The organism is Afipia sp. GW821-FHT14H12 (genome assembly GCF_058803465.1).
Window position 1 is genome coordinate 621,229 of the sequence record NZ_JBXAOZ010000001.1, and the last position, 55,763, is coordinate 676,991.

56 protein-coding genes and 3 pseudogenes (2 of these 59 only partly in view) are annotated in these 55,763 nt (G+C 59.1%); 24 read left to right on the top strand and 35 right to left on the bottom strand.

The window, feature by feature from the left end; all coding sequences use genetic code 11:
• Window positions 1-797, top strand: the 3' portion of a protein-coding gene (gene gyrB / locus AC1RNA_RS03090; protein ID WP_009338827.1) for a DNA topoisomerase (ATP-hydrolyzing) subunit B. The gene continues 1,633 nt to the left of window position 1, outside the view; 797 of the gene's 2,430 nt are visible here — the last part of the coding sequence; its start codon lies off the left edge, out of view; it ends in the stop codon at window positions 795-797.
• Window positions 798-1,063: 266 nt separating this feature from the next.
• On the opposite strand, the gene AC1RNA_RS03095 is transcribed toward gyrB, so the two are convergent.
• The 8 genes from AC1RNA_RS03095 to AC1RNA_RS03130 all read right to left on the bottom strand — a co-directional run bounded on the left by AC1RNA_RS03095 (window position 1,064) and on the right by AC1RNA_RS03130 (window position 9,948).
• Window positions 1,064-2,434 carry a hypothetical protein gene (locus AC1RNA_RS03095; RefSeq protein WP_492950203.1) on the bottom strand — a complete coding sequence of 457 codons (1,371 nt, stop codon included), beginning with the start codon at window positions 2,432-2,434 and terminating at the stop codon, window positions 1,064-1,066.
• A 2-nt stretch (window positions 2,435-2,436) separates the two neighbouring features.
• Window positions 2,437-2,868, bottom strand: a complete 432-nt coding sequence (locus AC1RNA_RS03100; protein ID WP_492950204.1) for a hypothetical protein — start codon at window positions 2,866-2,868, stop codon at window positions 2,437-2,439.
• A 34-nt stretch (window positions 2,869-2,902) separates the two neighbouring features.
• Window positions 2,903-3,400, bottom strand: coding sequence for a DUF7665 family protein (locus tag AC1RNA_RS03105; RefSeq protein ID WP_492950205.1), 498 nt, complete (start codon window positions 3,398-3,400; stop codon window positions 2,903-2,905).
• Entirely contained in the window at window positions 3,393-3,905 is a 513-nt protein-coding gene (locus AC1RNA_RS03110) for a hypothetical protein (protein ID WP_492950206.1), read from the bottom strand. The genes AC1RNA_RS03105 and AC1RNA_RS03110 overlap by 8 nt, the downstream gene beginning before the upstream one ends.
• 93 nt (window positions 3,906-3,998) lie before the next feature.
• Window positions 3,999-7,415, bottom strand: coding sequence for a UvrD-helicase domain-containing protein (locus AC1RNA_RS03115; protein WP_492950207.1), 3,417 nt, complete (start codon window positions 7,413-7,415; stop codon window positions 3,999-4,001).
• Window position 7,416: 1 nt separating this feature from the next.
• On the bottom strand, window positions 7,417-7,980 hold the full coding sequence (locus tag AC1RNA_RS03120) for a hypothetical protein (protein ID WP_492950208.1): 564 nt from the start codon (window positions 7,978-7,980) through the stop codon (window positions 7,417-7,419).
• Window positions 7,970-8,797, bottom strand: a complete 828-nt coding sequence (locus AC1RNA_RS03125; protein WP_492950209.1) for an RNA polymerase sigma factor — start codon at window positions 8,795-8,797, stop codon at window positions 7,970-7,972. Before AC1RNA_RS03125 ends, AC1RNA_RS03120 begins: the two co-directional genes overlap by 11 nt.
• Before the next feature lie 107 nt (window positions 8,798-8,904).
• Entirely contained in the window at window positions 8,905-9,948 is a 1,044-nt protein-coding gene (locus tag AC1RNA_RS03130) for a GSU2403 family nucleotidyltransferase fold protein (RefSeq protein WP_492950210.1), read from the bottom strand.
• A 257-nt stretch (window positions 9,949-10,205) separates the two neighbouring features.
• Here AC1RNA_RS03130 and AC1RNA_RS03135 point away from each other — a divergent pair, with 257 nt between their 5' ends.
• The 6 genes from AC1RNA_RS03135 (at window position 10,206) to AC1RNA_RS03160 (ending at window position 13,838) form a co-directional block, all read left to right on the top strand.
• Window positions 10,206-10,352 carry a hypothetical protein gene (locus tag AC1RNA_RS03135; protein WP_492950211.1) on the top strand — a complete coding sequence of 49 codons (147 nt, stop codon included), beginning with the start codon at window positions 10,206-10,208 and terminating at the stop codon, window positions 10,350-10,352.
• 150 nt (window positions 10,353-10,502) lie between these two features.
• Window positions 10,503-10,700: a hypothetical protein gene (locus AC1RNA_RS03140; protein WP_492950212.1), complete on the top strand. Its 198-nt coding sequence runs from the start codon at window positions 10,503-10,505 to the stop codon at window positions 10,698-10,700.
• Window positions 10,693-11,493 carry a hypothetical protein gene (locus AC1RNA_RS03145; protein ID WP_492950213.1) on the top strand — a complete coding sequence of 267 codons (801 nt, stop codon included), beginning with the start codon at window positions 10,693-10,695 and terminating at the stop codon, window positions 11,491-11,493. Before AC1RNA_RS03140 ends, AC1RNA_RS03145 begins: the two co-directional genes overlap by 8 nt.
• A gap of 90 nt (window positions 11,494-11,583) precedes the next feature.
• Complete coding sequence (locus AC1RNA_RS03150; protein ID WP_492950214.1) at window positions 11,584-12,090, top strand: hypothetical protein; 507 nt, start codon at window positions 11,584-11,586, stop codon at window positions 12,088-12,090.
• Between the two features lie 575 nt (window positions 12,091-12,665).
• Window positions 12,666-13,046 carry a hypothetical protein gene (locus AC1RNA_RS03155; protein ID WP_492950215.1) on the top strand — a complete coding sequence of 127 codons (381 nt, stop codon included), beginning with the start codon at window positions 12,666-12,668 and terminating at the stop codon, window positions 13,044-13,046.
• A 93-nt stretch (window positions 13,047-13,139) separates the two neighbouring features.
• Entirely contained in the window at window positions 13,140-13,838 is a 699-nt protein-coding gene (locus tag AC1RNA_RS03160; protein ID WP_492950216.1) for a hypothetical protein, read from the top strand.
• Window positions 13,839-14,038: 200 nt separating this feature from the next.
• Here AC1RNA_RS03160 and AC1RNA_RS03165 read toward each other — a convergent pair whose 3' ends face one another.
• The 8 genes and pseudogenes from AC1RNA_RS03165 to ihpA form a co-directional block, all read right to left on the bottom strand.
• A complete protein-coding gene (locus AC1RNA_RS03165) occupies window positions 14,039-14,524 on the bottom strand; it encodes a hypothetical protein (RefSeq protein WP_492950217.1) in 486 nt (161 codons plus the stop codon).
• Complete coding sequence (locus AC1RNA_RS03170; protein WP_492950218.1) at window positions 14,512-14,805, bottom strand: PilZ domain-containing protein; 294 nt, start codon at window positions 14,803-14,805, stop codon at window positions 14,512-14,514. Before AC1RNA_RS03170 ends, AC1RNA_RS03165 begins: the two co-directional genes overlap by 13 nt.
• A gap of 12 nt (window positions 14,806-14,817) precedes the next feature.
• Window positions 14,818-15,046, bottom strand: a pseudogene (locus AC1RNA_RS03175) (ferritin family protein).
• Window positions 15,047-15,076: 30 nt separating this feature from the next.
• A complete protein-coding gene (locus tag AC1RNA_RS03180; RefSeq protein WP_492950219.1) occupies window positions 15,077-17,251 on the bottom strand; it encodes a heavy metal translocating P-type ATPase in 2,175 nt (724 codons plus the stop codon).
• Window positions 17,252-17,345: 94 nt separating this feature from the next.
• Window positions 17,346-20,558, bottom strand: coding sequence for an efflux RND transporter permease subunit (locus tag AC1RNA_RS03185; protein WP_492950220.1), 3,213 nt, complete (start codon window positions 20,556-20,558; stop codon window positions 17,346-17,348).
• Entirely contained in the window at window positions 20,551-20,913 is a 363-nt protein-coding gene (locus AC1RNA_RS03190) for a P-II family nitrogen regulator (protein WP_492950221.1), read from the bottom strand. Before AC1RNA_RS03190 ends, AC1RNA_RS03185 begins: the two co-directional genes overlap by 8 nt.
• Window positions 20,903-21,850 carry a divalent metal ion exporter adaptor subunit IhpB gene (ihpB, locus tag AC1RNA_RS03195; RefSeq protein WP_492950222.1) on the bottom strand — a complete coding sequence of 316 codons (948 nt, stop codon included), beginning with the start codon at window positions 21,848-21,850 and terminating at the stop codon, window positions 20,903-20,905. Before ihpB ends, AC1RNA_RS03190 begins: the two co-directional genes overlap by 11 nt.
• Window positions 21,847-23,118: a divalent metal ion exporter subunit IhpA gene (ihpA, locus tag AC1RNA_RS03200; RefSeq protein ID WP_492950223.1), complete on the bottom strand. Its 1,272-nt coding sequence runs from the start codon at window positions 23,116-23,118 to the stop codon at window positions 21,847-21,849. Before ihpA ends, ihpB begins: the two co-directional genes overlap by 4 nt.
• 1,195 nt (window positions 23,119-24,313) lie before the next feature.
• Between ihpA and AC1RNA_RS03205 the strand changes: the two genes are divergently transcribed.
• From AC1RNA_RS03205 to AC1RNA_RS03255, 11 genes are all read left to right on the top strand, one after another.
• On the top strand, window positions 24,314-24,691 hold the full coding sequence (locus AC1RNA_RS03205; protein WP_492950224.1) for an SPW repeat protein: 378 nt from the start codon (window positions 24,314-24,316) through the stop codon (window positions 24,689-24,691).
• 820 nt (window positions 24,692-25,511) lie between these two features.
• Window positions 25,512-26,066, top strand: a complete 555-nt coding sequence (locus tag AC1RNA_RS03210) for a sigma-70 family RNA polymerase sigma factor (protein WP_492950225.1) — start codon at window positions 25,512-25,514, stop codon at window positions 26,064-26,066.
• Entirely contained in the window at window positions 26,063-26,704 is a 642-nt protein-coding gene (locus AC1RNA_RS03215; RefSeq protein ID WP_492950226.1) for an NrsF family protein, read from the top strand. Before AC1RNA_RS03210 ends, AC1RNA_RS03215 begins: the two co-directional genes overlap by 4 nt.
• Before the next feature lie 604 nt (window positions 26,705-27,308).
• Window positions 27,309-27,569: a hypothetical protein gene (locus AC1RNA_RS03220; protein ID WP_492950227.1), complete on the top strand. Its 261-nt coding sequence runs from the start codon at window positions 27,309-27,311 to the stop codon at window positions 27,567-27,569.
• A gap of 311 nt (window positions 27,570-27,880) precedes the next feature.
• On the top strand, window positions 27,881-29,395 hold the full coding sequence (locus AC1RNA_RS03225) for an efflux RND transporter periplasmic adaptor subunit (protein WP_492950228.1): 1,515 nt from the start codon (window positions 27,881-27,883) through the stop codon (window positions 29,393-29,395).
• A complete protein-coding gene (locus AC1RNA_RS03230; protein ID WP_492950229.1) occupies window positions 29,392-32,592 on the top strand; it encodes an efflux RND transporter permease subunit in 3,201 nt (1,066 codons plus the stop codon). The genes AC1RNA_RS03225 and AC1RNA_RS03230 overlap by 4 nt, the downstream gene beginning before the upstream one ends.
• Window positions 32,593-32,742: 150 nt before the next feature.
• A complete protein-coding gene (locus AC1RNA_RS03235; RefSeq protein ID WP_492950230.1) occupies window positions 32,743-33,135 on the top strand; it encodes a copper-binding protein in 393 nt (130 codons plus the stop codon).
• 118 nt (window positions 33,136-33,253) lie between these two features.
• Window positions 33,254-34,681 carry a multicopper oxidase family protein gene (locus AC1RNA_RS03240; protein WP_492950231.1) on the top strand — a complete coding sequence of 476 codons (1,428 nt, stop codon included), beginning with the start codon at window positions 33,254-33,256 and terminating at the stop codon, window positions 34,679-34,681.
• A 26-nt stretch (window positions 34,682-34,707) separates the two neighbouring features.
• Entirely contained in the window at window positions 34,708-35,151 is a 444-nt protein-coding gene (locus tag AC1RNA_RS03245) for a DUF411 domain-containing protein (RefSeq protein WP_492950232.1), read from the top strand.
• Window positions 35,152-35,243: 92 nt separating this feature from the next.
• Window positions 35,244-36,233: a hypothetical protein gene (locus tag AC1RNA_RS03250; protein WP_492950233.1), complete on the top strand. Its 990-nt coding sequence runs from the start codon at window positions 35,244-35,246 to the stop codon at window positions 36,231-36,233.
• A 2-nt stretch (window positions 36,234-36,235) separates the two neighbouring features.
• Window positions 36,236-36,592, top strand: coding sequence for a copper resistance CopC family protein (locus AC1RNA_RS03255; RefSeq protein ID WP_492950234.1), 357 nt, complete (start codon window positions 36,236-36,238; stop codon window positions 36,590-36,592).
• Window positions 36,593-36,668: 76 nt separating this feature from the next.
• Here the strand turns inward: AC1RNA_RS03255 and copD are convergent, their stop codons facing one another.
• The 12 genes from copD to AC1RNA_RS03315 all read right to left on the bottom strand — a co-directional run bounded on the left by copD (window position 36,669) and on the right by AC1RNA_RS03315 (window position 45,712).
• Window positions 36,669-37,604 (bottom strand): copper homeostasis membrane protein CopD, encoded by a 936-nt coding sequence (copD, locus tag AC1RNA_RS03260; protein WP_492950235.1) that lies wholly within the window; start codon window positions 37,602-37,604, stop codon window positions 36,669-36,671.
• Window positions 37,604-37,969 carry a copper homeostasis periplasmic binding protein CopC gene (copC, locus tag AC1RNA_RS03265; RefSeq protein WP_492950236.1) on the bottom strand — a complete coding sequence of 122 codons (366 nt, stop codon included), beginning with the start codon at window positions 37,967-37,969 and terminating at the stop codon, window positions 37,604-37,606. Before copC ends, copD begins: the two co-directional genes overlap by 1 nt.
• A 29-nt stretch (window positions 37,970-37,998) precedes the next feature.
• On the bottom strand, window positions 37,999-38,199 hold the full coding sequence (locus tag AC1RNA_RS03270) for a multicopper oxidase domain-containing protein (RefSeq protein ID WP_492950237.1): 201 nt from the start codon (window positions 38,197-38,199) through the stop codon (window positions 37,999-38,001).
• Between the two features lie 148 nt (window positions 38,200-38,347).
• Window positions 38,348-39,550, bottom strand: a complete 1,203-nt coding sequence (locus tag AC1RNA_RS03275; protein ID WP_492951172.1) for an OpgC family protein — start codon at window positions 39,548-39,550, stop codon at window positions 38,348-38,350.
• Window positions 39,551-39,669: 119 nt separating this feature from the next.
• Window positions 39,670-39,975, bottom strand: a complete 306-nt coding sequence (locus tag AC1RNA_RS03280) for a copper-binding protein (RefSeq protein ID WP_492950238.1) — start codon at window positions 39,973-39,975, stop codon at window positions 39,670-39,672.
• 17 nt (window positions 39,976-39,992) lie between these two features.
• On the bottom strand, window positions 39,993-41,090 hold the full coding sequence (locus tag AC1RNA_RS03285; RefSeq protein ID WP_492950239.1) for a lipid II:glycine glycyltransferase FemX: 1,098 nt from the start codon (window positions 41,088-41,090) through the stop codon (window positions 39,993-39,995).
• Between the two features lie 4 nt (window positions 41,091-41,094).
• Entirely contained in the window at window positions 41,095-41,577 is a 483-nt protein-coding gene (locus tag AC1RNA_RS03290) for a cupredoxin domain-containing protein (protein WP_492950240.1), read from the bottom strand.
• Window positions 41,578-41,625: 48 nt separating this feature from the next.
• Entirely contained in the window at window positions 41,626-42,996 is a 1,371-nt protein-coding gene (locus AC1RNA_RS03295; protein WP_492950241.1) for a multicopper oxidase family protein, read from the bottom strand.
• Between the two features lie 11 nt (window positions 42,997-43,007).
• Window positions 43,008-44,468 (bottom strand): TolC family protein, encoded by a 1,461-nt coding sequence (locus AC1RNA_RS03300; protein WP_492950242.1) that lies wholly within the window; start codon window positions 44,466-44,468, stop codon window positions 43,008-43,010.
• A gap of 9 nt (window positions 44,469-44,477) precedes the next feature.
• Window positions 44,478-44,777 (bottom strand): hypothetical protein, encoded by a 300-nt coding sequence (locus AC1RNA_RS03305; RefSeq protein ID WP_492950243.1) that lies wholly within the window; start codon window positions 44,775-44,777, stop codon window positions 44,478-44,480.
• Between the two features lie 79 nt (window positions 44,778-44,856).
• Window positions 44,857-45,351 (bottom strand): hypothetical protein, encoded by a 495-nt coding sequence (locus AC1RNA_RS03310; RefSeq protein ID WP_492950244.1) that lies wholly within the window; start codon window positions 45,349-45,351, stop codon window positions 44,857-44,859.
• A gap of 85 nt (window positions 45,352-45,436) precedes the next feature.
• Window positions 45,437-45,712, bottom strand: a complete 276-nt coding sequence (locus AC1RNA_RS03315) for a metal-sensitive transcriptional regulator (protein WP_492950245.1) — start codon at window positions 45,710-45,712, stop codon at window positions 45,437-45,439.
• Window positions 45,713-45,764: 52 nt separating this feature from the next.
• Here AC1RNA_RS03315 and AC1RNA_RS03320 point away from each other — a divergent pair, with 52 nt between their 5' ends.
• Entirely contained in the window at window positions 45,765-48,221 is a 2,457-nt protein-coding gene (locus AC1RNA_RS03320) for a heavy metal translocating P-type ATPase (protein WP_492950246.1), read from the top strand.
• 59 nt (window positions 48,222-48,280) lie between these two features.
• Here the strand turns inward: AC1RNA_RS03320 and AC1RNA_RS03325 are convergent, their stop codons facing one another.
• Together AC1RNA_RS03325 and AC1RNA_RS03330 are read right to left on the bottom strand one after the other, a co-directional pair.
• Window positions 48,281-48,508 carry a GDCCVxC domain-containing (seleno)protein gene (locus AC1RNA_RS03325; RefSeq protein ID WP_492950247.1) on the bottom strand — a complete coding sequence of 76 codons (228 nt, stop codon included), beginning with the start codon at window positions 48,506-48,508 and terminating at the stop codon, window positions 48,281-48,283.
• Window positions 48,509-48,513: 5 nt separating this feature from the next.
• A complete protein-coding gene (locus tag AC1RNA_RS03330; RefSeq protein WP_492950248.1) occupies window positions 48,514-48,939 on the bottom strand; it encodes a mercuric transporter MerT family protein in 426 nt (141 codons plus the stop codon).
• 66 nt (window positions 48,940-49,005) lie between these two features.
• Here AC1RNA_RS03330 and AC1RNA_RS03335 point away from each other — a divergent pair, with 66 nt between their 5' ends.
• Complete coding sequence (locus tag AC1RNA_RS03335) at window positions 49,006-49,431, top strand: MerR family transcriptional regulator (protein WP_492950249.1); 426 nt, start codon at window positions 49,006-49,008, stop codon at window positions 49,429-49,431.
• A 19-nt stretch (window positions 49,432-49,450) separates the two neighbouring features.
• Here the strand turns inward: AC1RNA_RS03335 and AC1RNA_RS03340 are convergent, their stop codons facing one another.
• The 3 genes from AC1RNA_RS03340 to AC1RNA_RS03350 all read right to left on the bottom strand — a co-directional run bounded on the left by AC1RNA_RS03340 (window position 49,451) and on the right by AC1RNA_RS03350 (window position 51,701).
• Window positions 49,451-50,071: a class I SAM-dependent methyltransferase gene (locus AC1RNA_RS03340; protein ID WP_492950250.1), complete on the bottom strand. Its 621-nt coding sequence runs from the start codon at window positions 50,069-50,071 to the stop codon at window positions 49,451-49,453.
• Between the two features lie 79 nt (window positions 50,072-50,150).
• On the bottom strand, window positions 50,151-51,413 hold the full coding sequence (gene dmeF, locus AC1RNA_RS03345) for a CDF family Co(II)/Ni(II) efflux transporter DmeF (RefSeq protein WP_492950251.1): 1,263 nt from the start codon (window positions 51,411-51,413) through the stop codon (window positions 50,151-50,153).
• Window positions 51,414-51,422: 9 nt separating this feature from the next.
• Window positions 51,423-51,701 (bottom strand): metal/formaldehyde-sensitive transcriptional repressor, encoded by a 279-nt coding sequence (locus AC1RNA_RS03350; protein ID WP_492950252.1) that lies wholly within the window; start codon window positions 51,699-51,701, stop codon window positions 51,423-51,425.
• Window positions 51,702-51,750: 49 nt separating this feature from the next.
• Between AC1RNA_RS03350 and AC1RNA_RS03355 the strand changes: the two are divergent.
• Window positions 51,751-52,218, top strand: a pseudogene (locus AC1RNA_RS03355) (efflux RND transporter permease subunit); the annotation flags it as partial.
• Between the two features lie 8 nt (window positions 52,219-52,226).
• Here the strand turns inward: AC1RNA_RS03355 and AC1RNA_RS03360 are convergent.
• Window positions 52,227-52,415 (bottom strand): annotated as a pseudogene (locus AC1RNA_RS03360) (MFS transporter); the annotation flags it as partial.
• Between the two features lie 313 nt (window positions 52,416-52,728).
• Here AC1RNA_RS03360 and AC1RNA_RS03365 point away from each other — a divergent pair.
• Genes AC1RNA_RS03365 through arsJ form a run of 3 tightly spaced genes read left to right on the top strand, consistent with a single transcriptional unit; the run spans window position 52,729 to window position 55,020 of the window.
• Window positions 52,729-53,088 (top strand): glyceraldehyde 3-phosphate dehydrogenase NAD-binding domain-containing protein, encoded by a 360-nt coding sequence (locus AC1RNA_RS03365; protein WP_492950253.1) that lies wholly within the window; start codon window positions 52,729-52,731, stop codon window positions 53,086-53,088.
• 37 nt (window positions 53,089-53,125) lie between these two features.
• On the top strand, window positions 53,126-53,788 hold the full coding sequence (locus AC1RNA_RS03370) for a hypothetical protein (protein ID WP_492950254.1): 663 nt from the start codon (window positions 53,126-53,128) through the stop codon (window positions 53,786-53,788).
• Window positions 53,785-55,020 carry an organoarsenical effux MFS transporter ArsJ gene (arsJ, locus tag AC1RNA_RS03375; RefSeq protein WP_492950255.1) on the top strand — a complete coding sequence of 412 codons (1,236 nt, stop codon included), beginning with the start codon at window positions 53,785-53,787 and terminating at the stop codon, window positions 55,018-55,020. Before AC1RNA_RS03370 ends, arsJ begins: the two co-directional genes overlap by 4 nt.
• Before the next feature lie 220 nt (window positions 55,021-55,240).
• Here the strand turns inward: arsJ and AC1RNA_RS03380 are convergent, their stop codons facing one another.
• Window positions 55,241-55,763, bottom strand: the end of a protein-coding gene (locus AC1RNA_RS03380; protein ID WP_492950256.1) for an FAD-dependent oxidoreductase. Its footprint extends 848 nt past the window's final position; only the last 523 of its 1,371 coding nucleotides appear in the window; its start codon lies off the right edge, out of view; its stop codon occupies window positions 55,241-55,243.

Here is a 55,763-nt window from a genome sequence, read left to right on the forward strand (position 1 = left end):
TCTACAAAGTGACGCGCGGCAAATCCGAGCAGTATCTCAAGGACGAGCGCGCGCTCGAGGATTATCTGATCGAGACGGGCCTTGACGATTGCATCCTCAAGCTCGCCACAGGCGAGGAGCGCAAGGGCCGCGACCTGCAAACGCTGGTGGAGGATGCCCGCACCATCCGCGGGCTGCTCGCCAACATCCACTCGCGCTACAATCGCGCCGTCGTCGAACAGGCCGCGATCGCGGGCGTACTGAACCCGCGCGTCACCGCCGACCCGCAGACCGCCAACGCCGCCGCTGACTACATCGCCAAGCGCCTCGATGCGCTGGCGGACGAAGTCGAGCGTGGCTGGAGCGGCACCTTCACCGAGGGCCAAGGTTTCACATTCGAGCGTATGGTGCGCGGCGTCAAGGAAGTTGCCGTGCTCGACGACGCGCTTCTGTCCTCCGCCGAAGCCCGCAGGATCGACGATCTGGCGGCTTCGCTGCAGGAAGCCTATCCGCGCAGCGCCATGCTTCGCCGCAAGGATTCCGAAACGGCGATCCACGGCCCGGTCAGCCTGTTCGAGGCCGTCACCGACGCAGGGCGCAAGGGCGTCACTTACCAGCGCTATAAAGGCCTCGGCGAGATGAATCCCAACCAGTTATGGGAAACCACGCTCGATACCAACGCGCGTTCGCTGCTGCAGGTGAAAATCCGCGAGGTGGATGCCGCCGACGACATCTTCACCAAGCTGATGGGCGATATCGTCGAGCCGCGCCGCGAGTTCATTCAGGACAACTCGCTCGACGCCAACGTGGACGTTTAATTCGCCACTGGGATGTCGGGTAACACATAACCCTGACTCTGGGGCCCATAACCCTGACTCAAATAACGCATAACCCTGACTCAAATTTTCGCAACTCGTGGTTGAGTTGTTGTGAAATAGCCGCCTTTTGGCTCGTCAGCAGATCATTGTTAATTGGGTTCCTAAAGTCTTAGCGTCTTGATTAGCCGTATTCTGCGGTAGATGTGCACGCGATACGAGCGGCCCTCTACGGCTCTCGATATCCGGTGAGGGCTCCACAAGTATGCTCAAAGGAAAGCTGGAGGCGTCCGGTCCTCCAATTGCATAGAGAAGCTGCCGAGATTTATCTCGGGCTGCGCAATTAGCCCGCTAAGAGTTGCCATTTCCGGAGCACCCAGTTCCATCTGAACAAACACCGGCGCCGGCTCTAAAGATGCGAGCCGGATGACCTGAGCTATGACCAGTGCACCCGTTGCGGCTCCCACGAAGGGGACTGCCACGCTGGCCTCGGCAAACTCAACCGTCCCGCACTGACCTACATGCCGCTCCAGTTCGACATAGGCCTGACGGCCCAGGAGGCCCTTGCGCGTGCTTTCATCGGCCGTCTTCGGCTTGTCCCACAAACCATCGATCGATTGGCCCTTGGCAATAGTCCTGATCTGAATTCCTTCGAAGTCACCGGGGCCGTGGCCGATGCCGGCGTCGAGCATGTACGGGAAACCATGCCTCGCCAGAGTAAGACGAGGCTCCAACCGATCCAATCCCGACAGAAGATATGGCGGATCCTCATCTGTGATAGCCACGTCGCCAAGATGCCGCCGCTCAACCAGCTGCGTCTGCCAGCCACTTACCTCCAGCCATGCATCAGCAACCTTAGTTTTCTTTTTCCCGATCTGATGGCCGTTCGGCAGCACGAGCAGGCTGGTCGCCTCGTTTTCGACGCCGATTTTCTGATCGTCCTGCAGGACCGCAAGCCGGTCGCCGCTTCCACCGAGAAGGCAAAGGTTCCAGACGAATGCCTGTCCGAGATGACCGAGCCCGAGCAGCCAGAGCTTATCCGGTACATCGAAGCGCTCCGGCCCGTTCACGTTGCGGTCGACACGTTCCCACGGCGTCCAAAGCGATACCGTCGTATCGCGCGGTGGCACGTTTCGGTTAGCCACCACGCACGCGAATACCTGCCTCACCGCAAGCGCTCCGGCAAATACACCTGCGAGTGCAAGACGAGAATCTCCAGGCCCGTCATCGAAAGCTCGCGTCCCCGCGAGCCACCGATCCCACCAGCAAAACAGATTCCAGCCCGCCGGTGTTGGTGTGCTGCCGATCCGGATAGTGTGCGTCGCCCCCGTCTGCGGCTTTGTGGCCACGCGGGCTCCGAGGCGCCGCGCCGCCTTCAACAACGTCTTGCCGAGCGGCAGCGTTGCGATCAGCGGAGCATCCCTCTCGGCGACAATCGTCACGCGGCCGAAGCATTTTCTGGCGGTCGCGACAGCGGTCAACGCCGCAGCCTGTCCTGCCGGCGTCCCGAGTTGGTCGTCGCCGACGACGACATCAAGCTGAATCGAGTCGAGGCGCGCCTCCGCTTCTGAAAAAGAACCGACCCGTGCCGCGTCTGCCAGCACCTTGGTGATGCGGGAACGCTTCCAATAGACCGACATTGCTAGACCTCCAACCGAAAGAACCGCTCGCCTTTGCTGCTGTGCGTGACCCAGGCATCGCCACCGAGAAATTCATAGATGCCAATCATGCCGGGCCGTGGCCGTTCACGCGCGAAGTTGGGCAGAATCAGAGCGAGATGACCGGCTCGGGGTATTACTGGATTGGCACGGTCCGATTCGCTCTGGCCGTAGCCGCCGGGGTGAACGTGCACGTCAGCGACGACGCCGAAGCCCCGTGCTCGACAGATTTCCCAAAGACACGGCAGCGCCGTCTGGCGGATGGTAACGATGCCGGTGTCCAGCGCTTTCGGATCGACATCGTCGTAGAACACGAATTCCAGTATCTGCCTTCCCCCATCCGCGTGATGCCTACCCAGCAGATAGGCGCCGCTCTCGCGGCGGCCTCCCAGCGTTCGCCGCGCAAGTTCGGACACGCCGGCCTCCCAGACGTCACGTCGACATCTCAGCCTAGGCGGTGCAAGACCGAGCCAGCCAAGCAGCGTGTTCAGCAACGAGTGCATATAGGTGCTCCATGATGAATGTGATGTGCCGGTCGCGCCGCCACGCTTCGTCGGGACGTTTGACGGCCCAGTTGTTGTGCTGGGCAGCGTCACGTTGCCAAGCCCGGTAGATGCCCCCGTATTCGTTGGGACGATTGCCCCAGGTCTTCAGCGCATCCACCACGCCCGGCGAGCTGTTGGTCAACGGTGCCGGACGCTGTTGGGCCGCGTGATCCCAGTGCTGGACGAACGGGCCCAGCGCCGGAAAATTGTCGCAGCGCAGTTGAAACTGGAGACTCGCCGTCCCCCCGCTGTACGGATCGCGCGCCGTCACCTCGACTTCGACGTTTGGAAAGTCATAGTGGAGGACCTTCCAGCGCCCTTCCTCGACGCCGGCCTGGAAGCGCACGGAATTGGTTTGCGCTTCCAGTGACCGCTGTGAGGCTGAGACCTCTTCCTCAGCCATTGGTGAAGTCCCGCAACGTGAGGTCGACCACCAGCGTGCAGTGACCGGGCTTCACGTGCTTGCCAAGCACGTCGTCGCGCGCAAGCGGCATATCAGAACCCGGCAGGATCAGGTTCCCCTTGGCCGCCTTCATCGGGTCGAGGTCGTAAGCGTGCTTGCTCACTGCCCACTGCAACGCCGTAAACACAGTCGTCGACGGCTTGAAGTGATGCTGCTTAGTATGGTGTTCGAAGCGCACGTCCAGCGTGACCTGATGGCACCGATGGCCGACCAGCCGCACATGCTTACGGCCGGGGGCGGGATGGCTGAACAGCTCATCACGGTCACGCTCGAAGAAGTGAAACTCCTCGCTGATTTCGAGTTTTTCCCGGATGACCTCGACGAGCATTACCCCGCTGGTCAGCGGCAAGGTCAAGAGTTCGACCCGGTCTTCGATCTCGATTTCGACGTGGACCGCCTCTTCGATGAGGTCCCCCTCCGTCGGCTGGTGGTCGTGAGAATTCATAGAGAGCTCCGATTTCCGTTGTTAGCGACCCCTCATGGGCTGCCTTCAAAGGATCAATCGGAACGAAAAGGCCCGACCGGTAACGGCGGTCGGCTAATTTGCGAAGTTTTTTTCGATGGCGCCGCTCGGAACAGGGCCGCAAATGAAGAAAGCCGGGCACCGCGGACAGGTCCGCGGCGATTCATCCCGGGGGAACTGGCCTGCTCGGATGTCGGCGAGTGCTTCCTCGGCCGTTGCCTGCCGATTGACAAGGGTTTTCGGCTTCATGGAAGCCGCCCTAACGGTGGCGTCGCTCAGGTGGACGAATTCCACGGTGCACCCGGGAAGGGCCCCGTGCGCCGCCAGCGTAAACACGGCCGTTGCGACAGTTTCCAGCTCCTTGGACGTGGCATGCCCGGTACGTATTGATCGGACGTGGGTTTGGCCGTCTTTCCCGATCAGCACTTCGTCCGGCCGGACTACAATCTCGCCGCCGGATACCGCGAGGCGCATCTCGGAGAGCAATGATTTTGTGAACCCATTCCGAGACCCGACGAAAAAGCTGACGAGTTGTTTCGCAATGACCTTGAAGTCTTCGGAATAGCCCTGATCCCCGAGCCTCTGCTGGTCCCAAGCCTCTGCAAGATGGACATCTACTTCCGCCACCGACGGCGTTGCCGACGGATCGCGGGTCAACCAGTCGATGACGGTTCGCACGGCCCCATGCATCTGCATAAACGGTGTTTCGGTCCGTCGCCCGCCGACTTCGAGAATGTGGGTGTAGAAGAATCGGCGCGGACACCGCTCGAAAAGCCCGAGTTTATGATCGGTCAGCAGGATTCCGCTTGGAAACCGCACGGAAATGGGCGCGTAATCCGCGGCTGGCGGCAATGCGAGCGTTGGCCTCACCGATCTGCTGTCGATCCTGCCGCCGAGCCTGTCGATGAATGGCGAACGTCCCCGTGATCTACGGTTCGATGTCATCGTAGGGGAGTACAGGATCAGGCGATCTCGTGCGCGAGACAGCGCCACGAAGAACAGGCATTCCTGCTCTTCGACGTGTCCGGCCTTGAGGACTTCGATACCCGTGCCAGGCACGCCCTCTACCATCTTGTCCGGTGGCGCGCATCCTCGCACGTGGTTCGGCGATCGGGGGAGTGTGTCAGCGTTCATGCCCGGGATATGGACCACAGGGAATTCGAGACCCTTGCTGCCATGGATAGTCATGAGCCTCACGGCATCGATGCTCTGCGCGGCGGCCGGCAATTCGCGGAGATCCCTTTCGTCGGCCAGCAGCACCAGACGACGGATGCGGTCGAGCAGCCGCAAGATCGCTAGACCTGGGCCTGCAGGTTGCGCTCGCACGAAATTCATGAATTGCCAGATCGCGACACCACGTGCCCGGACGGCGACTTCGGCAGATCCCGCAATCTCCGCGCCGATCCTGGTCCGATCGAGCAGGAACTTCGCAACGACTGTCCAGGGTTTTGAGGTCGCATCGAAACCCTCGAGGGCCTGATGCAGCTTGCCGAGCACCGGGGCGGCAGCGGCCGACAGACCCGCGATGCCGTCGATCGCACCGAGCCATTGCAGTGGCTTCTCGTCACTCTCCTTGAGATGCGAAATGATGGCTGCGACGTCGGAGAGCCGGAGATGGAATTCCGGCATGGTGGCGACGCGGACGAGCCCCATTGCTCGGCGGTCGGTGAGCATCGACAGAAGCGAAAGGAGCTCCTGGATTTCGTCTCGTTCGAAGAGGCTCCCCAAATAGAGGATCGGAATGCCCAAGCTTTCCAGCCCAGCGGCCATCCTTCCTAGCCGCTCATTCCCGGTGCAGAGCAGAGCTTGATCGCGATACGACATTCCGGCGGCGCGGTTCTCCTGGATCGCTTCGGCGATCGCCGCGATTTCATCGGGTGCCATCTCGACGGCACGGTACTGCGGTTTGACGCCGCAGGCCCCTCGTTCGGCCTTAAGCCTGACGTCGTCGCCCGCAGCGGCCTTCATGTCGCGGCCGGCGAATTCGACGAATGTATCCACGATCTCCTCTGTGGAGCGGTAGTTGACCTTCAATCGGCCGCGCTTTCCACCCGGAAAGTCTTCCTTTCCGAACCGCGCCACGTTGACCGACGAAGCCCCCCGAAACCGGTAGATGGACTGCTTCGCGTCGCCGACGGCCCACAGATTTTCGCCGGCACCCGCGAGGGCCTTGAGCAGGCGCACACTCGCCCGGTTCACATCCTGGAACTCATCGACGAGGACGTGTCCGTGACGGTCACGCAGGTGTTGCAGGACTTCCTCATCACACTCGACTAGCCGGACGGGCATCGATACCAAGTCGCCGAAATCCAAGCATTTTCGTTCCTCCTTCAGCGCTTCATAGAAGGCGTAGACTTTTGCAACCTCTTGGCACTTTTCAGCCGCTTCCTGCTGCTCCGGCGTATTGGCCGCTGCCCGCATGTCGTCGGCAAGCACGGCGTAGCGCTTGGCGCCAACCACCTCGTCCTTGGCGCGCGAGATCGCGGCAAGGATATCGCTGATCTCGAAGGAAGGATCCCACAGGTTCTGGTAGTGGGTCAGCCCAAGCCGCGGAAAGCCGTCGGCGAGCAGGTCGATCGCCTCGGTGCGGTCCATCATCCGCGGATTTGGCGGAAGCTTCAGACGCTCGTGGAAACGTCGGATGATGTCGAGCCCGAACGAATGGAACGTACCGATCCACATCGCCGCAGCCGCGTGTGGGTGCTTGGCCGCGATCCGGTCGACAAGCTCGCCGGCCGCCTTGTTCGAAAACGTGAGCACAAGGATCTTGTCCGCCGGCACTTTCCTGACTTCGAGAAGCCATTCCACCCTGGCGACGAGTGTCTGCGTTTTGCCGGTGCCCGGCCCCGCCTCCAGAAGATGCGGTGAGCCCCAATGCTCGGCTGCGAGCTTCTGCTCCTTGTTGAGTGGTTTCTCTTCTCGGGTGCGACTATCGGGCGTTACCGGGGGCAACAGGAGCGCGTCCAAAAGTTGCTGCGCGACCACTTCGAACTGCGCGCCAAGACGCTCCACGATGGCCGAAGCCGTCATCCCATCGCCGAGGTGCAGTCGTCGCACGACGGACCGCGGCAGGAGAAATTCGCGGCCGAACAGGTCCATCTGGACCTCGCGTCGCTCGCGGCGCCCGTAGTCGACGACACGGTCGATACCAATGGGCGCCGTTTCCGCCGGCCGCAAAGGGTCGGGCTCCAACGAGGCGTTCGCTTCGCCCGCCCCGCCGAACTCAACGTGTCCGATTTCGTGCGTCACAAGAAACGCATTCATGAAATCGTCGCCGGAATCTTCGTGTAGGATCGTCAAGGCGTCGGGATCGTATGACGCGCGGGCGCCACGCAGGCGCACGTCACCCTTCGGCAGCTTTTCGACGGCTATGCCTCGCCGGCGCGCCTCGGCCAACGAAAATTCATAGGGCTGCCAGGGATCTTTGCCGCGGGCCACCGCTTCCTTGTGCAGTCGTTCGGCCGCCTGACGTGTGACCTCGACGGTGTCCATTTCATTCAACCGCCGTGTAGATGTCGGCCCTCTCCTCGGGTGTCACACCAGACGCGTCCAACAGAGCGTCTAACGTCACTTTCCCGGAAGCGGATGGTCTTTGATCGGCCTTGTAGTTCGCAGATGCAGTCAGGACGGGCGGCTGCTGCAAGTGCGCCATCAGGCCATCGACGCTCGTCCGAGCCGAGCGCGCTATCCGGGCGGCGAACGCCGCCGGTACCGACGATTCGACGACAAGGCGATCCCTTAAAGCGATCAAAATCGACCTGGGCACCCGTAAGGTATCGGCGAGTTGTGCGAAAGCCGGACCGCGGAAGGCATCGAATGGATTTGCTGCCGTGCCCGCGCTGGGTCCGGCGGGGCTGACGAACTGCTGCAGCGCGCGCTGGAACGTCGTTTCGTCCTCCACGGCCTCGGAAATGTCGCGTCCTCCGAGGCGGAGCTCGTGCGACATGTCGACGATATCCTCGGCGAAGTGGGGATAAAGCGCCAGATAACGTTCGAGCGTCGCCCGGTCATGGACGGGCTCGACCGAGAACGCGAGCAGCACCTCCTCAATAGGCATTTCGGATCTCGTGGGACTCATGATCTTCCTCTTCGAGCGCCTTCCGGATTGATTCGTAGGCCTTGTCTCGGCGATTGCGAACCGTCTTCTCGGCGCAGCCGAGCGTCCCGACGATTGTCTGGACTCCCGCCTCCTGCGAATCGATCGTAAAGCCCTGCCTCAGCAACTCGACAACCCGACGCTGATGTTCTGGTAAGGCATCAATCGCCGCATCGAGCCGCAACCGGTAACTCCGATCGTCAAGTTTTGATTCCGAAAGGGGATTTTGAGCAGCCGCAGCTTCCTCTATCTCAACGTTGAGCTCGCTGGTCTCGTCGTCATAAGTCATTGGCACGGATCGATTTTCTTCCTTCCAAGCCTTTTTCCGTGCGGTTAGCCTCAACGCAGCAATCGCGCCGTCGAAATTTATCTCAAAGTAATCCAGGCGATCTTCGTACGCGGTGCGATCCAGCATTAGCAGTTCCTGAAACCTATCCATTACCGCCTCGGCAGTGTTCATTCGTGCCTGCGAGACCAAGACTTCGCCGTCGGGGCCGCGCCCGACCGCCGCAATGGGCGTTCGCGCCAGCACCCGCTGCCTCAACGTCCGGTAAAGCGCTTCAAAATGGCCATCCGAATTGTCGGACCGGCAGCTCCTGACCAAATGCAGCAAGCATTCTGAAGGGAGGTAAGCAGGATCGGTGGGGTCGAGGGCCTTGCATCGTTCGGCAAGCTCGGACCTCGGCAGAGAAATGAGGCCGTCCAGGACGGCTTCGACGTCGGCCCGTCGCCGATAAAGGGCGCCGTCGTGTGCTTTCTTTCGGAGAGGTGATGGCATTGCCCGCCGGCTCTTGATTCGATCATTGATTGTATTTTGAATCAATCACTCGCGTATAGGTATTGGCGCAGGCCATGCAGTTTTGGGGCGGGCTCGCCCAGGGTTTGCTAAGGCGTTAGAACTGCCGATTGGGAAACGAATAGTGGCGCAGCCTCTTCAAACAGCTTCTTCGGCAGCATCCGTAACTGGTCCTGCTCGAACGGAAGATTCGGCAGAAACTCCGACACGAGGGTTCCGACCGCGCGGGCCTGTGCTTCGTCGCGGCGGCGCTTAATCGGCTCGCGGTCGTCACGTTTAGAGAGCCAAAGCTTGTGGGCCGCCCAGACACGGGGATCCGGCGCCACAATCCGAAGAGGCTCTCCTCTTTCGTCAGTAGCGATGGCTTCGAATTGTGGGGCGCTCTCAAGCCAAGCCAGCCCTTCAATCTGGATCGCTGTGAGGTCGTCCGGATCCGATCCAACCATTTCCGGCTCGTCCTTCCAGGGAGGATTCCGCATCGGTTTAATGAGGTCGACCAGATAGCCATCACGGTTGACGGCCCTGAATGTCTGGGTCGATCGCTGAAAACTGTGATCAACCTTTTTAATGATCTGCAGCAGCGACGAGTCGGAGACATCGTCGTTCGCCACGAAAGTCAGCCCGCCCCTGGAATCAAACAGGAGATCAATGTCCTCGGTCGTTGCCAAGCCAGGATCGATATGGACGCCGGCTGCAGCCTCGTAGGCGTACAGGGCGTTCGTTCCGAGGACCCGGATGCCTGCACCGAGCATTCCGGACGCATCGATCGCCCTGATAATCCTCGCGCCAATGAGGGGTACGCGAGCCAACCCAATGGCCCGATTTATCGCGGCCTGCCTCGTCAATACGTCTCGGATTTCCTTCAGGCGGGCGTCAGCATCCGTCCGTCGACGCTCATAATCCGACTTGAGCTTCTCGGTTTCGGGCGACCGCGCTCCCAAGGACATCTGCTTACGTAACCCAGCTTTGTCGTAATAGCTGCGCACAAGGTATTCATGCCCCTTTGTCTCCGCCCAAACGAGCGAACCGCGGTTGGCGTCCGCCTGCTCACGCGCCTCTCGGAACGCCGTGTACCGCTGGCGCGTATTCACGGTTTCCCGGCGCTGATCGTTATTAAGCTCTTGAAATACCATGGTTTCAACAATCTTGGTTCGTTTTAGACGGAACTGTTGGAACCTCATTTAGTAGATAGATTGGCTAGTTTCAACAGTTTCATCAGCTTTAACACCGAAGTGTTGAAACATCCGCCAGCCTATTCCGTGCGAGTTCCATAGGAATTGCACATTCCGGATAGCCCGATGGTCCAAGAACATTATTTTTCGCGTGTTAGGCACGACATTTTCCAGCCATTCACGGGGCCACCATCGCGGCATCGCGGGGGCGGCATTTCATGGTGGTCAAGAAAGAGCTTCAGGACGCCGGCGTGAAGCCGGCGCTGAATCCCAGGAAAATCGGGGCAACGTTCTATCGAAGGGCGCAGGTTAGCGGAACCAAATTTGGCAGCAAGCTGTTGCCAAATTTGAATTCATTGCCATAAGCCATTGTAAGTCTTAAGATAACAAGTTTATTCCAATATCTTGAATGACTATTTTAGTTTGCCAATCGGGCAGCTAAATTCGAACCGACACGTTAACTTGACATTGAAAGGATGCGGGCGACATTACAGTCGTCAGGAAAGGTCGATCCAATGGGTATCGAAGCTGGCTTCCATTACGAAGATCGCCGTCAGGAGAAAGAACTCTCCCGCCGGAACGATGAAGCGCGCCTTGCGCGCGGAGAAATCAAAGCCTCCGATCTTCGTGACGCCAACGGCTTCTTTTCCGTCCTGGATCGGTCCAAGGCGCGCCTCATCGTTCGCCGCGCCCGCATAAGGATCGATGACTGACGAAGATGATCAACCTCGCTTCGGCGCATCCGAAGTCATCCAGATAGCCTCCAAGCTCACTGTCGACGATTCAACCTTCCTCATCGGCGGACAAGCGACCAATCTATGGGCATGGTATTATCGGGATCGTGATCCAGCCCTCCAACTTGATCAACCGCTCACGAGTCGCGATATCGACTACTTTGGTTCGGCAAAAGCAGCGGAAAGCCTAGCGGCTGCCATCGGCGGCAAAGTCATCAGAGCCGCTACCTTCGACGACATGAATACTCCTAGTTCTGCCATCGTAAGGGCGACCATTAACGGCAAGCCGGTGCAGATCGATTTCCTCAACGGTGTACTTGGGGTCACTCGTCGCGAGCTTAAAAACGGTGTCGCCGTCATCGAAGCTGTTGCGGAGGTCGATGGAAAAGAGTGCCGTGCGCAAATCCCGGTGCTTCATCCCGTTCTCTGCCTGAAAAGCCGGATCGCCAACATGATGCATCCGATGCTTCATCGTCGGGATGCTTTCACCTGGGCGCAGTTGCATGCCGCGATGGCGATCGTTCATGTCTATATCGCAGACGCGCTCGATGACGGCGATTGGAAAGAAGCCAAAAGCTGTCTCTCCGAAGTGTTTGGCTATATCCGTTCGGACAATTTTGGCAAAGTCGCCAAGCAGGAGCTCGGTGTTGATCTCGTCGACATCCTACGTCGTTTCCAGGATGACGAGCGTATCGACGAGCGTTATCGCAAGCACAGTCTATCGAATATGATCGTTCAAATCGAAGAATGGCAAAAGAAGCACGGGCTCTAGTTATACGGTGGGTTTAGCACTCCGCATCGTTTGTGGGGATAGATGACAAGGAACGTGTGGTCCGCTGTCGAAGCTTTACAAGGATCAATTATGCAGACATTGCCAGAAACAGCAAACCATCCTGAAGTGCTGGAATTCTTGCGCCTTTGGAAACTTAGCAATCCTATCTATCTTAACTATCAAGAACTCGACGACGGCTATGCTGCCGACTTCTGCCACGTCTCTGCCAAACACATCGTGCTCCATCGCGGAGGTCGACGTGTTCACGGATGGGCGCTCTGGAATTTCCATGAAAATGATGTCGATGTCATCGTCGCGGACTTCCACAGCGTCTGGGAAACCCTCGAAGGCAAGCTGATCGACGTCACGCCGCCGAAGGTCGGCACCCGGATCCTTTTCGTGCCAGATCCAGCACTGAAAATCTCCAGAAGTGGCAATCTGCAGCAACTCTACAATAACCGCACCAGCGTCGCCGCGGCACCTCGACTGTGGAATGGAAGTCCCACCGACCAGGAGTTCTTCGGAATTCCAGACGATCAACCCAGTCTTGTCGCATATTGTGCCCGATTGGGCCTTCCAGATACGTCGATGGCGTAATACGCGGGAAAGTTTCCCGACGAGGAGCCATTCGTCGTGCATTTTGAGCGCAACGGTCAGAAATACTTTTTCAAAGTGCAAGTACCTCATTCGATCCCGCGTAGAGATGGGCGTTTTGACGCCGGCCTCAAGAAATCGATGGCTTAGGATTGTCACGCGTAGAGGACGTTATTTGAACTGGGCAGCGATGTTTGTGCGCCAGACTTCTAACTTAGCGGTCGCCATTTCAGCGAGTTAGCGCAGCTATAGGGGGCGTCTTATGCCCGTCGCCGCATGCGGCGGACAAAGTTGGTCCACTACAAGTTCGTCCGCTAATGGGTGGCAAAGCAGGTCCTCCAGACTGAACCATAAAAGCCCCGCCAGCGACGGTTGGGCTTTTCATTTCGGATCCGGTTGGAGCGGCTGGTGAGGGCGGCAGCCGATCTCCTGGCTGGCGAATTAACCAATCAGGTGGCGTTGGCTGCAAAAAGCCCCCCCGCATTTGTGGTATCGTGGATCTTGCGGGATCCCCGCCTCAGTGGTCTGGAGGCGCGACGAGACGATATCCGTCCGGAGCGCCGAGAATGGTAGGCGAAATGAGTGATGGATTGAACGAGGGAGTGGTTGGCGACACCGCGAAGCTGATGATGCATCGGCTGATCGTGCGGAGGCTCCGTCACGACCCATCCATCATAGACAAGGCTAAAGTTGCTCATGCCCGCCAAGCGGCTCAGTTCGCCGATTGGCGGTTTGTGCGCGAATGGCAGGATCTACTTGCGCTACCCGCCGAGGAGCTTGCCTCTAAGCTGATCAGCCGCGATCGGGAGATAGTCAGGCTACGCAACTCCTCGCCGTTCTACCTCGCCGAAGGGGTTCATTTCGCTGACTATGACATGAGGGTTCGTTTGCGAAGGGCAGCGAGAAGGGTAGTCAAGCGCAGCTTGAGCGCGCAGACCTTTTCCGTTATGGCACCTTAATGTCCCAGGGTAGCCTCCACACGGAGGATTCCCAACATCGTATGCTGTCGATCCCATGCCAAGACCGGCGAGCGACGCGCGCTGAGACCCGATATGGAAATCAACCTGCCAGACGATCAACGAACTGCCATCGCCGCCATCGATACTCGCAAGCTGGACGAATTACTCGACCAGGCAATTCAGGAAGAGCGGTCTGGGAATCTGCACTCTCTGCATCTCACAGGTTGCGGTACCTATATCGCTACGCGATTTCATAGCTTCCAGCAGGCGTTGTTGAAGCATCGCGAAGCCAGATCGCCCCGGAAGCGGACTGAAACCGACAATTATCTGGAGAGCGTAAGGCGAGATCTAGTCTTCGCTGTCCAATCTATGCAGCGTCGAGTTGAAGAGGAAAAGAAAGACGAACAATACTTCCATGTCCGAGGTGAGTTCGCCCCGCCTTATAGCTTCGGCAAACGGTTAAGTGCCAGGGTGAGCTACCGGTGGCGCAAGACCGTCGATGACGAATGGACCCACGGCAGCATTACGTTCATTCACGACGTGGACCTAACCCCGGATTACAGCCAGCCGCGTCCGAAACGAAAGCCGAACGCCGCCAAACAACAGCAGGAAGTGCAAAAGCGACTGTCCGATACGTGGGAGCGTCTTATGCAAGGCGCGCTCTATTCCGTCAGGGACTATTTCAGGCAGGGCGGCGAAACCGGCAATATCCCTGAGACCTTCCAGGCGAAGGTCGGAAGCTCCGGTTTCTTGGACAACTACAGCACGGTTTTTTGGCGCAAGAAGGATTGAACCAGGCGGCGCCGGCCTGCTCGAACACGGACCTTCGATCCCAACTGACAAGTCGAACGCTGGGGCATCATCAGCGATTTTGCAGGTGCTGGGCTTCAGATACCAGAGGACGTACTTTGCACGGCATCCGACAGATAACATCTCAGAACGCGGAATCTTGAACCGAAGGTGTTTTTATGATCGATGGCACCATCCGTCTGTCATTCTTCCCTTGTTGACACCTTTGCGAAACGTCCGCCGCTCCATTGGTATCGACCGCGTGCCGATCCCCCGGTGACTTCCAGGCCGATGGCACCATCAACCTTGACCATCTTCAGATCGCGCGCATGGACGCTGAAGACGAGCCGGTGCTTTCCTCTTGACCTGAGGTATACCTCGTGAAGGCACAAATCACCTTGGCAGAGCGTTGTTCGCATGCGGCAGGAAAACTCCTCAAAATGAAGCGAGAGGAATTGCTCCCCGTTCGCTCCGATGGTGACCGAGAAGTAGTGTGCCGCCGCCGCTTTGTTTCCGCATTCCCTCGCGCGCGCCGACAATTTGCGTTGGATCTCCGGAGGCAGGGCTTCAATGTGCTCGGCCGCAAGCAGATTTTCAGATGCAAAACCGCCTCCCGCATAAACCGTCGAGGTCGCGGATAATGACCCAGCAAGCAGCAGCGCGCTTATCGTCGGCATCAATCCTCGCATCGCAGCACCTTGCCTGATAGGGCTTCACCTGCATCGCGCGGACATTCGAACCTTACGCCGAGGCGGCGTTCGGACTTCCAGATAGTACGGCACGGCCGGGAAATTTGGTCCATTGGCACCACAAGAATAAATCGTTCCGGAATTCCGAGCGGACTTTCAACTTCCAACAGGGCGCCGGTCGCATTGATGTTGCGAACCATGCAGGAGATCGCGGCGCCTCCGAAGGAAATGCTGCCGTTCTTCAGAACCCGCGTGCGTAGCGTTTCCCTTTTTTTCTCCACGTTGCGCCTCCGTCAGTCGGCTTTTTTCTCTGCTTGCTCATCATGCTCAACAATGTCGCCCTCCTTAAAGAGGATGCTTTGGAGGGTTACTCGCCATTCGGCCTTGCAGCGGAGCAAGAATTCGAGATTCATACCGAAGTGCTTAAACCGCCTCTTCGATGAGCGAGGCAATCCTACGAGCGAATGTTCGTATCTCTTGCGACAGCTCTTCTGCTGGTTCGTGATACTGATCGGTTCCCATTTCGGCCTCCTCCGTCGTGCAGTTTTTTCGTCAGGTCTTTCCCTGCTTGAGCAGGCGAAGTGCGTTCATGGTAACGAGGACGGTCGCTCCGGTATCGGCTAGAATGGCAGGCCATAATCCGGTCAGACCGATAATTGTGGTGACGAGGAAAACGGCCTTTAGACCGAGCGCTATGGCAACGTTCTGCCGGATGTTGACCATGGTCCGCTTCGACAGGTCGACCATGGCGGCCACATCGGCAACGCGAGCGTGCAGCACGGCGGCATCCGCAGTTTCCAATGCCACGTCGGTACCGCCGCCCATCGCAATGCCGACGTCGGCCGCCGCCAGCGCCGGCGCGTCGTTGATGCCGTCGCCAATCTTGGCGACCGACCAACCGACCTTTTGAAACTGGCCGACGATCCGTTGCTTATCCTCGGGTAGAAGCTCCGCTTCTACGTCGATTCCCAACTGTTTGCCGATCGCGTTCGCGGTTCGCCGATTGTCACCGGTCAGCATCAGCGTGCGGATTCCCGCATCCGTCAGAAGCTTGAGCCCGACCTTTGCATCCGGACGAGGCTCGTCGCGCATCGCTATCGCACCAGCAATCTTCCCGTCCACGGCGACAAGCGAAACTGTTTTTCCCTCGTCGTTCAGGGCCGCGATAGCTGCGTCCTGGTCGGACGTAAGGGGCGAGAGTTCCGCGACGGCCTTGGGTGACCCAAGAAATACCAGCCGCCTCTCGACCGTCGCCAGAATGCCTTTCCCGCCGATCGCTTTCGAGTCGGAGGTCGGTGGCAGCGAAATATGCTGTTCTGCTGCCTTCGCCAAAATCGCCGTAGCCAGCGGGTGGCTTGATCCGGACTCCAGCGCGGCCGCTAAGCGGATCACGTCAGCTTCGTTGCGGGCAAAACCGATCACGTCGGTGACCTGAGGTTTCCCCACCGTCAATGTTCCGGTCTTGTCGAAACATGCCACCGTGATCTTGCCGACCTGCTCCAGAACCGCGCCACCCTTCATAAGGAGGCCGCGGCGCGCTCCGGCGGCGAGGCTTGCAGCGATCGCAGCTGGCGTCGAGATGACAAGCGCGCAAGGACAGCCAATCAACAAGATAGCCAGGCCCTTGTATATCCAACCGCTCCAATCCCCGCTGATCAACAAAGGAGGGCCGATGGCAACCAACCCAGCAACCGCCACCACGCCTGGCGTATAGAAGCGTGAGAACCGGTCGATGAAGCGTTCCGTGGGCGCTTTCGATTCCTGCGCCTCCTCAACGAGGCGAATGACCCGCGCAATCGTGTTGTCTGCTGCGGCGGCGGTTACCCGCACCCGCAGCAGGCTATCGCCGTTCACGGTTCCGGCAAAGACGAGTGCGTCCGGCCCCTTCCGCACCGGCGTGCTTTCGCCCGTCACCGGGGCTTCGTCGATCGCGCTGTGTCCGGACAGGATGACACCATCCGCCGGAATGCGGTCGCCGGGCCTGATCTGGATTGTCGCTCCGACCGCGAGATTGTCGGCCTGCACCTCCCGGACATGACCCTCTTGTTCGAGGCGCGCCGTCTTCGGAACGAGTTTTGTGAGATCTCGGATGCTGGCGCGAGCGCTGTTGGCCGCGACGCCTTCCAGAAGTTCACCAATCAGGAACAGGAATACGACGGTCGCCGCCTCTTCTGTCGCCCCGATGATGACGGCACCTACTGCGGCGATCGACATCAACATCTCGATCGAAAAAGGCGTTCCGGAACGCGCCGCAGAGAGCGCTCGGCGCGCAATAGGTACGAGACCCACCAGCATCGCCAGCAGGAACGCCCAACGCTCGGTATCAGGGGCAATTTTGCCGAACCCAAATGCGACGGCCAGTGCGACACCGGACACTAAGGTGAGTAAACCTTTTCGGGTGCGCCACCAGGTGCCATCGACCGAAGCGTGGCTGTGAGCGTGCGGATTTTCTTGCCGCGGAGAAATGCCCTGATCGTCGTGACGGAGACCACCACTGTCGACGAGTTCCACGCGATAGCCGAGATCCGAAATGCGAGCACTGAGCTTGTCGTCGTCTACGCGATCGTCGTCGCGACTAACGGTCACGGTGCCGCCAGTCACGGAGATGGCAACATCGGTGACGCCAGGTACCCGCCGCAGCGCGGTTTCGATCTTTGTGGCGCAGGAGGCGCAGTCCATTCCCTCTACGCGGAAGCGGACTTTCTCAGCACCTGTGGCGATATTCATGTCATGTCCTTTCGGATCGATTGATGTCGTCGTTCAATGGCGGGAAACGTCGACGCCAAGAGCGACGAACCCCAACAACCACTCGCAATGCGCCTCATGCCATTTCTCCATTCGCGGCGTGCGGTTGCACCATCGTTCCGTCCTCAAGATCCTCGCGTCGGAACAGGATGTAGAGCGCTGGGAGCACCAGTAGGGTCAGGATGGTGGACGAGATGATGCCACCGATGACCACCGTCGCCAGCGGCCGCTGAACTTCCGCGCCAGCTCCGGTCGCGATTGCCATTGGGACAAAGCCAAGCGACGCAACGAGCGCAGTCATCAGCACCGGACGCAACCGGGTGAGAGCGCCCTCGTGCACAGCCTCAATCAATCGACGACCTTCCTGACGCAACCGCTCAATAAAGGTGACGATCACCAAACCATTGAGCACCGCCACGCCGGACAGTGCGATGAAACCGATCCCAGCGCTGATCGACAGCGGAATGCCGCGCAACAACAACGCGATAATGCCGCCTGTGAGGGCCAGCGGGACCCCACTGAACACAAGCAAGGCATCCGCCATCGAGCCCAGGCTCATGAACAGCAGCAAGAAGATCAGCAAAAGTGCGATCGGAACCACGATGGTCAGCCGTTTTGTCGCCGAGACAAGCTGTTCGAACTGGCCGCCCCATCCGATCCAGTACCCGGCGGGTAGCTTGACCTTGGCCGCTATCTGCTGCTCCGCGTCAGCGACGAAAGAGCCGAGATCGCGCCCACGCACGTTGGTCGTGACGACGATGCGACGCTTCCCCTGTTCGCGGCTGATCTGGTTCGGTCCGGGCGCCACATCGATTTGGGCGAGTTCAGAAAGCGGCACGTAGCGGATCTGGGCGAGCGCAGAGTTGTTCCATACCGCGGGCGTGGCCTTGGTTTGATTGTCGAGCGGTGGCAGGGGCACCGGAAGCGCCTTGATCGCCTCGATGTCCGAGCGCAGATGTTCCGGAAGGCGAACCACAATATCGAACCGGCGGTCGCCCTCGAAGACCTGGCCTGACTTCTTGCCGCCGACCGCAATCTCGACGAGGTTCTGGACGTCACCGACGCTGATGCCGTAACGCGACAAGGCTTGGCGGTTGAGCTTGACGGTCAGCACCGGCAACCCGGACGCCTGTTCGGTTTTGACGTCGGCGGCACCCTGCACGTTCTGCAGCACTGCCTGCACCTTCGCGGCGGATTGGACCAGAACGTCGAGGTCGTCCCCGAAAATCTTGACCCCGACGTCGCTGCGGACGCCGGAAATCAGTTCGTTGAAACGCTGTTCGATTGGTTGCGATATTTCGTAGACGTTGCCGGGGATTTCTTCGGCGGCTTCCTGGATCTCGGAAACGACGGTGGCTTTCGTTTTTTTCGGGTCGGGCCATTCCTTCCGCGGCTTCAGCATGACGTAGGCGTCCGAGGTGGAGGGCGGCATCAGGTCAGTCGCGACTTCCGCCGTTCCGGTTCGCGCAAACATCTCTTTGACCTCGGGGATCTTGAGCAAGCGCTTTTCAAGCATTGCTTCCATTTCGAGCGATTGCGTCAGGCTCGTTCCCGGAATCCGGATAGCTTGCAGCGCGACATCGCCCTCGTCGAGGCTCGGGATGAACTCAAAGCCCATGCGGGTGGCTGCGATACCACAGACCGCAACAAACAGCGCGGCGATTATCGCGACGCTGAACCGGTTGCGGATCGATGCGTTCAGGAGCGGCGTATAAAGGTGGCGCGCGCCGCGCATGAACCAGTTCTCGTGCTCCGACACCTTGCCGGTCACCAACAAAGCCACGGCAGCGGGCACAAACGTCATCGACAGGATGGCGGCGCCGGTCAGTGCCATCAGCACGGTCAGCGCCATCGGCGTAAACATCTTTCCTTCCACCCCGGTGAGGGTCAGGATCGGCAGATAGACCACGGCAATGATCAGCGTTCCGAACAGACTGGGGCCGATGACTTCGCGCGAGCCTGCGAGAATGGTCTCGAACCGCTCTTCGCGATTGAGCAGACGACCCAAGCGGTGTTGCTCCGCTGCGAGCAATCTCAAGCAGTTCTCGACGATGATGACTGCGCCGTCGATGATGATGCCGAAATCGATCGCACCAAGACTCATCAGATTAGCGCTGACCTTGTTCTCCACCATGCCCGTGATGGTGAACAGCATGGCGAGCGGTATGACGCAGGCCGTGGCGATCGCCGCTTTGAAGTTCCCGAGGATCAGGAACAGGATCACGATCACCAGCAAAGCGCCTTCGACGAGGTTCTTTTCGACGGTCGCGACCGTCGCCTCGACGAGGTGCGTACGGTCGTAGACCGTATGAGCGACCACGCCGTCCGGCAATGACTTGCCGATCTCCTTGAGCTTGGCGGCCACGCTTTGCGCCACGGCGCGGCTGTTTTCGCCGATCAATAGCATGGCGGTGCCGAGCACCGTTTCCTTGCCGTTAATGGTTGCCGCGCCCGTGCGCAGATCCTTGCCTTCGGTGACGTCGGCGACGTCGGAGATCCGGATGGGCACACCATTATGCGACCCGATGACGATCTCCTTGATTTCCTCGACGTTGGCCACCTGACCGGGCGTACGGACCAAGTACTGCTCGCCGTTGCGCTCGATGTAGCCGGCGCCGACGTTGGCGTTGTTGGCGGCCAGCGCCGTCATCACATCGCGGAAGTTGAGCTTGTAAGCCATCAACTGCGCCGGGTCCGGCAAGACCTGAAACTGCCGTTCGAAACCGCCGATGGTGTTGACTTCGATGACGCCCGGCACGTTGCGCAATTGCGGCTTGATGATCCAGTCCTGGATGGTCCGCAGGTCACTCGGGGTATACTCCCCGCCTCCGGCCTTTCGCGCGTCCGGCTTCGCCTCCACCGTGAACAGATATATCTCGCCGAGACCGGTCGAGATCGGGCCCATCGCGGTTTCGACCCCTACGGGAAGCTGGTCCTTGGCCTGCTGAATTCGTTCATTGACCAGCTGGCGTGCGAAATAGATATCGGTGCCGTCCTTGAAAATGACGGTCACCTGGCTCAGGCCGTAGCGGGACTGCGAGCGAGCACTCTCGAGATGCGGCAGCCCGCCCATGGCGATCTCGATCGGAAACGTGATCCGCTGTTCGACTTCGAGCGGCGAATAGCCGGGCGCACTGCTGTTGATCTGGACCTGAACGTTGGTGATGTCCGGAACAGCGTCGATCGGGAGCCGGGTGAAATTCCATGCGCCGAACGCAGCCATCAGCACGACGCCGATCATCACCAGCCACCGCTGCCGAATGGAAAATGAAAGGATCGCGTCAATCATGGCGGTGCTCCTTTGCTCCCGCTTCCCTAATCCGGGCGAAGGTGTTGACTGGCACTGTGTAGACGACGCCGTCGCCCTTTCGCCCTGTCCAGGCTGCCGCTTCGATCCGGCGGCAGATCTCGTCGGCCTGATCTGCCGAGCACACCAACCTCAACTCAAGATACTGGTGATAGGTGATATCCTCGTCGCTCACGACGTACGTGCCGCCCTGTCCTCGCCCCCGACCCTGACCGCGAACCTCATCGAAGGTGAAGCCGGGGAATTCCGCCAGATCGTGAAGCGCGCGAACGACGTGGCTTTCCATATACGGCCTGATCAATGCTGTGATCAAAATCATACCGTTGTCAGTGCTCATCGCCGCCCGCTCCCTTGGTCATTTCCGCCTTCACGATGAAGCTGTTCTGCGCCGCGTAGACGTCGCCATCGAAGACACCGGATGTGATCTCGACGAGATGTGGGTCTCGTTGGCCGACTTCGACCTTGCGCGCCTCGAACTTGTCGCCGTTACGCACGAACACCACCGTGCGGTTCTCGACCGTTTGAAGCGCCGACGACTTCACTGCGACGCCGACCTTCTTCGCCGACAGCGTCAGCCGCCCGGTGACGAAAAGACCCGGACGCAATCGCTGTTCGGTGTTCGAGACCACAGCCCGGGCGATGGCGCTCTGCGTATCGCTGCTGCCGACCGGCGACAGATAGGAAACCTTGGCCTCGATCGGCGCTCCGCCATCGGCGGTGTCGATCAGAACTTCGTCGCCGACACTGACCCGGTTCAGGTCCCGCCGATAAACCGAAAAATCGACCCACACCGTCGACAGGTCCGCAACGACGAACGCCGGCTTCTGCTCGGAGGCGTACTCACCCAAGGTGATCTGGCGGTCGATCACGGTCCCTGCGAGCGATGCCTTTAATTCGTAAAGTGTCAGGCTTTGATTGCTCTCGATGACCGCGAGAACGTCGCCCTTCTGGACCTTGTCGCCGATCCGCTTGCGCACATCGCGAACGATTCCCGGAAATCGCGGCGTCACCTGCACCAGCAATTCCTGGTTGGGTTGCACGATGCCATTCAAGAACATGCTGTTGCGCAACACACCGGACGACGCCTTTGCAAGCTCGATCCCCGATGCTTCGACCTTGGCGTCGCTGAGGACGACGCTATCGGAGTGCTCACCTTCACTGGTTTCGGTCGGCGTCGGCTTCGGCGTGGAGGGCTTCAACATCCGGTATCCGCTGTAAATGAGCCCGGCGGCAACCAGAAGAAATACGAAGTAGCGGGCGAATGCCTTGATCATCTTGAACTCTGATGGGTAAGCGAGAACGGGTTGCCGACGAGACCTTCGATGGTCGCAACGGCGATATGGAAGTTTTGCAGCGCTTCCTGCTCGCGCAGCAGCGCTTGAAGGACTGAGCCCTTCACGTCGAGCAGCTCAAGCAGGGTGAAGCGGCCCTGCGCATATCCACTCTGGATGGTTGCCGCAGCACTACGGGCTTTCGGAATGACCGAGGAGCGCAGCAATTTGATTTCCGCCAGCGCCCCGTTGATCGAGTCGTAGGCTCGCCCGGCGATGCTGATGAGAACCAGTTTGTTGATGGAACGCTCGGCTGTCGTCTTGGCGAGGGTTTCCTGGGCCGCGATGATGTTGCCTCTGTTCTGGTCGAAAATGGGCAGAGGAATCGAAACTCCCAGCCGCACGGCGTTGTCATTGGTGTCCTGAAAGTGACGCCATCCTGCGGACAGGCGGACGTCCGGGATCACTTTCAGACGCGCGATCAACAGTTCGGCGTTGCGCTGAGCGGTCACGGCGGTCCAGCGCATCAACTGCGGATTGGCTTCGATGGCTTGGACGACCGACCGAAATGAGGGCGGCTGTCCGATGAGGCCCAGTCGACCGATCGCCTTGCCGAAATGGGGCGTGCTTTCACCCATCAGGATGGAGAGATCGCGCCGGGCCGTCGCCAATTGGGTCTTGGCGCGCTCCCGCTCGACCCGGAACAGATCGGCCGCTACCTGGGCGCGTTCCGTTTCCGCGGGCGACGATGCGCCTTCCTCGACGCGTTTCTGCAGTTGCGGAATCAGCTGATCGAAGCTCGCAATCTGCTCGTCGAAGATTTCGATCCGGCGTTGTGCACTGATGACGGTAATGAAGGCAATCGCGGTCTCGGACAACACCTCCAGCCGTGTCGCCCGCCGCTGCCACACCGCGGAGCCAACGCCAGCCTCGCCCGCGGCAATGCGGGCTTCGCGCTTGCCGCCGAGTTCGACCAACTGACTGAGTTGCAGATTGGTTTCGGCCGAACGCGTTCCCTTGTACGGACCTGAACCGAGTGCATTGTCGAGTTCGAACGAGGCTTCCGGATTAGGCAAGACGCCGGACTGAACCCGCAACCCGCCGGCGATGCCAACGTCCCGCTCGGCAGCGGTGAGGCGCGGATTCGCCGCCAATGCACGTTGCAAGGCTTGCGGCAACGAAATCGGTCGCGACCGCTCCGCCGCCTGCGCTGAAATTGTGAATGCAAGCAATACGCACAACGTGCGCAGTGCCACCCTGAATCGATCCATAAGCTCAACCTGAAACGCGTAAAGACGACGCGCGGAATGCCGCGCGCGATGACGGTCTTCAGGTCAGGGACTTGGGGGGAGGCGTATCGAGCTTGGGAGGACCCTCGAGCAAGCGTCGAGGCGCAACGAAGGCGATCTTGACCGGTTGCTCCATTGGAGAGGCCACGGGCACGGACGTCGGCATCACGACTGGTGTACAAATAGGGCAGTGTTCCGCAAGGACGGGCGCCTTCGTTGAATCACCATTATCCGAGCCGTTGCTGGATACCGCACCTATCTCCGAGGCCACCGTCGCAGCGATTGCTCCCTCGGTGCAATAAGCTACATGGCCCAAGCCGACGAACAGATACGTCAGGGCAAGCAAAAGCAACGTCGCCCTTCGAAGGTAGGGCGCTTTCAGCCTCGACAACCCTTGGTGCGTCCAGCTTTTCACAATTCAGAAATAGCAGATCGAATTTCTGGATACTATCACATTGCGCCGATCGGTGGAAAGCGGATTTGGGAACTGAAGCCAGTCGAGCTACGAAACCGATGGCAATTCTCGCAGGATTCCGGCGGCATACACAGTCCGGCAAACGGATAACTCTAATCGCTCAACAAACATATGAGCATTCGTCTCAGCCGATTCTCGTCTAACGGCTATTCCTCGTCGCAGTCGGCGGAAGACGAAAACAAACTAACACCCGCCCCCGCCGGTCTCGTCACGGCCTTTGCCTTTAGCTGCCTGGCCGAATTCCGTCTTCACCTGCTTGGCGGGCTCGATACCATTATGTTGTGGCGCGGCTCGAGGGAATGGCACGCCGCACATACCTTGAAATCGCGTTGTCCCTGATCAAACGTCACTCAGTTGCATCATGCTTCACCTCATTTGCCGGGCTACGGAATGCGCCACCGACGTCATCATGACGAACTTGGACGAACATCGAGCCTCACAAGCCGACGTTGTCGTTGATCACGGCGACATATCGATGGGAGGCCGCAACCTTCCTCGGGGCGGCGGGCAATCTCGCCCAACCGCGAATCCAGCTCATCGCCTTTGACACCAATTCGGACGAAGAGGCCGAACGGTTACAAGCAGCATCGAATTTGCAATCGGGAGGTCTCCGCAACATACGCGTTGAAAGAATGGAACATTTAAGGAAACGAGACTATACTCTTCACAGCTGTTGCGTGGCCTTCGTGAAGGGAGGTCGACATGAGTAGGCGAAATCGAAAGACGGAAGCCTTCATCGATTTCATCAATTTCGCATTGGGCGGGTTCTTGATCCTGTCGCCATGGTTATTCGGGTTCAAGTCGCAACTCGGATGGCACACATCATGGATGGCGGGTACTGCCATAGTCGTCATCGCCCTCTTTTCGATCGCCGATCTGTTCGACTCGGTTTCCATTCCAGCGATGTTTGAGTCGGAAGAATGGATCAATCTCACGATCGGCTCCTGGCTGGCGATATGTCCCTGGATCCTCAGCTTCAACGACGATGTCATGGCGATGCAGGTGCATCTTGCGGTGGGCGGCGTCCTCGCAACCATCGCCGCAATCGAACTTTGCATACTGAATCGCCATCCCGCATAAAAGATTCACAATGCGGCTTCGTTCCGGAGGGGCGCCGTCATGCAACGGCGATGGGCACACCCGGGAATCAGTTCAACGAAGGCTTGCGCCGTTCATAAGATCGTACGTTCGTTCGCACGACCACATGCCCGTTTTCGGTCCGCCGCGATAGCTGCAAGCTTTCGGGCGCGACCGCAAGGCACCGACCCAGCCGCCGCGCGAGACTGCGGGAGCCGTCCGCTCCGCGGGCTTGGCTCGGAGAGCCGAACCCATTTCGATCCCATCCGTGTGCGCCAAGCTTGGCGATGCGGCAGCGATCAGCAACAGCGACAGAAATGCAATCCGGCTTGATTTACCCATTTTCGTCTCCCGGTTCGGCTTGATCGTCAGATCCTGAATGGATCGCATGTTGATGAGTTCGAACGAGAGATCGCACGGGTTACAGGTCAAGGAGATGTGAGCGCGACCGCATACCTTGGAGCCGGGCGGAAGCGGCGACCGAGACGTGCCCCTCTTGCAGCTTCCTTATTCTTCAGATCCGGGTCTAGGCCGGATAACGCCGACAGCGAGGTCTATCGCCACAAGCGCCGTCTTCATCCAGAACCATTCGCAGAACTACCCGATGGCCGATGGCTTCGTTGCGATGCCGCAGCTTGCCCCCGCCAAAGGCACGCTATAGTCCTGGGTAGGATCGAAGCGTTGAATGGTCTGATCGTGCAGCCATGCCGATGTGCTTTCTTTTTGTGATGTCTCTTGACCTCCGCCTGTCGCGGTCACTGCACTCACGATCCCGTGAGCGTGTAACCGCGGGCATTCTCCGTTCGAATCCAATGAGGGGAAGATGACAAAGGAGTCCGACCTCAAAGCACTCATGATGGCGAGCATTGAGGGCGATTCCAATGCGCATCGATCGCTGCTGACTGCTTTGAGCGGACATCTGCGAAGCTACTACAAGAGCAGGCTTTTGCGATCCGGGCGCACGGCCGAAGAAACTGAAGACCTCGTGCAGGAGGCCTTGATCGTCATCCATACGCAACGTCACACTTACGATCCGGAGCAACCGCTGACGCCGTGGGTGTACGCCATTGCCCGCTACAAGCTGATCGACCATTTGCGACGCACCAGAACCACGACGGCGGACGTACCGTTAGAAAACGCCGACAACATCCTGGCATCGGACGACAATGCCGCCGCAGAAAGCCAATTCGACCTTTCCAAACTACTGGAAAGGTTGCCGGAACGAATGAGACTTTCGCTCCAATACGTGAAACTCGAAGGCTTGAGCGTAGCAGAGGCCGCCGATCGTAGCGGGATGTCGCAATCCGCCGTCAAAGTGAATGTTCACCGTGGGTTAAAGATACTCACCGCGTTAATTGCTCGGGAGACAAAGACGTGAAAACCAACGAATTGATTTCCATGCTTAGCTCGCAGGTCGATCCGGTCGATACGCGAGAGGTCGTCCGGAATGTCCGGATTGCAATCTTGATAGGAGCCGCGGCATCCCTGCTGGTGGTGGTTTTTGTCCTTGGCGTTCGCACCGACCTCTATGAAATGCACGCCCAAGTCTTCCTGGTCGCGAAACTGTCCTTCAGTTTGTCGGTCGTGATTTTGGCCTCGCATTATCTGGTCAAGTTCATCCGCCCCGGCGGCGAATTCCAGGTCCAGTTCGTCCTCACCGTCCTGCCGTTTCTCGCCGCCATGATCATCGCGGCCATGAGTCTTGCCACGGCACCACGGTCACACTGGGAGACCATGGTGTTCGGCAGTTACTGGCTCGAATGCCTAATCGCCGTCCCTACGGTGGCGGTCGTACCATTCACCACAATCATGGCGGCAGTCCGCCTCGCGGCCCCGACGGATTTGGTCCACACCGGTGCGCTGGCCGGGCTGGTCGCGGGTGGCGTCAGCGCGACCGCCTATGCTTTGCATTGCATGGATGATCTGCTTCCCTTCATTGCGCTCTGGTATGGGGGCACGATCGTTTTGTGTACGGTCGCCGGCGCCGTGCTGGGCCCCAAACTGCTGCGTTGGTAAGGCTGGCATTGGCCGCGCTGGCAGTACCCGGTGGACTGACCAAATTCTTACTCCATCCATACCAACGTGAGTGCTGAAGGTCGCGGAGGCGCTTATGAGCGCAGCCACGAAGGAAGACGGCACATCACCTGTTTGTCCGCGTCGAGAAAATCGCTCGATTTCACGAGAGCGTGAGCTTGTAACCGGCATACGCCCCTTCGCGAACTAATGAATGACACTCGCCTCTTAAGCAGGCGCCTGAGGTGCAGGTGTCGTGCCGGGCAGGAGAAGTGACTATGACATGCTTGACGTCGGCCTTGGATCGACGAGATCTGCGCCGTCGGATTCCCGGCGCGTTTGGTTTTCGCAACCGCACGCCGTCGCTGGTTCTAGCCGCATCCGCGTTGCTTGCCGGAGCCGCGCTCGGTTGGCCGTGGCTCGTTGCGTCGGGCATCGGACCGTTCCTGCTGCCAGCGCTCCCCTGCCTGGCGATGTGCATCGTGCACGTATGTTCTCGTGGCAATGTCTCGGGATGCAACCGACGTGAAGCGTCGCAGTCTGCACCAAACCGCACCGCACCTCGCGTTGACCATTGACGCGAGCCATTCTTTGGAAAGGCTTCAAGATGAAGGTCCCCACTCTCATCCCGCTCGCATTGATGGCGTCCGTGGCGGTTTCCGCCGCCGTCCAGGCGGACGAAACGTCAACGCCACCGAAGAACCCAACGGAAACCAATCAATCCATGATGGGCAACGGCTCACAGGGAATGATGAACATGATGGGCCAAATGCAGCAAATGATCGAAAGCTGCAATCATATGATGAAATCCAGCAACGAGCGTCACGACAAGCAGAATACCCCGCAACAAAAAGACGGTCGCGGATGAAACTAGCTGCCGTGGATCGCTCCTCCTCCGCAACGATCATTCTCGCTGCACGAGAGACCACTTGGGCGAAGCTTTCACGTCGTCGTGAACCTGTAACCGGTTCGGTATTCGGCGCGAACTAACCGATAGCTCGTCTTGCCGACGAACTATCTCTAGTCCGGGCAATGGTTCGTCGGGATTGAAGGATCGTCAGATCATCCTGGGCGGAGGTGACGGCGCGCGTTCGCCTCCTGAAGGCGATCTTCGTCGAGCGACCGCCACAGGGTCCAATTGCATTCTTCCGCGCAAGCGGCGTCAGGGGCACACCATTGATGGACAAGTTGACGAATTACCATCCATTCGAGGATGGACATGTAACGCGCCACGCCCGACCCGGAAGATCGACCGCGAAACGGATCGTCCTCGTTGCTCTTGCAACAAGTGCACTTGTCGCAATGCTGGGGGTTGGCTATCGACTAGGCCACTCTAACCAAACGTTGCCGGGCTGGGTCCCGCTTCGTGTCGCAGCCCTCCTCGGATCCCAGTCCGCCAAGGTCGCGGCAACCGGTCCGATCATTTACTACCGCGACCCCGACGGCAAGGCGCTCTATACCAAGAACGCTAGGACGACACCGGACGGGCGTCCGTATATCGCAGTCCATGCCGGCGAAGACGTCAGCTTCGATAACCCTTCGGAAACTGCGGCGCCAACCCAGGACGCCGGAGCCAAGCGGATTCTATTCTATCGCAATCCGATGGGCCTGCCCGACACCTCTCCCGTTCCGAAGAAGGACTCGATGGGGATGGACTACATCCCCGTGTACGAAGGTGAGAACGACGCCTCCACGATCCAGATTTCACCGGGCAAGCTGCAGCGCACCGGCGTCCGATCGGAACCTGCCTCCCTGCGCACCGTGACACGGCCCATTCGTGCGCCCGGAACGATCAAGCTCGATGAGCGACGCGTGGCCGTCGTCTCGTTGCGAGCACAGTCGTTCATCGAGAGCGTCGAGAACGTCACGACAGGCGATCACGTCACCAAGGGGCAACCGTTACTGAGACTATATTCGCCGGACGTGGCGGCTGCGGGTGCCCAATACCTATCCATCGTCAGCGACAGCGGTGGAACGGCCAATCTTGCTGGGCGCAAGCAACTAATCGAGGGCGCACGGCGGCGGCTCGAGAACCTAGCCGTACCCGCCAACGTGATCGCCGAAATCGATCGCACCAAAACGGTCCCGCTGACCATAACCTGGACGGCCCCGCGCGATGGCGTGATCCTGGAACGAACGGCGATCGAGGGCATGCGGGCGATGCCGGGCGACGTGCTGTTTCGGCTGGCCGACACCTCCGTGATCTGGGTGATCGCCGACGTCGCCGAGCAGGATATTGACGCGGTGAAGATCGGCGCGGCAGCGACGATCAAGCTCCGGAGTCTCCCGGGTCGGGAGTTTAAGGGATCCGTCGCCTTAATCTACCCCCAGGTAAACACGCAGACGCGAACCACAAAGGTTCGTATCGAACTTCCGAACTCCGATGGCATTCTGCTTCCAGATATGTTCGCGGACGTTGAGATTGCGAGTGGCGCCGAAGCTCCCGTGGTTGCCGTCCCCAACGGAGCGGTCATCGACACGGGTACGCGGCAAGTGGTGATTATCGACAAAGGCGAAGGCCGTTTTGAACCTCGCGAGGTCAAGGTCGGTACGCATGGCGAAAACTTCACGGAGATACGCAACGGTGTCCACGAAGGCGATCGCGTCGTCGTTGCCGCCAACTTCCTGATCGATGCCGAAAGCAACCTAAAATCGGCCTTGCAGGCATTTACAGAGGGAGAAAAATCGAAATGATCGCCCGCCTGATCGCCTGGTCGGCGCGGAATCTCATGCTCATCCTGATCGGGACGGTGTTCGCGGTCACAGCGGGGATTTATGCGCTGCGCACCCTGCCACTCGACGCCATTCCCGATCTCTCCGACGTGCAGGTCATCGTCTATACGGAATATCCGGGGCAAGCGCCGCAGGTCGTCGAGGATCAGGTAACCTATCCGTTGACGACCGCCATGTTGACGGTGCCGAAATCGAAGGTGGTGCGGGGCTTCTCGTTTTTCGGCGTGTCCTTCGTTTACGTCATCTTCGAGGACGGCACGGACCCCTACTGGGCGCGCAGCCGCGTGTTGGAATATCTCAACACCGTAGCGCGCCGGCTTCCTGCCGGCGTGACACCCACTCTTGGACCCGACGCAACCGGCGTGGGCTGGGTCTACCAGTACGCCGTCGTGGCCAAGAACATGACCCTTGCCGAACTACGGTCGGTGCAGGACTGGATCGTTCGGTACGGCATTTCCAAAGCCGAAGGCGTCGCGGAAGTGGCCAGCGTCGGCGGCTTCGTCAAGCAATACAACATCGTCGTCGATCCGCAGAAATTGCGCGCTCAAGGCATTTCCCTAGACAAGCTTCGCAGCGCCGTCCGGGCCAGCAACATGGATGTCGGCGGGCGCACCGTGGAGCTGTCCGAGTTTGAATTCGTCGTCCGCGGCCGTGGCTACCTCAGAGGCATCGAGGACATCGAGAACATCGTTCTGAAGACTGATGCGGGCGCTCCGCTTCGATTGCGGGATGTTGCGCGCGTCGAACTTGGTCCTGACGAGCGCCGCGGCATTACAGAACTCAACGGCGACGGCGAAGTCGTCAGCGGTATTGCGCTGCAACGGTTCGGCGCCAATGCCCTCACCGTGATCGACAACGTCAAGGCGCGTCTTACGGAGATCGCCTCAAGCCTGCCCAAGGACGTCGAGATCATCCCAGTCTACGATCGTTCCGAACTCATCAAAGCTGCCATTAAGACGCTCAAGGGCACCCTGCTCGAAGAGAGCATCATCGTTGCCTTGGTTTGCTTTGTCTTCCTGCTTCACCTGCGCAGCGCCCTCGTCGCCATCCTAATGCTTCCCGTCGGCATCCTGATGGCGTTCGCGGCCATGAAATTCATGGGGCTTGGCGCCAACATCATGAGCCTGGGCGGTATCGCCATCGCGGTCGGCGCCATGATCGACGCGGCGATCGTAATGATCGAAAATGCGCACAAGCACCTGGAGCGCGCGGAGCCGGGCACGCCGCGGACACAAATCCTCATCGATGCGGCGAGCGAAGTCGGACCGTCGCTGTTCTTCAGTTTGTTGGTAATCACCGTCTCGTTCCTGCCGATCTTTACCCTCGAGGCGCAGGAAGGACGCATGTTCGGGCCGCTCGCCTACACCAAAACCTTCTCGATGGCCGCGGCCGCCTTACTCTCCATCACGCTGGTGCCTGCCCTGATGGTCGTCTTCGTCCGCGGGCACATCATCTCGGAACACAAGAATCCAGTGAACAGGTTCCTGATCTGGGTCTATCGCCCGGTGATCCGGTGGGTTCTCAAAGCGAAGACATTGACGATCGTGCTTGCGCTGGCGGCGCTGGCGGTGACGATCTGGCCCGCCCGCCAACTCGGCAGCGAGTTCATGCCACCCCTCAATGAAGGCACCCTGATGTACATGCCGACAACGCTGCCCGGCCTGTCCATCACCAAGGCTGCTGAGCTGTTGCAGACCCAGGATCGCATCATCAAGTCATTCCCCGAAGTTGCGTCGGTCTATGGCAAAGCGGGCCGCGCCTCGACCGCCACCGATCCGGCCCCTACCGAAATGTTCGAGACCATCATCAATTTGAAGCCGAAGTCGGAATGGCGCTCGGGCGTGACGATCGACAGCCTCAAGGCCGAGATGGACAAGGCGCTGCAGTTTCCGGGTGTCTCGAATGCGTGGACGATGCCGATCCGCGCCCGCATCGACATGCTGTCGACCGGAATCCGCACGCCCGTCGGGATCAAGATTTTCGGCAAGGATCTTGCGGAAATGGAAACGATCGCCCGCGAAGTCGAAGGGGTGGTCAGATCGGTGCCTGGCACCTCAAGCGCCTATGCCGAGCGTGTGATTGGCGGATATTATCTCGAGATCATCCCCGATCGGATGGCGCTCGGACGCTACGGGTTGACGATCAGCGACGTCCAGGACGTGATCGCCACGGCGCTAGGCGGCGAAACCGTCACCACGACGGTCGAAGGTCGGGAACGCTATTCTGTCAACATCCGGTATCCCCGCGCGCTGCGCTCCAGCCCGCAGACGATCAGCACCGACGTCCAGGTGCCACTGGCGTCCGGCGGGAGCGTCCCGCTCGGTCAAGTCGCCAGCGTGAAATTGACCCGCGGAGCCACGTCAATTCGCACCGAGAACGGGCAACTCGCGGTTTACATCTACGTCGACATTACCGGTCGCGATCTGGGCGGCTACGTCGCGGAGGCACAGCAGGCGGTCGCGCAGAAGGTAAAATTTCCGCCGGGTTATTACGTCTCCTGGAGCGGACAATTTGAATATCTGCAGCGCGCCGAAGCACGGCTCAAGATCGTCGTGCCGGTGACATTGCTGATCATCTTCCTGCTGCTCTATCTGAATTTTCGAGCACTGGCCGAAACCCTGATCGTGATGCTGTCGTTGCCGTTCTCGCTGGTCGGCGGCATCTGGCTGATGTGGTGGCTCGGCTTCAACATGTCGGTCGCGGTCGCCGTCGGTTTCATCGCACTTGCGGGCGTCGCGGCCGAGACCGGCGTCGTCATGCTGATCTATCTCGAGCAGGCGATGACCGAATTAAAAGCAGAGCGATCGGCAGCCGGCCAGCAATTCACGCGCGCCGACCTCTACGACGCCATCATGCTGGGCGCGGTGGACCGGGTGCGGCCCAAGATGATGACCGTCGTCGCGATCATGGCGGGCCTGGTGCCGATTCTGTGGAGCACGGGCACCGGTTCGGAGGTCATGCAGCGGATTGCCGTGCCGATGATCGGCGGCATGGTCTCGTCGACCGTGCTGACGCTCGTCGTCATTCCCGCGATCTTTGCGGTCGTTAAGGGGATTGGATTGCCCATTTCGCCTTGGCAGGACGGCGGAAAGCATGGCCCCAAGCCCCGGAGTTGGACGCCAGCGCTCGAACCGCACCGCGCGGAGAAAGTCGGGTGACGAAGATACGACATTACGAGAGTTGCCCGCCGGAAGCGGCGGCAATGCGAGCGAAGGCAGTCCGATCGGATTCAGTTCGTTCGCTCCAAACCTTGCGATCCACATCTGCCGTGGCGTCTGCAAATCGTCATCCCAAACAGGAGAATGTCTATGTATTTCGTCGATAACCGTTACCGTGCCACGCGTGCCGGAGCTCTCACCGCCACACTGTTGGGCGCGGCATTGACGCTGCAGACCGGCGTCGCATTCGCGCAAGGCGGCACGGGCATGTCCGACATGAAAAAGATGGCGCCGATGAGTGACGCGAAGGCCGCGAAGACCGCGACCGCCTCCGGCACGGTCACCGCGCTGAACGTCGCCGACCACAAGATCACCTTCGATCACGGTCCGATTCCGGCCATTAACTGGCCAGCCATGAAGATGGAGTTCGCCGCTGCATCGTCTGTCGACCTCTCAAAGGTGAAAACCGGCGACAAGGTGAATTTCACCCTGAGCGGCTCCGGCGACACCTATACTGTCCAGTCGATCACACCGGCGCCCTGACGGGTCCGGCAGCGGTCGGGACGGATCGCGACCTGGCCGCTGCCAAGCGGGAGGTGCTCGACAAGGCACCTTCCGCACCACCGCGCGGAACGTCCGCACTGATGAAAAGCCGATTTGCATGTCTTCACTCTGCAATTCAATGGTCGATCGACGAACGGTTTTACTAGCGGGTGCGGGCCTCGCCGCGGCCGGGGTGTTTCCGCACGCCGTGCACGCGGGAGCACCGCCCACGGAGCACAACCTCGTCGCGGCGATCACGCAGTCGCCAATCCTTGGCGAGAGGCGTCCCCGGACAGAGGTCTGGAGCTACAACGGCAGTATTCCGGGACCGGAAATCCGGGTTCGGCAGGGAAGCCCTGTTCGGATCATCGTGCGCAATGACCTGTCGGAGAGTACAACTGTCCATTGGCACGGCATACGGCTGCCCAACAACATGGACGGCGTGCCGGATCTGACGCAGCGTCCAATCGCTCCAGGCGAGACCTTTACATACGAATTCACGCCGCCGGACGCCGGGACATTTTGGTATCACTCACACAGCAACAGCCTGCAGCAGCTCGGCCGCGGATTGGCCGGCGCCTTCATTGTCGAAGCAGCGGAACGTTATCCTGTCGATCGCGATATCATCTGGATGTTTGCCGACTGGCGCCTCACCCCGGATGCGGAGATTGCGTCCGGATTCGGCAATGCCATGGAGGCGGCGATGTCCGGCCGCGTCGGCAACACCGTCACGGTAAATGGCTCGGTTTCGAGAGGCGAACAGGTTCATGCCGGCGAGCGGATTCGTCTGCGTCTGATCAATGGTGCGCTGGCGCGCATCATGGCGCTTCGATTCGAAGGCCATCATCCCGTGGTTATCGCCGTCGATGGCCAGCCCTGCGAGCCGCATCAACCCGCCGACGGTCGCCTCTTGCTGGGGCCGGCGATGCGCATCGACCTTGTGCTCGATTTGCGCGGCGAACCTGGACGTCGTTATGCCATCCGCGACGATTTCTACGAGGATCTTGCTTATACGGTCACCCATCTCAACTATAGCGCAACGGCGTCAGCGCGCGCGGCGCGCGACGATAGTTACGCCCCGCTTCCTGGCAATCCCTTGCCAGAACCCGATCTTACGCTCGCCGAACGGCATCCGATCAACTTGCAAGGCGGTATGATGGGCGGCGGCATGATGAGCGGAATGGGTGGCATGTCTGACATGGCTGATGATGTCAGCTGGAGCATCAACGGTCATTCCATGACCGGGGACGGCCAGGCCAACATGCCCCCGCTGCTGACCTTGCGCCAGGGTCACACCATCATGTTGACGATGCATAACCAGACCGCGTGGTGGCATCCGATGCACCTGCACGGTTACAGTTTTAAACTGCTGAGCCGCAACGGCGTTTCAGTTCCACATAACCAATGGGGAGATACCGTTCTCCTCGCCCCGAAAGATGCCGTTGACGTCCTCTTCGTCGCCGACAATCCCGGCAAGTGGATGTTGCATTGTCACATCACGGACCATCAGGTGTCGGGAATGATGTCCGTCCTGCAGGTGGGTTAAAACGCCGAAGACCAAGGAGAATGACCATGAACAGACGCACTTTCTGCCTGGCCACTGCTGCCGCGCTGGTTGGATTGCCGCTCGCAGCGCATGCCGAGACACTCCACGCCACCTTGTATAAAAATCCACAATGCAGTTGTTGCGAGGGCTACGCTGCCTACCTTCGCGACAATGGGTTTGACGTCGAAGTCAAACCCACCAATGACCTTGCCCAGATCAGTCGCAAAGCCGGGATCCCGGAGAACCTGCAGGGCTGTCATACCATGTTCGTCAATGGCTACGTCGTTGACGGACATGTGCCGATCAAGACGATCCGTAAACTTCTGACCGAAAGGCCCTCGATCGCCGGCATCACGCTGCCGGGTATGCCGACCGGGTCTCCAGGGATGGTGGGCCAGAAGAAAGGACCGTTTACGATTTATGCCATCGCCAAGGATGGGACGGCGCCAACCGTTTATGCGACCGAATAACACAAAAAGAGATTATTCTGTACACCGACTGGCGACCGCGTTCCATGCATTGTTTCAACGTTAGCAGGGGAATATCAATGACTTCCCGTCTTTTGCGTGCAGCCCTGCCGGGACTCGCAATTGCGCTCATCCCTCCGACCGGGAGCATTGCCCATGAAATCGTCGGCAACCGCTTTTTTCCGGCAACCCTCGGCACCGATGATCCGGGAGTCAACGACGAACTGTCGGTGCCAACGGTGTCGGCCTTCAAGACCGGCGACGATCCCTCGGTCAAACAGCGCGACTTTTCCGGCGAGTTCTCCAAACGAATTACCGAGGCATTCGCAGTCTCATTCGGCTCCGCATACACGCATCTTGGTGCGTTCGGCGGGCCAACCGGGATCGGCGCAAACGGGTTTCAGAATCTGGAGACCACGTTCAAGTACCGCATGTTTAAGGACCCTGCCCATGAGTTCGTGATGTCGGCAGGCCTCAGCGTCGAATGGGGTGGAACGGGCGCGCGTAGCGTCGGCGCGGAGCAATTCAACACCTACACCCCGACGTTGTATTTCGGAAAAGGCTTCGGTGATCTTCCCGACACCATGTCGTGGCTGCGGCCGATCGCAGTTACCGGGCAGGTCGGCTACGCGATCCCGGGCAGACGTTCCACTACCGTCTTGGGAGTCGATCCTGGCACCAGCGCGCAGACGATCGATACTGAATTCCATCCGCAGGTGTTGGCGTGGGGCGGAACCGTGCAATACAGCATGCCGTACCTCAAATCCGCCGTCATCGATCTTAAGTTGCCGGATTTGATCAATCGGTTCATCCCGCTTGTCGAGGTAGCCTTCCAGACCCCGGTTGGCAATACTTTCACATCCGGGACGGGGACGACGGGGACGATCAATCCCGGATTCATCTGGGTCGGCAATACCTTTCAGATTGGCGTAGAGGCCTTGATCCCGATCAACCGACAGAGCGGGACGGCGGTTGGCGCGATTGCCCAACTGCACTTTTATCTCGACGATATCGATCCACGTGGCATCGGCAAGCCGATCTTCGGCAATGCCGTGCAACCCACCAGAATGTTCGGAGGAAATTGATCATGCGTCGCATTGCTTTGGCCGCGATGGTTCCTCTGCTGGTTCTGCTGGCCACTCGAGACGTCAGCGCACACGCGTCTCTCGATCATGCCGAGCCGCGCGTTGGCAACACTGTCGCGACGGCTCCACGCGAGGTCACGCTCTGGTTTACCCAGAAGATTGAAGCCGCCTTCAGTACCATCACCGTCGCCAACTCTGCCGGTCAACGCATCGATACCGGTAAAGTCCGTGTCAGTGGCAATCGGATGGCAATCTCGCTGCGGCCCGCTGGGGCGGGGACGTACCGTGTCAAGTGGCGCGTTCTTTCAGTCGACACGCACAGAGCGGATGGCGACTTCAGCTTCAAAGTCGGCCCGTAGGCAGCATGGCCCACTGATGGATTGGCTCGGACTGCAAACGATCCATCGATCATCCCTTTGCGTGAATCCATTGTCACTACCCGACAGCCGGCTGCATCATGCCGAGGATGCTCACCGCCAGGAGAACCGCCGACCCCAAGACCTGCTCTCCGAGCACATGGTTGCGCAGTCTTGCGGACCATCTTGTCAATTCCTCGGCCGTGTCCGTTCGGAGCTTGCGCATCGATGGTACCAGCCAGAACCGATTCGCGGCCGCGAGCGCGAGCATTCCGCCGAATAACACAAGCTTTCCGAGCAGGATTTGGCCGTACGGCGTGTCGAGCAATCCGGAAAACGATCCGATCAGAAACCAGCCGTTGACGAGGCCCGACCCGATCAACGCGGCGACCGCGACATATCCCATGCCGGAAAACCGCATCAGAATTCGATCCACGTCCTTCGGACCGACGTTCAGGTCCATCTCGAGGCTACGATGCAGGATCAGCGCTAGGAGAATGAGGCCGCCGAGCCAGGCTCCGGCGGCAAGAAGGTGCGCAGCGTCGGCAACAACGTGAATGACGCCTGCGCACCCTTCCTCGATCTGGGCATGCCCCGTCCCGGCCAGCGATGCCAAAAGGGCGGCAGCTAGGAACGGCATCATCCAATTTTCGTAATGCGCCGCCACTTTCGAACGGAGACCCCAAGCCGCCACGCCAACCGTGAAGCCCGCAAGAAGCATGCGCAGCGTCCAGACGTGACCGAAACCGGTGTCGTGGACGACCGTCCACACCGTCTCCGTATTGGCGAGATCGCTTATGTCGCCGCTCATGTTTGCGACCGTAAACGCGAACCAGCAAAGACCGCTCAACAAAGCTGCAATCGCGGTCCACAGAAGCACTCTCGCCCGCCAGCGGGCCAAAGCTTCCGGTTCGGCCCCTGCATATGCATAGAGCGGAAAGAACGACAGTCCTGCGAGCGTCGTCGTCGCCAGATAGTGCAGGAACCGCGCGATGACGAGTCCGACCTCGATCATCAGCGGGTCACGCTGAAGGAGTAAGTCCCCTTGACGCGATGGGTATCGTCCGAGACGGCGTGCCAATCGACTTTGTACTCGCCCGAAGCCAATTCCTCTTTCAGCGGCACCACCAATCGCTTCTTGTCAGCCGGATCCGCCTGGGGTTTTCCGGTTGCAATGGTTCGGCCAGCCTTGTCCTTGATTTCGATGCCGGAGAATTTCGGTATCACAACTTCATTGAAAGTGATCCTGATTACCTTCGGCGATGACATCGTTTCACCAGCGGCAGGTTCGGACTTCTCGAGTTGTGGATGAGCAAGGGCTGCTCCGCTTGAAAAGATTGCTGCGATCAATGCAATGATGGCCGTTGAAGTCTTCGACATTTGTTTTCCTGTTGTGGTGAAGGGAAATTTCATTTCACGTCGAGAACGAGCATCAGACCTCCACCGCCGTGCTGCTCGACATTATTGTTCGCCGTGTGATGCGGGATATGGCAGTGCACCAACCATTTGCCAGGCTTGCGGGCCCTCCAGTCGAATGCAACGTACGCCGTGGATGCGGCCGCGAGGACGAACCAGGCGATCCAGAAGTAGTCATATGGAAGGGCAATCATGGAGACCTCGCTCAAACCCAATCGCTGCACATGTGGACCATGGATCGCAGGCGTGCTCCCGGTTGCCTTTTAAACGCCCGAGCTGCCTCATCCTTCTTCCCAAGAAGGCCGCCGACGCCGTAAACCGCGATGACCAGTAGGGCATCATTCATTCTCCCTTTTCCGGCCTATCGCGGCGCGTGACCGATGCCTTGGGAGAACGCGCGTCAAGAGTTCGGGACCACGTCCGATAATACGCGACGGCCGTCATCAGTAAAATTCCGCCAACGCTCACTCCGATTTGGGTGAGCAGACGGTCCGAATACATCTCCAGAATGAAATGCCCGACGAACGACAGGAAAATCCCTGTACAGAACACCTCCAACGATCTCTGCCCGCACACGATGGCCGGGCGAGCCAGTTTTGAATCTAGACCTTTCCAGTTTCGCGGAACGAGGCGAACCACGATCACGGCAAGGGCCAGAAAGTGAAGGATCCGGTAGGGGGCAAGATTGGTTTTCTCACTGAGAACATCGAACATAGGCAACAACGTCGATAGGCCAAGGCGAGCGCCGACCGTCACGACAAACGCGAAAACCACGAAAGCCACGCTCGCGGTCAGGATCATTCGGGAGCGAGCCAACGCCTGTGCCCGGGAGGCGCCGCCCAATGCCGCCCAAGCGCCCATCGTGAACAGAAGCTGCCATGTGAAAGGATTGAAGTACCACCCGCCGGAAGGATGCGCAGGGAAATTCCAGCCGAAATGACGCGCCAATACGTAGACCATGATCGCCGCAGCCAGCGCCGCGTCCGGAGCTCGCATCATCAGCATCAGCAACGGCGCAAATCCAGCCATCAGCACGATGTACAAAGGCAGGACGTCCAGGTTGAGTGGCTTGAACTTGAGAAGAAGCCCTTGCGTGAGCGTCGCCACCGGTTGCTTGATGAGTCCGGCCACGTTGAACTCATCCAACAGGTGGGAATGTCCGTAGTCTTGCGCCACGTAACCGATGGCTGCAGCGTAGAACACGAACAACAAAACATGCGCCATATAAAGTTGCCACACCCGGCGGATCAGCAGTGCCGTCCCCGCAAGGTATCCCTGCGCGGCCATCCTGCGTGCATAGATAAACGCCGCCGTGTAGCCGGAAATGAACACGAAAACGTCCGCCGCATCGCTGAAGCCGTAGTTTCGCGTGGTCACCCAGGCAACCAAGTTGTTCGGAATGTGATCCAGGAAGATCGCCCAGTTCGCCAATCCACGGAACAGATCCAGCCGGAGATCACGCTTGGCGGGCGACGCTTCTCTCTCTTTTGCGATCGCTCTCTCCGTTGGCTTCGATATGGGCGGACGCGGCATGACGAGGCTCATCGCAGCCCCTGCGGTCTGGCGTAATTTTGTTCTGTTTCCAACGCTGTCACCTTCCATGCGAACTTCTACTCCGCCGCATTCGACGCCGCCGACGTAAGGCGGCGTCGAATTGTCGGGTGCTATTTCTGCTTCTCGATCTTGGTAACGGTGATACCAGCTGTTGCCCGCTCGGCCTGGAATTGCACCTTGTCTCCGACCTTGACCTGTTTGAGCATCGCCGGGTCTTGGACGCGGAACACCATCGTCATGCCGTCCTCGTCCATATCGAGGTTCTTGATCGGGCCGTGCTTCATGGTGATTTTGCCAGCGGACTCGTCGATCTTTTTGACTTCACCCTTCACCATGTCCGTCTGCGCCAATGCAGCGGAAGACGACAAGGCGAAAGCGATCGCGGCAATTCCCGCTATGATGTTGCGTGTTTTCATTTTTAACTCCTCTTCAGTTACTGCGCCTTCTCTCGGAAGGCCTTCTTTCCACGCTGCCAGCGCTGAACCGTGTTGCGCACGTCGCGGAGAACGAACAATCCTTTCACGATCACACGCGCGGTTACGTCAAGGCAGTAGTGAAAATCTTGGACGGCAAGCAAAACACCTCGTTTGCCCGCGAGCCCCTTTTTGAATTGCCGGATTCCCGGATCACCAGGACCGCCGAGTTCGTACCAGCGCACCTTTGCGTGTTCCCGCAGCCAACGCAGGGCGTGCCATTGCAGGACATATCCGGCGTTGAGTGAGGTGGCCTCGTCGCTGGTCGCTCCGAAGACGTAGTAGGCAAGATCGCCCACCACGCTGAACGCAATTCCGGCGATCGGCCTTCCCTTATGATACGCCAGCGCGATGCGCATCTTCATGCGCTCCGGAAGCCGCATCAGGTCCGGAATGGATGCTGGCAGATCGACGCCGGGATAATTCAAGTTCTTGCGCCGAACCATCTCGGCATAGATGTCCTGAAACGTCTTGATGTCGCCCGGAGCGTCACCGATTCGAACCTCGAGACCATGCGCAAGGCCCTTGCGGAGATTATAGCGCCATCGTTGATCCAGGCTCTTCTGCTGCTCCGCTTCGTCGAGCGATGCATCGACAAAATAGCGGTCAAGCATGGATGACGCGGAGCTTGCGAGGCCCATATCGGTCAGGATTTGCGCTTCGATTGGATAGAAGTCGGGATGTGGTCGCGGACGCACGACGAGGTAAAGCTTTCGTCGTCGGCAATATTCGTCCACCAAAGCTGCCACTGCTGTCCGATAACGCTCCGGGTCAGGCGCATCGTCGAAAGGGCGCCAGAACGGCGCGAAGCGAACAAGCGCCATGCCGCGACCGAGATAAGGCACGAGATAGAGACCAATCCTGGACCCCGCTGAGGGAATGCCTTCGCGCCGCAAAAGAATATGGCTCGAGCGCTCGCCCTGTTTCTTAGAGTCGTAAATTGCAGTCTGTTCGTAGTGGACGTCGGCAAAAGCCCCCATCGCCGTGTGCCAATTGTCGTCCGGCACACAGTCAATCAGGCGTTGCCCCATGGCATCTTCCTGCATGGTAAATGTCATCGATTCACTTGACGACGACCGTGCCGATCATTCCCGCTTCGCGGTGACCGGGGATCAGGCATGAATATTCGAATGTGCCGCTCTTTGTGAACTTCCAAACGATCTCGCCGGTCTTCTTCGACGCTAGGCGTATGCCGTTCGGATCGTCGTGCTCCATGTCCGGATTCTTCTTCATGGCCTCAGCGTGCTTCAGGTTTTCCGCAGTGGTAGCGAGAATGAACTCGTGCTCCAGCTCGCCATTGTTGCGAATCACAAACTTGACCTGTTCGCCTTTCTTCACTTCGATGTTGGCTGGCATGAACGTCATCTTGCCGTCGGGTTCACCCATCGTGACCTGAATGATCCGTGCGGGCTTTGTCGCATCTCCGGGTTCACCAGCCGAATAGGTCTCATCGTGATGTCCGGCGGGTCCTGGTCCGGCCCATGCCGACGCCGAAATAAGCATGGTGGCGAACAATGCGACGCCGGTTCGATGAAGTGCTTTCATGTCAATCTCCTTGGTTGGATTACAATTCGTTTTTGCATTGTCGTCAGTTCACATCCCTTTCATCTTCATGCCCTTCATGCCTTTCATCTTTGCGGCGCCCGCATCGTTTTTGCCGTTCTCCGGTCGGACCGGCTCCGCGGCCGGAGCATCGACTTCATATGCGACGGTGCCGGGCGGATTCTTGTAGGGCCCGGGATCGCTGTAATCGTCGCGGGCCATGCCTTCGCGGATCTTCATCACCGTAAACATCCCGCCCATCTCGATCGGTCCGAATTGTCCGGTACCCGTCATCATCGGCAACGTGTTGTCCGGCGCGGGCATCTCCATCTCGCCCATCGCCATACCCGTCGATCCCATCACCATGGCGTCAGGCGCCAGCTTGCCGACCGCTTTCGCCAAGTCCTTCTTCGAGACACCGATCATGTTGCGCATGTCATGGCCCATGGCGTTCATGGTGTGATGCGACTTATGGCAGTGAAACGCCCAGTCGCCGGGATTGTCGGCGACGACGTCGAACGCGCGAACCGCGCCGACAGGTACGTCGGTCGTCGTCTCCGGCCATTGCGCGCTTTCAGGAACCCAGCCGCCGTCGGTGCAGCTGACGGCAAAGTGGTGTCCGTGGAGATGGATGGGGTGGTTGGTCATCGTGAGATTGCCGATCCGGACACGTACCCTATCGCCGAGACGGACTGGCAACGGATCGATCCCAGGAAACACCCGGCTATTCCAGGTCCACATGTTGAAGTTGGTCATCTCGTTGACCTTCGGCAGATAGGTGCCGGGATCGATGTCGTAGGTGCTCATGATGAAGACGAAGTCGCGATCCACAGGACGGAACGACGGGTCGCGGGGGTGCACGATGACCATCCCCATCATGCCCATTGCCATCTGCACCATTTCATCGGAGTGCGGGTGGTACATGAACGTCCCGCTGTTCTTCATCTCGAACTCGTAGACGAAGGTCTTGCCGGGCTTGATGTGTGGCTGGTTGAGCCCGCCGACGCCGTCCATGCCGTTTGGCACGATCATGCCGTGCCAATGCACGGTCGTATGTTCGGGTAGCTTGTTGGTGACGAAGATACGGACCTTGTCGCCTTCGACCGCTTCGATCGTCGGCCCCGGAGCCTGGCCGTTGTAGCCCCAAAGATACGCCTTCATGCCGTCGGCGAACTCTCGCACCACAGGCTCCGCGACAAGATGGAATTCCTTCCAGTCGCCGTTCATCCGCCAGGGCAGCGACCAACCGTTGAGAGTGACAACCGGGCGATAGTCCGGACCGCTGGTTGGATGCAGCGGCGGCTGCATCGTCACCTTGTCCATGATAGGTGCTTCCGGAATGTTCGCCGCCTGCACGCGGCCACTAACGGCGCTCGCGCTAACCAGCGCGGCCGTCCCGAGAAACCCTCTTCGCGATAGCATGTTAGCCTCCATCAATGGCCTCCGCCGCCGCCTGCCTGGGCGGTCGTCGTCGGACGGGACTCCGTCGGTGTTTCTCCAGAACCGCCGCCGTTGACGGCGGTCTGCAAGTCGGACTGTGCGAACCAGAAGGCGCGCTTGGCTTCGATGGCCGCACGCAACGAAGCAATGCGTTGACGCGCTTCCGTCAGCAGCGCGAAGACGTCGACCTGCATGCTTGAGAAGCGCAGTTGCATCTCTTCCGTGATGATCTTGCGCAGCGGCAGGACCTCGCGTTGATACTGGCTGGCAATTTCAAAGGACGAGCGATAGGTGCGATACGCGTCGCGCGCTTCGGACCGAACATTGACGGCCTTCTCGGTCAGACGGTTAAAAGCCCGGTTGTAGGTCTCCGCGGCCTGCCGGACTCTCACCTCGCCGCCATCGAAGATCGGAATCTGGAACTGGATGTCAAATCCGCGTTCGCGGAATGGTGCACCTTCCGGATCGCGTGTCTTCCGATCGATGCCGGCTATATCCAGCATCGTGACGAATCGGCTGGCTTTGGTGAGGTTCAGGGATTTCGCAAGCGCGTCGAGTTCGACGCGGGCGACCTGCAGATCGATACGGTGTTCAACGGCGTCGACCTCAATGCGCGGCAAGGTTCGCGGGCGTGGCGGCAAGGCCGGTAGGTGGCTCGGCAGTTTGAAATTCAGGTCGCCGCCCCACAGGCCCAACAGCCGCGCCAGAACTTCGCGCGAACTCGTCGCCTCCTGACGCAGCGTCGCAAGGTCCGCCGTGGTTTCCGCATAGAAGACCTGCTCGCGTGCCTGATCGAGCTTGTTGAGGGAGCCGGTCTCGCCAAGCTTCTTCGACAATTGCGCGGTGGATTCGGCGGTGGCCTTGGCGTCGCTGAGAAGGCCGACCAGTTCGTTCGCGGCTACCGCGCGGTAGTAAGCACGTCTGACGTCGGCGGCAAGGCGGAGTGTTTCCAGTGCGGCGCGAAGCTGTGCCTGACGGAAGCGCTGTTTCGCGATTTCGGATCGGAACGGCAGCGTCGCAAGTGCGAGGATATCTCCCACGACCTGGCGCTCAATCTCGGTGGCGCCGTTGCCCGAAATGCGCGAGACCGAGAACGTCGGATTGGGCGGCAGACTTTCCTGGACACGATCGGCTTCCGCCAAGGCCAATTCATTGTATGCAGCCTGCAAGCCGCGATTGTTAAGCAGCGCAACCTGAACGGCAGTATCGACGTTGAGCGTCCGGCGCAGCAGTTGCTTCACAGCAGCATCCGCACGCTGTGCCTCATCCACGGAGTGGATCGCGATCACGTCCTTCTTGATCGTATGATCGGCGACATCGGCGACGACGCCCATTCCACGATCCGGCGAGAACGTCGCACAACCGGAAAGAAGGAGGGAAACGGTCAGCGCCAACGCCGACCGATTGTTTCGGAGGAGGCTCTGATGCGGCGGCACGCCACGGATAATTTTCATGACGCGCTCCTAATGCTCGTGGCCGGATTTCGGTGACGGGGCGACGCGCTGGTTCTGCTCCGTCCAGCCGGTAGGCGTGGTCGGGCGAAGGCTGGTATAAGGAGCGACGGTCGACCGGTAGCCGACGCCCGCGACTCTTGCCCCGGCATCAGCGGGGTCTGCGCCGACGAGCGGCACTGTCGGTACCGTGCAGCCGCCCAGTGTGATGGCTGCCAAAACCACCCCTGCGAATGCCCTAAATGTTCTTCCGAATATTCCGCACACCACCGAACCAACGGCGGCGACGATCGCCCCAATTTGCGCTGACATAGATGTTTCCTGAACTGACGATGGACCACAGGTGCGCGTACCCCAAACGGGTACGGCGCCGCGTCACGCTGTTGTCAGGTCAGGAATTGGGGGGACGATAAAGCTGAGGGGGCGCGTTATCCGCCAGCTTCCGATGGTTGTCGGAAGCCTGGATGGCCTTCGGCACCGACGGTTGTGCCACGGCGAGGAGCGTCGGCGCAGGGAGCGCGGTGACACAAATCAGGCCACAACACTTTCCATCCGCCGAATGCGGCGTCTTTGTCGAGCCGGCATCACTCTTCAACGCAACAAGGTTCGCATCATGATCCGCGGACGAACCAGCGTGGGTCTGGATGCTGGAATGATGATCAGCATGCCCATCCTTATGGACATGGATCACGCCTTCACTGTGCGCGTGATCGTTGTGCACGTGGACCATGCCCGGCACATGATCCCCATCGGTCAGGCAATAAGGAGTAGCCTGACTGCCGGGCAAGGCGAAGGACAGCGTCGGCGCCATCACGCAAAACAGATAAGCTAGGGCGACAAACCACCCTGCTTTCCTCCGTTGCGTCCTGGTAAGTCCGAGCAACATTAACGCGTTAATGCTTTCGATTTGCCGTATCCGAATTTGCAATCATAGTCGCGAATCCTTATGCCGCCTAGATGGAACCTAAAGCTTATCGTTCCGCCCGTCCCACCACCGCCATCAACTCCGCAATCTTGCGGCGCTGATCCGCCTTGTCGCCACTCGCAATCGCGTGCTCGACGCAATGGGCGACATGATCCTTCAGCACCTCTTCCTCAACGCGGCGCAGAGCGGCACGAACGGCGGAGATCTGCGTTACGATATCGATGCAGTACCGGTCTTCATCCACCATCTTGGCGAGACCGCGGACCTGGCCCTCAATCCGGCTGAGACGTTTCTGGCACGAAGTCTTGATGTCTTTGCGCATTTGTCCTATATACCCCCATAGGGTATGAGTTGCAAGTCCCCAGGAGACTTAGATGAGCAGTCCGGAAAAGGCTAATTCCAAGGGCGAATGCGGCTGCTCCTCGAAGGCAAGCGCGGCACCGGGCCCCGACAAAACCAAAGCAGCTTGTTGCGGTGGTGGTCATGATGGTCATGATCACGACGCTCATGAGCATCATCACCATCCCGTTGCGGGAGACGGAAAGGTCGTGGACCCAGTTTGCGGGATGACCGTCGATCCGACGACGAGCAAGCACCGGTTCGATTACCAAGGTCACACCTACCATTTCTGCTCGGCCGGCTGTCGTACGAAGTTCACCGCCGCCCCCGAAACGTATCTCGATAAGTCCAAGGCCGCACCGAAGGAACCTGTTCCGGAAGGCACCGTCTACACGTGCCCGATGCATCCGGAAATCCGGCAGATCGGTCCCGGCAACTGCCCGATCTGCGGTATGGCTCTGGAGCCAGAAGTGGCAACGCTGGACGCCGCACCGAATCCCGAATTAGCGGACATGACCCGGCGGTTCTGGGTAGGCTTGGTGTTCGCCCTGCCTGCGGTCGTCCTTGAGATGGGCGGGCATTTGGTCGGCGGCCACGGCTGGGTCGACCAAGCGTTGTCGAACTGGATTCAGTTCGTCTCGGCGACACCGGTCGTGATCTGGGCGGGCTGGCCATTTTTCGTGCGCGGCTGGCAGTCGCTGGTGACCCGCAACCTCAACATGTTCACCCTGATCGCGATGGGGACCGGCGTCGCTTACGTCTACAGCGTCGTAGCCACGGTCGCCCCGCAGATCTTTCCGCTCGCGTTTCGCGGACACGATGGTGCCGTTGCCGTCTATTTCGAAGCGGCGGCCGTGATCACCGTTCTGGTGTTACTGGGCCAGGTGCTCGAATTGCGTGCCCGTGAGGCAACGTCGGGAGCGATCAAGGCTCTACTCGACCTCGCTCCGAAGACGGCGCGCCTCGTTGCAGAGGACGGCACCGATCATGAAGTCCCGCTCGACGGCCTGAACGTGGGTGACAAACTGCGCGTCCGTCCCGGCGAAAAAGTGCCGGTCGACGGCATTATTCTTGAGGGGCGCTCATCGCTCGATGAATCCCTGGTGACTGGAGAGTCCATGCCCGTCACCAAAGAGACCGACGCCAAGGTCATCGCAGGCACCCTGAATCAATCCGGCAGTTTCGTGATGCGGGCCGAGAAGGTCGGGCGCGATACCATGTTGTCCCAGATCGTGCAGATGGTGGCGCAAGCGCAGCGCTCGCGCGCGCCGATTCAGCGGCTGGCGGATCAAGTTGCCGGATGGTTCGTTCCAACAGTCATCGTCGCGGCGCTTGTCGCCTTCGCCGCCTGGTGGATTTTCGGGCCCGAACCGCGCCTGGCGTTCGGTCTCGTGGCGGCTGTCAGCGTTCTGATCATCGCCTGTCCGTGCGCCCTCGGGCTGGCCACGCCGATGTCGATTATGGTTGGCGTCGGGCGTGGCGCCCATGCTGGCGTGTTGATCAAGAACGCTGAAGCGTTGGAGCGTCTCGAGAAGGTCGACACCCTGGTGGTCGATAAAACGGGCACTCTCACCGAAGGCAAGCCAAAGGTCGTCTCCATCGTTTCCGCCGCGGGATTTCAAGAAGATGAACTCCTGCGATTGGCGGCCAGTGTCGAACGCTCCAGCGAGCATCCGCTGGCCGATGCCGTTGTACGGGCGGCGAAAGAGCGGAATCTGACATTGATCAATGTGGAGGAATTCGACTCGCCGACAGGCAAAGGCGTGACCGGCAGGGTGGATGGCAAATCTGTCTTGCTTGGTAATGCGGCCTATTTGAAATCGTTAGGTGTCGAGACACAAACGTTGGAGCCACAAGCCGAAATCCTGCGCGGTGAAGGTGCAACCGTGATCAATATCGCACTCGATGGAAAGTTGGCGGGACTCTTTGCAATCGCCGATCCAGTGAAGCAATCGACGCCCGATGCCTTGAAGGCGCTGGCGGCAGAAGGCATCAAGGTCATTATGCTGACCGGCGACAATAGAACGACGGCAAATGCGGTCGCGAAGCGGCTCGGCATCCCCGATGTGGAGGCAGAGGTGCTGCCGGACCAGAAGAGTGCAGTCGTCAGCAAGCTGCAGAAATCTGGTCGCATCGTCGCAATGGCCGGCGACGGTGTAAATGATGCCCCTGCCCTTGCCGCAGCCGAGGTTGGGATCGCGATGGGCACCGGCACTGACGTCGCGATGGAAAGCGCGGGAGTAACCCTTCTTAAGGGCGACTTGATGGGAATCGTTCGCGCGCGCCGTCTCTCCGAAGCGACGATGAGCAACATCCGGCAGAACCTGTTCTTCGCGTTCATCTACAACGCTGCCGGAATTCCGATCGCGGCCGGTGTACTCTATCCGACGTTCGGATTGCTGCTTTCACCCATCATTGCTGCGGCGGCGATGGCACTATCTTCAGTCAGCGTCGTGGGCAATGCGCTCCGATTGAGAACCACCTCCCTGTGACAACCAGGTTTACGCGAGGGTGGCGCCTTCACCGAAATGGCAGGTCGTCTGGTGCATCCTTACTTTGCGCAGCAAGTTGACGTGTCAATCTCACCGGCGCGCACGGCCTGGATTGGGGGGCACGGCTCGGAGCCGTAACTGCAAAATACACAACAATCACCGACTTTCGGCTTCAACCGCGTACCGCATTTTTTGCACTCATAGAAGAACTGGCAAGCATCTGTTGGCATAGTTTCGGTCGCGCGATAGCCGCAATTTTGGCACGTAAGCGTTGACTGCAGTTGCATCGCGGTCACCTAATAAACTTGAGCAGGAATGGTTCGATATAGGGCTCCCAAATAAGTGAGAGCACGACGAACGCAGTACCCAGACTAAGAACCAACCGTGTACTCCTCGAGGCAGTGCGGGCAGCGCAAGATTCGCCAATCCCGCAGGCGACCACCGAACGCCGCCGAAGAAATACCCACCATGCCGCGAGCAGAACGAGCGCGGCGCTGCCTTGAAGAAATAGTCGCCAGTTGGCCAGCATCTCCAGCCCACTGAATACCGCGCCGCCAGTCCCAAGGCCGGCAAGCGCCAGCGTCAGCACACAACAGGACGATGCGGCAAGTGCGCCGAAGCCAACTGTGGCGCCTATTCCAGCAAGCCAGCCCGCAGCAGGGGCCGGGGTTTTGGCGACGCGGTGCGCAGGTCCGATATCCATATTTGTTAGGGCCAATGGCTAGTGCTCCTGTCCGACTTCGGTCAGGATCGCACCCGTAGGAACTACAGGTTCAATCGCAGAATGTTCACAAAACCGCGAGGCGTCACCATCGGACAACTGGCCCGTACGGCCGGGGTCAACCTTGAAACGGTGCGTTACTATGAGCGCATCGGGCTCCTGCCGTCGCCCGATCGTACCGGTGCCGGTCATCGCGCATATGAGCATGGACATGTCCGGCGCTTGGCATTCATCCGCCGCGCGCGCGAGTTAGGATTCAGTATTGAAGATATCCGAGCGCTCCTCACGCTCGCGGTCCCGTCTCAAAGGTCATGTGCGGAAGTCAAAGAGATCGCCAGCGCCCATCTCATCAGTGTTCGAGCCAAACTGGCCGACCTCACGAAACTCGAAAACATTCTGGCCGCAACAATCACTCAATGTAGCGGCGATGCGTCTCCAGCATGCCCCGTACTTGATGTATTAGACACCCCGCTGTCGTACAATTCTTAGGTACTGCGGCACGGTCCCCCTATGCGCGGCGGAAGATACTGAAGCAGAAGTGCTGCATGGCACCCCAAGGGGTGCAATGCGCATACGATCGGGTCGCCACCAGTTCAAATTCGTCCCCAAGAGTAACGGCAAGGCTGTCGGCGTCATAGCGTTTGACGGGTAAACCACTGCAACGCTCCGGGCCATCGAGAGCAAAGGTGCCGATGATAATATGACCGCCGGGCCTGAGAGCTTTCGTCAGCCGCTTGAGATAGGCGGTTCGATCGACCTCATCCGTGAGGAAATGAAACGCCGCACGGTCGTGCCAGAGATCGTAATTTTGTGATGGCTCCCATGTCGTGACATCCGCAACCACCCACCGGACTTGTCCACCCCTATCGCCAAGACGTGCTTTGGCGGTATCCAGCGCAGATTTGGAAAGGTCTAGCACCGTCACGTGCCGAAACCCGCGAGCGACTAGGCTATCTACAAGACGTGAGGCACCCCCTCCGATATCCAAAATGGTGGAGTCAGGCGTCAATCGCGCCAAGCCTATCAATTCGAGCGATGGCGCAGGATTCTTCTCAAACCAGCTAACCTCGCTCTCGCCCTTTGTCGCGTAAATATTCTCCCAATGATCTCTGCGGTTCGGGTCGCTCATGGATAATCCGTGTCAAAACCTAACGCTTTCCGCATGGTGGAGACCTCTTCGGCCATTACCCCAAGGCAGAGAGACTTGCCTATCTTCGTGATCGAACTTCGACGGTCACGTGCGACAAATCCGAAAATGCCGCCAATTTTGCCAGATAATGTTCAGACCCACGTGCTTTGGTGGTCTCGACCGATACAATGGCTCCGAGGTGTCCGGGTCCCAGCCGCCAGAGGTGCAGGTCGGTCACCCGGTCTCCATCGCTCTCGACCGTCTGTCTGACCTTTTCCGTCATCCGCGGGTCCGGATTGCGGTCCAGCAGAATGCCACCGGTGTCCCGCAACAGACCGAATGACCAGTTCGCGATGACGACGGCGCCGATTAAGCCAGCGAGCGGATCCATCCAAAGCCATCCGAAGGTCCGCGCGAGGAGAAGTCCGACGATCACCAGCACCGAAACGGCGGCATCGGCCGCGACGTGGACGATCGCGGCCCGCATGTTGTTGTCGCGATGGTGGGCACCCGCAGGCGCGTCGTGATCGTGCTCTGCAAAACGTTCTTCGAATTCCTTGAACTGATCGTCCTGTTTCAGACGGAGCTTGGCCACGAACTCATGAGGTTCCGGAATCTCATCGAGCGATTCCAAATATCCTCCGCGATCCGCGAACGTGAATGTCTGTCTGGCACCAGCAGGTCTTACGGTTTCAACGGCGACGTGCGAAGCTTGCAATCGCAAGTTATCCAAAAGCCGCAATCGGAAACGAGGCGGCACACCGTTTTCAAAAACTTCAAGTTCGATCACGCCGGCGCCAAAATCGATCCGGCGAACATCCTCGCCGTGATCGTGAGGACGTTCGTGGCCGTGTGCATGACCATGGTCATGGCCGTGATGACCGCCGGATAGTAACCACGCACTCACCAGATTGACCACTAGGCCGAGCACGGCAATCGGAATTGCCTCGTTGAAACTGATGGCGACCGGGGACAGAAAGCGCGTTACCGCCTCATAGCCGATCAGCAGCGCGACCATGGCCAATATGATTGCGCTGCTGTATCCGGCCAGATCCCCGAACTTCCCGGTTCCGAAGGTAAAGTTCCTGTCGTCTGCATATCGGCGCGCATACGTATAGGCTAATGCCGCTAATAGAAGCGCACCGGCGTGTGTCGACATGTGCAAACCGTCGGCGATCAGCGCCAAAGATCCGAAGAGCGCCCCGCCGACGATCTCCGCAATCATCATAACGCTGCACAGCACGATAACTGCCCAAGTCCGGCGCGCGGCCCTGTCGTGGTCCTCTCTCAGAAAAACGTGATCATGCGCAGCAGCTCGATCAATCGTTCGGTCGACGGTCATGACATGCCCTTACTTCAAGTAGGTGTGAACGACTTCGATCAGCTGATCCGCAGCTTCCGCATTCAGGGCCCCAGGATTCTTTTGGGGATCGACCAGATGGGTGCGGATGTGGTCTTCCACCACCTCGGCCATCAGACCTGCGACACTCCCCCGGATGCCGGCAATCATATGCATGATGCGCTCGCACTCGGCTTCTTCGCTCAAAGCGCGCTCGATGGCCTCGACCTGCCCTCGGATACGGCGGACGCGCGCAAGCAGCCTCTTCTTCTCGCGGATGGTATGGCTCATGCGACAATATAGCATACCCCCCTATCCCTCTCAAGCCCTAGCTCTGGGGTTGGTTTATCCCCTTGGTTCGGCGCGGGACGCGCTTCTGGTCTTCAGCGCGGTGCCCCTCGCGCTTACCGGCGGCGTTGCCGCGCTGTGGCTGCGCGGCATGCCGTTCTCGATCTCGGCCGCCGTTGGTTTCATCGCCCTGTCCGGAGTCGCAGTCCTGAACGGATTGGTGATGATCACCCAGATACGGAAAATGATTTCGGAAGGTGTGGACACGGGCGCGGCCATCAGCCAAGGCCCGCTGACGCGGGTTCGCCCAGTCATCATGACGGCGCTGGTTGCCTCGCTCGGCTTCGTGCCGATGGCGCTTGCGACGGGAACGGGAGCAGAAGTGCAGAAGCCGCTCGCGACTGTGGTGATCGGCGGCCTGCTCAGCGCGACTCTGCTTACCTTGCTCGTCTTGCCGGCGCTGTATTCCTACTTCGCATCCTCCGAAATCCAAACCGCGCGTTCGTTCCAAGCCGAGTAGAGGTGGTCTACCAGCGGACCAAGCAGCCCGGAGATGATTAGCGATCCGGAGAAAGCGGCAAAAAACCAGTTGCTCGAAATTCCGAGCTCTTTCGAGATGGGATCCGCAAGGATGGCCGGCAAATAGTAACTTGAGGCCCAAGCGAGCGTTTGTGTCGTGCCTAACGCCAAAACGATAGGCAGCTGCTTCGTTTTCATTCTCGGGACTTTTTGCAAGCGGCGAGTCGGTGCGATTTTGGATTTGTCGTCACGTTGACTGTCGCCAAATCTCGCAAGGTTCTTACCTTCGCCAGCTCAATCAGCGCAAAGGTCTTATGGCCAATCCAAGAACCTTTGTAGCGGGCGCCCTGCGACGACAACCAAGTGGGTCGGAATGTGCGACGGACCATTGCTCCTCGCAACGGATTATGTCAATGTGTCTCGACATATCGACAGAACTGTTCAAGTGGCCCGTCGACCCGGATGGAAGCCCTGAACAGGAGAGTTTTCTGACACTCGTGAGGGGATATCCATGACCAATACTCCAATAAAAGTTGGCATCAACGGAATGGGTCGGATTGGCCGACTGACATTCCGGGCCGCATTAGGTGGATTTCATCGTCCGGAGGACGATCCCCAAAGAACAAACCGTCTGGAAATTGCCCACATCAACGAAGTTAAGGGCGGCATCGACGCGACGGCTCATCTTCTTGAGTTCGACAGTATTCACGGTCGATGGAATCAAAAGATCGGCGTGGAAAATGAAAAGACCATTTCAGTCGCAGACAGACGCGTGGGCTTCACCGACGCCGCCAAGCCAGGTGACATCGATTGGGGCAAACTCGGATGTGAAATCGTGCTGGAGTGCACCGGCAAGTTTCTGAAAGCCTGATCAGCTGAAGGACTACTTCGACCAGGGGGTGAAGCGTGTGATCGTCGCCGCACCGGTCAAAGATGAGGCTGCTCTTAATATCGTGGTTGGTGTTAACGACAAGCTGTATGACCCGGATCGTCACCGGCTACTGACGGCAGCTTCGTGCACCACTAATTGCCTTGCGCCCATTGTGAAGGTTGTTCACGAAGCAATTGGCATCAAACACGGACAGATCACAACAATTCACAATCCAACGAATACAAATGTGGTTGTCGATGCGCCCCACAAAGATCTCCGCCGCGCCAGATCCGCGATGCTATCGATGCAACCGACCACTACCGGCAGCGCAACTGCAATTGCACTGATTTACCCCGAGCTTAAGGGCAAATTGAACGGACACGCCGTGCGCGTACCGGTGCTCAACGCCAGTCTTACGGATTGCGTATTTGAACTTTCCCGCGAGACCAGCGTATCGGAAATCAATTCTCTCTTTGAGACTGCAGAAAACACGAGTCTTGCGGGAATATTAGGATTCGAGAAGCGGCCTCTTGTATCGGCCGACTTCAACAATGACACCCGAAGCTCAATTGTCGATGCACAAAGCACGATGGTGACGGACGGAACACTGCTCAAAGTTTATGCCTGGTACGACAACGAGGTCGGATATTCTTGTCGAATGGTCGACCTGGCTAACATCGTTGGGAGGGCCGGAGCATGAATAATACCGCCAGAAACTATCTGATCGTTACAGCTTCCTATTGGGGCTTCACATTAGTCGACGGCGCGCTACGTATGCTCGTGCTGTTCCACTTTTTTCGACTCGGTTACACACCATTTACGCTCGCGTTTTTGTTTTTGCTTTATGAAGCGGCCGGGGTCGCAGCTAATCTGGCGGGCGGATACTTCGCTTCTAAGTACGGCATTCCCCGAATGCTTGCGACCGGGCAACTCTTGCAGATTGCCGGTCTCATTATGCTCTCGTGCTTAAGTGATCACTGGAGCGCGGTCGCATCGGTGGCTTGGGTGGTTGCAGCACAAGGCATTGCCGGTGTTGCAAAAGATTTGACCAAAACGGCTTCAAAATCCGCGATCAAAGCCACATCGTCTGACGGTAACAGCCAGTTATTCCGCTGGGTGGCATGGTTCACAGGCTCCAAGAACGCCATGAAAGGCGTGGGGTTCTTCGTTGGTGGCCTTCTGCTCGATGTGGTCGGATTCCGCCCCGCTCTTTGGATGATGGCCGGTCTTCTTGCGCTGATTTTCGTTGCGTGTCGGCTTTCATTGCCGAGTAACTTGGGCAAAGCGAAGTCATCAAAAACGATCAAAGAGTTATTTGGAAAGACGCGCGGCGTGAATTTATTGGCCGCTGCGCGCATCTTTATGTTTGGATCGCGCGATGTTTGGTTCGTTGTCGGATTGCCCGTCTTTCTCTACGCGAATGGATGGCGTTTCCTAGAGGTCGGAGGCTTCCTTGCCGCGTGGACGATCGCCTATGGCGGGATTCAAGCCATCGCGCCTTCACTAGTTTCTCGGAGCACCGACGGGCTCAGCCGTGAAGTTCCTGCTGCCCGTCTTTGGGCTCTCATTCTAGCGGCTGTCCCAATTTGCCTCGCGATCACCATGAAGAGTGTGGACGTATCGCGGCCTGACCTAATCATTGTGGTAGGCCTCGCGCTGTTCGGCCTGCCTTTCGCGGTCAACTCATCGCTGCATTCTTATCTGATCCTGGCCTACGCGGGTTCTGAAAAGTCAGCAGAGGATGTCGGTTTTTACTACGCGGCCAACGCCGCGGGACGCCTTCTCGGTATCACGCTGTCGGGATTGCTCTACCAACTTGGTGGTATCACGGGGTGTATGATTGGCGCGTCCGTGATGTTGATCATTTGCTGGGGCCTTACTTTCGCGCTGCCGACGTCTTCGCGACCGGTCGCAGTTCCAACATCCGGATGAAGCAGTTGAACTTGAGCAGCAAAGGCGTTAGCAGGCCGCTACACAGAGACGCTTTTGCAACTTCCAGCCTTGCGAACAGGTCTCGCAGTTGCAGCTGGTGTCGCGGGTGTCAACGAAGAGAAACAGCAAAATCTCTCCGCTGCCAGCCCAGCTGTAGGCCTCTGCGTCGATGGATTACAAGCGGGCGCCTGGTGCTCCCCCTGTCTAGAGATGCCATCCGCTAACCGCAGCCACAACCACTGTTCTCTTTCTTTTCGGCGACGGTATCAGCGGCGCAACATGCGTCCGCATTAGATGGGGTTGCCGTGCTACAGCATCCAGCTGAGGCCGCACCATTCTCAACGCCTCCCCGCGTGCAGACGCCAGTCTCCGGTAGATCCAATTCAACACGAGCTGCAGCTTCCTTGTCGCCTGCAATATCGGCGGCAATCGAACGAACCTGCTCGTAACCTGTGATCATCAGGAATGTTGGCGCACGACCGTAGGATTTCATGCCGGCCAGATAAAGCCCGGGCTCAGGTTGTGCGAGCTCACGTGCACCGTGAGGACGCACTGTGCCGCAACTATGTTCGTTTGGATCGATCAGTGGCGCAAGCGCCACCGGCGCATCAATCGCGGGATCGAGCCCAAGGCGCAATTCGCTCAGGAATGATAGATCGGGACGAAAGCCCGTCGCGACGATCAATTCATCGACAACAACATGACGGCCGCAACATGCCGATCCCGCTCCAATACGAAGACGT

Excerpts from the sequence above, each read along its gene's own strand:
- copD (WP_492950235.1), bottom strand. The coding sequence starts at position 37,604 with ATGATCGAGGTCGGACTCGTCATCGCGCGGTTCCTGCACTATCTGGCG.
- AC1RNA_RS03120 (WP_492950208.1), bottom strand. The coding sequence starts at position 7,980 with ATGCCTATTGAGGAGGTGCTGCTCGCGTTCTCGGTCGAGCCCGTCCAT.
- AC1RNA_RS03145 (WP_492950213.1), top strand. The coding sequence starts at position 10,693 with ATGACTGACGAAGATGATCAACCTCGCTTCGGCGCATCCGAAGTCATC.
- AC1RNA_RS03340 (WP_492950250.1), bottom strand. The coding sequence starts at position 50,071 with ATGAGCGACCCGAACCGCAGAGATCATTGGGAGAATATTTACGCGACA.
- copC (WP_492950236.1), bottom strand. The coding sequence starts at position 37,969 with ATGTCGAAGACTTCAACGGCCATCATTGCATTGATCGCAGCAATCTTT.
- AC1RNA_RS03155 (WP_492950215.1), top strand. The coding sequence starts at position 12,666 with ATGAGTGATGGATTGAACGAGGGAGTGGTTGGCGACACCGCGAAGCTG.
- AC1RNA_RS03365 (WP_492950253.1), top strand. The coding sequence starts at position 52,729 with ATGACCAATACTCCAATAAAAGTTGGCATCAACGGAATGGGTCGGATT.
- AC1RNA_RS03285 (WP_492950239.1), bottom strand. The coding sequence starts at position 41,090 with ATGACATTTACCATGCAGGAAGATGCCATGGGGCAACGCCTGATTGAC.
- AC1RNA_RS03270 (WP_492950237.1), bottom strand. The coding sequence starts at position 38,199 with ATGATTGCCCTTCCATATGACTACTTCTGGATCGCCTGGTTCGTCCTC.
- AC1RNA_RS03290 (WP_492950240.1), bottom strand. The coding sequence starts at position 41,577 with ATGAAAGCACTTCATCGAACCGGCGTCGCATTGTTCGCCACCATGCTT.
- AC1RNA_RS03105 (WP_492950205.1), bottom strand. The coding sequence starts at position 3,400 with ATGGCTGAGGAAGAGGTCTCAGCCTCACAGCGGTCACTGGAAGCGCAA.
- ihpB (WP_492950222.1), bottom strand. The coding sequence starts at position 21,850 with ATGATCAAGGCATTCGCCCGCTACTTCGTATTTCTTCTGGTTGCCGCC.
- AC1RNA_RS03135 (WP_492950211.1), top strand. The coding sequence starts at position 10,206 with ATGGTGGTCAAGAAAGAGCTTCAGGACGCCGGCGTGAAGCCGGCGCTG.
- AC1RNA_RS03185 (WP_492950220.1), bottom strand. The coding sequence starts at position 20,558 with ATGATTGACGCGATCCTTTCATTTTCCATTCGGCAGCGGTGGCTGGTG.
- AC1RNA_RS03140 (WP_492950212.1), top strand. The coding sequence starts at position 10,503 with ATGGGTATCGAAGCTGGCTTCCATTACGAAGATCGCCGTCAGGAGAAA.
- AC1RNA_RS03255 (WP_492950234.1), top strand. The coding sequence starts at position 36,236 with ATGCGTCGCATTGCTTTGGCCGCGATGGTTCCTCTGCTGGTTCTGCTG.
- dmeF (WP_492950251.1), bottom strand. The coding sequence starts at position 51,413 with ATGACCGTCGACCGAACGATTGATCGAGCTGCTGCGCATGATCACGTT.
- AC1RNA_RS03160 (WP_492950216.1), top strand. The coding sequence starts at position 13,140 with ATGGAAATCAACCTGCCAGACGATCAACGAACTGCCATCGCCGCCATC.
- AC1RNA_RS03275 (WP_492951172.1), bottom strand. The coding sequence starts at position 39,550 with ATGAGCCTCGTCATGCCGCGTCCGCCCATATCGAAGCCAACGGAGAGA.
- AC1RNA_RS03245 (WP_492950232.1), top strand. The coding sequence starts at position 34,708 with ATGAACAGACGCACTTTCTGCCTGGCCACTGCTGCCGCGCTGGTTGGA.
- AC1RNA_RS03220 (WP_492950227.1), top strand. The coding sequence starts at position 27,309 with ATGAAGGTCCCCACTCTCATCCCGCTCGCATTGATGGCGTCCGTGGCG.
- AC1RNA_RS03335 (WP_492950249.1), top strand. The coding sequence starts at position 49,006 with ATGTTCACAAAACCGCGAGGCGTCACCATCGGACAACTGGCCCGTACG.
- AC1RNA_RS03240 (WP_492950231.1), top strand. The coding sequence starts at position 33,254 with ATGTCTTCACTCTGCAATTCAATGGTCGATCGACGAACGGTTTTACTA.
- AC1RNA_RS03125 (WP_492950209.1), bottom strand. The coding sequence starts at position 8,797 with ATGCCATCACCTCTCCGAAAGAAAGCACACGACGGCGCCCTTTATCGG.
- AC1RNA_RS03235 (WP_492950230.1), top strand. The coding sequence starts at position 32,743 with ATGTATTTCGTCGATAACCGTTACCGTGCCACGCGTGCCGGAGCTCTC.
- AC1RNA_RS03130 (WP_492950210.1), bottom strand. The coding sequence starts at position 9,948 with ATGGTATTTCAAGAGCTTAATAACGATCAGCGCCGGGAAACCGTGAAT.
- AC1RNA_RS03165 (WP_492950217.1), bottom strand. The coding sequence starts at position 14,524 with ATGCGAGGATTGATGCCGACGATAAGCGCGCTGCTGCTTGCTGGGTCA.
- ihpA (WP_492950223.1), bottom strand. The coding sequence starts at position 23,118 with ATGGATCGATTCAGGGTGGCACTGCGCACGTTGTGCGTATTGCTTGCA.
- AC1RNA_RS03320 (WP_492950246.1), top strand. The coding sequence starts at position 45,765 with ATGAGCAGTCCGGAAAAGGCTAATTCCAAGGGCGAATGCGGCTGCTCC.
- AC1RNA_RS03310 (WP_492950244.1), bottom strand. The coding sequence starts at position 45,351 with ATGTTGCTCGGACTTACCAGGACGCAACGGAGGAAAGCAGGGTGGTTT.
- AC1RNA_RS03350 (WP_492950252.1), bottom strand. The coding sequence starts at position 51,701 with ATGAGCCATACCATCCGCGAGAAGAAGAGGCTGCTTGCGCGCGTCCGC.
- AC1RNA_RS03205 (WP_492950224.1), top strand. The coding sequence starts at position 24,314 with ATGAGTAGGCGAAATCGAAAGACGGAAGCCTTCATCGATTTCATCAAT.
- AC1RNA_RS03280 (WP_492950238.1), bottom strand. The coding sequence starts at position 39,975 with ATGAAAACACGCAACATCATAGCGGGAATTGCCGCGATCGCTTTCGCC.
- AC1RNA_RS03315 (WP_492950245.1), bottom strand. The coding sequence starts at position 45,712 with ATGCGCAAAGACATCAAGACTTCGTGCCAGAAACGTCTCAGCCGGATT.
- AC1RNA_RS03225 (WP_492950228.1), top strand. The coding sequence starts at position 27,881 with ATGGACAAGTTGACGAATTACCATCCATTCGAGGATGGACATGTAACG.
- AC1RNA_RS03295 (WP_492950241.1), bottom strand. The coding sequence starts at position 42,996 with ATGCTATCGCGAAGAGGGTTTCTCGGGACGGCCGCGCTGGTTAGCGCG.
- AC1RNA_RS03180 (WP_492950219.1), bottom strand. The coding sequence starts at position 17,251 with ATGAATATCGCCACAGGTGCTGAGAAAGTCCGCTTCCGCGTAGAGGGA.
- AC1RNA_RS03300 (WP_492950242.1), bottom strand. The coding sequence starts at position 44,468 with ATGAAAATTATCCGTGGCGTGCCGCCGCATCAGAGCCTCCTCCGAAAC.
- arsJ (WP_492950255.1), top strand. The coding sequence starts at position 53,785 with ATGAATAATACCGCCAGAAACTATCTGATCGTTACAGCTTCCTATTGG.
- AC1RNA_RS03210 (WP_492950225.1), top strand. The coding sequence starts at position 25,512 with ATGACAAAGGAGTCCGACCTCAAAGCACTCATGATGGCGAGCATTGAG.
- AC1RNA_RS03325 (WP_492950247.1), bottom strand. The coding sequence starts at position 48,508 with ATGCAACTGCAGTCAACGCTTACGTGCCAAAATTGCGGCTATCGCGCG.
- AC1RNA_RS03115 (WP_492950207.1), bottom strand. The coding sequence starts at position 7,415 with ATGGACACCGTCGAGGTCACACGTCAGGCGGCCGAACGACTGCACAAG.
- AC1RNA_RS03150 (WP_492950214.1), top strand. The coding sequence starts at position 11,584 with ATGCAGACATTGCCAGAAACAGCAAACCATCCTGAAGTGCTGGAATTC.
- AC1RNA_RS03095 (WP_492950203.1), bottom strand. The coding sequence starts at position 2,434 with ATGTCGGTCTATTGGAAGCGTTCCCGCATCACCAAGGTGCTGGCAGAC.
- AC1RNA_RS03305 (WP_492950243.1), bottom strand. The coding sequence starts at position 44,777 with ATGTCAGCGCAAATTGGGGCGATCGTCGCCGCCGTTGGTTCGGTGGTG.
- AC1RNA_RS03190 (WP_492950221.1), bottom strand. The coding sequence starts at position 20,913 with ATGAGCACTGACAACGGTATGATTTTGATCACAGCATTGATCAGGCCG.
- AC1RNA_RS03110 (WP_492950206.1), bottom strand. The coding sequence starts at position 3,905 with ATGAATTCTCACGACCACCAGCCGACGGAGGGGGACCTCATCGAAGAG.
- AC1RNA_RS03230 (WP_492950229.1), top strand. The coding sequence starts at position 29,392 with ATGATCGCCCGCCTGATCGCCTGGTCGGCGCGGAATCTCATGCTCATC.